This window comes from Novipirellula aureliae (genome assembly GCF_007860185.1).
In the GTDB taxonomy this organism is placed as follows: domain Bacteria; phylum Planctomycetota; class Planctomycetia; order Pirellulales; family Pirellulaceae; genus Novipirellula_A; species Novipirellula_A aureliae.
Map to the genome: position 1 here is coordinate 1,343,253 of NZ_SJPY01000001.1, position 57,671 is coordinate 1,400,923.

Annotated in this window: 48 protein-coding genes (1 of these 48 only partly in view); 15 read left to right on the plus strand and 33 right to left on the minus strand. The window is 53.1% G+C overall.

Annotated features, from left to right (window positions below):
• Positions 1-115: 115 nt before the first annotated feature.
• Positions 116-259: a hypothetical protein gene (locus Q31b_RS27920; RefSeq protein WP_197170945.1), complete on the minus strand. Its 144-nt coding sequence runs from the start codon at positions 257-259 to the stop codon at positions 116-118.
• A gap of 318 nt (positions 260-577) precedes the next feature.
• Between Q31b_RS27920 and Q31b_RS05120 the strand changes: the two genes are divergently transcribed.
• Positions 578-991, plus strand: coding sequence for a hypothetical protein (locus tag Q31b_RS05120; RefSeq protein WP_197170947.1), 414 nt, complete (start codon positions 578-580; stop codon positions 989-991).
• Here Q31b_RS05120 and Q31b_RS05125 read toward each other — a convergent pair.
• Positions 927-2,447, minus strand: a complete 1,521-nt coding sequence (locus Q31b_RS05125) for a lipopolysaccharide biosynthesis protein (RefSeq protein WP_146598512.1) — start codon at positions 2,445-2,447, stop codon at positions 927-929. The genes Q31b_RS05120 and Q31b_RS05125 overlap by 65 nt on opposite strands.
• A 215-nt stretch (positions 2,448-2,662) precedes the next feature.
• On the opposite strand from Q31b_RS05125, the gene Q31b_RS05130 reads away from it, so the two are divergent.
• Positions 2,663-3,184: a hypothetical protein gene (locus Q31b_RS05130; protein ID WP_146598513.1), complete on the plus strand. Its 522-nt coding sequence runs from the start codon at positions 2,663-2,665 to the stop codon at positions 3,182-3,184.
• Positions 3,185-3,358: 174 nt separating this feature from the next.
• Here the strand turns inward: Q31b_RS05130 and Q31b_RS05135 are convergent, their stop codons facing one another.
• From Q31b_RS05135 to Q31b_RS05155, 5 genes are all read right to left on the minus strand, one after another.
• Entirely contained in the window at positions 3,359-3,916 is a 558-nt protein-coding gene (locus Q31b_RS05135) for an NYN domain-containing protein (RefSeq protein WP_146598514.1), read from the minus strand.
• Between the two features lie 43 nt (positions 3,917-3,959).
• On the minus strand, positions 3,960-4,751 hold the full coding sequence (gene truA / locus Q31b_RS05140; protein WP_146598515.1) for a tRNA pseudouridine(38-40) synthase TruA: 792 nt from the start codon (positions 4,749-4,751) through the stop codon (positions 3,960-3,962).
• A gap of 3 nt (positions 4,752-4,754) precedes the next feature.
• Positions 4,755-5,765 (minus strand): aspartate-semialdehyde dehydrogenase, encoded by a 1,011-nt coding sequence (locus tag Q31b_RS05145; protein ID WP_146598516.1) that lies wholly within the window; start codon positions 5,763-5,765, stop codon positions 4,755-4,757.
• Between the two features lie 221 nt (positions 5,766-5,986).
• A complete protein-coding gene (locus Q31b_RS05150) occupies positions 5,987-7,219 on the minus strand; it encodes a formylglycine-generating enzyme family protein (RefSeq protein ID WP_390622301.1) in 1,233 nt (410 codons plus the stop codon).
• Positions 7,220-7,449: 230 nt separating this feature from the next.
• Entirely contained in the window at positions 7,450-8,931 is a 1,482-nt protein-coding gene (locus Q31b_RS05155) for a S1C family serine protease (RefSeq protein ID WP_231617311.1), read from the minus strand.
• 485 nt (positions 8,932-9,416) lie between these two features.
• Between Q31b_RS05155 and Q31b_RS05160 the strand changes: the two genes are divergently transcribed.
• Both Q31b_RS05160 and Q31b_RS05165 read left to right on the plus strand, forming a co-directional pair.
• Positions 9,417-11,186: a glucuronate isomerase gene (locus Q31b_RS05160; protein WP_146598518.1), complete on the plus strand. Its 1,770-nt coding sequence runs from the start codon at positions 9,417-9,419 to the stop codon at positions 11,184-11,186.
• Between the two features lie 279 nt (positions 11,187-11,465).
• On the plus strand, positions 11,466-13,085 hold the full coding sequence (locus Q31b_RS05165; protein WP_146598519.1) for a TrkH family potassium uptake protein: 1,620 nt from the start codon (positions 11,466-11,468) through the stop codon (positions 13,083-13,085).
• A 6-nt stretch (positions 13,086-13,091) separates the two neighbouring features.
• On the opposite strand, the gene Q31b_RS05170 is transcribed toward Q31b_RS05165, so the two are convergent.
• The gene (locus tag Q31b_RS05170; RefSeq protein ID WP_146598520.1) at positions 13,092-13,469 is read right to left on the minus strand and encodes a DUF3127 domain-containing protein; all 378 of its coding nucleotides are present in this window, start codon (positions 13,467-13,469) and stop codon (positions 13,092-13,094) included.
• A gap of 198 nt (positions 13,470-13,667) precedes the next feature.
• Between Q31b_RS05170 and Q31b_RS05175 the strand changes: the two genes are divergently transcribed.
• Positions 13,668-14,264 (plus strand): amino acid kinase family protein, encoded by a 597-nt coding sequence (locus Q31b_RS05175; protein ID WP_146598521.1) that lies wholly within the window; start codon positions 13,668-13,670, stop codon positions 14,262-14,264.
• 92 nt (positions 14,265-14,356) lie between these two features.
• On the opposite strand, the gene Q31b_RS05180 is transcribed toward Q31b_RS05175, so the two are convergent.
• The 9 genes from Q31b_RS05180 to Q31b_RS05215 all read right to left on the minus strand — a co-directional run bounded on the left by Q31b_RS05180 (position 14,357) and on the right by Q31b_RS05215 (position 22,227).
• A complete protein-coding gene (locus Q31b_RS05180; protein WP_146598522.1) occupies positions 14,357-14,824 on the minus strand; it encodes a DUF420 domain-containing protein in 468 nt (155 codons plus the stop codon).
• Positions 14,825-14,828: 4 nt separating this feature from the next.
• Positions 14,829-15,551 carry an SCO family protein gene (locus Q31b_RS05185; protein ID WP_146598523.1) on the minus strand — a complete coding sequence of 241 codons (723 nt, stop codon included), beginning with the start codon at positions 15,549-15,551 and terminating at the stop codon, positions 14,829-14,831.
• A gap of 204 nt (positions 15,552-15,755) precedes the next feature.
• Entirely contained in the window at positions 15,756-16,538 is a 783-nt protein-coding gene (locus Q31b_RS05190; RefSeq protein ID WP_390622308.1) for an ABC transporter permease, read from the minus strand.
• Between the two features lie 95 nt (positions 16,539-16,633).
• Positions 16,634-17,584 carry an ABC transporter ATP-binding protein gene (locus Q31b_RS05195; RefSeq protein WP_146598780.1) on the minus strand — a complete coding sequence of 317 codons (951 nt, stop codon included), beginning with the start codon at positions 17,582-17,584 and terminating at the stop codon, positions 16,634-16,636.
• Between the two features lie 23 nt (positions 17,585-17,607).
• The gene (gene cyoE / locus Q31b_RS05200) at positions 17,608-18,609 is read right to left on the minus strand and encodes a heme o synthase (protein ID WP_146598525.1); all 1,002 of its coding nucleotides are present in this window, start codon (positions 18,607-18,609) and stop codon (positions 17,608-17,610) included.
• A gap of 20 nt (positions 18,610-18,629) precedes the next feature.
• Positions 18,630-19,640: a COX15/CtaA family protein gene (locus Q31b_RS05205; protein ID WP_146598526.1), complete on the minus strand. Its 1,011-nt coding sequence runs from the start codon at positions 19,638-19,640 to the stop codon at positions 18,630-18,632.
• A 12-nt stretch (positions 19,641-19,652) separates the two neighbouring features.
• Positions 19,653-19,829 (minus strand): hypothetical protein, encoded by a 177-nt coding sequence (locus tag Q31b_RS27925; protein WP_197170952.1) that lies wholly within the window; start codon positions 19,827-19,829, stop codon positions 19,653-19,655.
• Positions 19,826-21,100: a c-type cytochrome gene (locus Q31b_RS05210; RefSeq protein ID WP_146598527.1), complete on the minus strand. Its 1,275-nt coding sequence runs from the start codon at positions 21,098-21,100 to the stop codon at positions 19,826-19,828. Before Q31b_RS05210 ends, Q31b_RS27925 begins: the two co-directional genes overlap by 4 nt.
• Positions 21,101-21,453: 353 nt before the next feature.
• Entirely contained in the window at positions 21,454-22,227 is a 774-nt protein-coding gene (locus tag Q31b_RS05215; RefSeq protein ID WP_231617313.1) for a methylamine utilization protein, read from the minus strand.
• A gap of 274 nt (positions 22,228-22,501) precedes the next feature.
• On the opposite strand from Q31b_RS05215, the gene purD reads away from it, so the two are divergent.
• Positions 22,502-23,794, plus strand: coding sequence for a phosphoribosylamine--glycine ligase (gene purD, locus Q31b_RS05220; RefSeq protein ID WP_146598528.1), 1,293 nt, complete (start codon positions 22,502-22,504; stop codon positions 23,792-23,794).
• Here purD and Q31b_RS05225 read toward each other — a convergent pair whose 3' ends face one another.
• Positions 23,795-24,406: an HAD family hydrolase gene (locus Q31b_RS05225; RefSeq protein WP_146598529.1), complete on the minus strand. Its 612-nt coding sequence runs from the start codon at positions 24,404-24,406 to the stop codon at positions 23,795-23,797.
• Positions 24,407-24,791: 385 nt separating this feature from the next.
• Here Q31b_RS05225 and Q31b_RS05230 point away from each other — a divergent pair, with 385 nt between their 5' ends.
• Positions 24,792-26,087 carry a citrate synthase gene (locus Q31b_RS05230; protein WP_197170954.1) on the plus strand — a complete coding sequence of 432 codons (1,296 nt, stop codon included), beginning with the start codon at positions 24,792-24,794 and terminating at the stop codon, positions 26,085-26,087.
• Positions 26,088-26,192: 105 nt separating this feature from the next.
• Here Q31b_RS05230 and prmC read toward each other — a convergent pair whose 3' ends face one another.
• The 5 genes from prmC to Q31b_RS05255 form a co-directional block, all read right to left on the minus strand.
• Positions 26,193-27,113, minus strand: a complete 921-nt coding sequence (gene prmC, locus Q31b_RS05235) for a peptide chain release factor N(5)-glutamine methyltransferase (protein WP_146598530.1) — start codon at positions 27,111-27,113, stop codon at positions 26,193-26,195.
• Positions 27,114-27,157: 44 nt separating this feature from the next.
• On the minus strand, positions 27,158-28,237 hold the full coding sequence (prfA, locus tag Q31b_RS05240; RefSeq protein WP_146598531.1) for a peptide chain release factor 1: 1,080 nt from the start codon (positions 28,235-28,237) through the stop codon (positions 27,158-27,160).
• Positions 28,238-28,329: 92 nt separating this feature from the next.
• Positions 28,330-28,578, minus strand: coding sequence for a 50S ribosomal protein L31 (gene rpmE / locus Q31b_RS05245; protein ID WP_146598532.1), 249 nt, complete (start codon positions 28,576-28,578; stop codon positions 28,330-28,332).
• Positions 28,579-29,361: 783 nt separating this feature from the next.
• Positions 29,362-29,739, minus strand: coding sequence for a GxxExxY protein (locus tag Q31b_RS05250; protein WP_146598533.1), 378 nt, complete (start codon positions 29,737-29,739; stop codon positions 29,362-29,364).
• A gap of 1,012 nt (positions 29,740-30,751) precedes the next feature.
• Positions 30,752-31,696 carry a bile acid:sodium symporter family protein gene (locus Q31b_RS05255; RefSeq protein ID WP_146598534.1) on the minus strand — a complete coding sequence of 315 codons (945 nt, stop codon included), beginning with the start codon at positions 31,694-31,696 and terminating at the stop codon, positions 30,752-30,754.
• A gap of 136 nt (positions 31,697-31,832) precedes the next feature.
• Here Q31b_RS05255 and Q31b_RS05260 point away from each other — a divergent pair, with 136 nt between their 5' ends.
• From Q31b_RS05260 to Q31b_RS05270, 3 genes are all read left to right on the plus strand, one after another.
• Positions 31,833-33,209 carry a hypothetical protein gene (locus tag Q31b_RS05260; protein ID WP_146598535.1) on the plus strand — a complete coding sequence of 459 codons (1,377 nt, stop codon included), beginning with the start codon at positions 31,833-31,835 and terminating at the stop codon, positions 33,207-33,209.
• A gap of 125 nt (positions 33,210-33,334) precedes the next feature.
• The gene (gene acnA, locus Q31b_RS05265) at positions 33,335-36,046 is read left to right on the plus strand and encodes an aconitate hydratase AcnA (protein ID WP_146598536.1); all 2,712 of its coding nucleotides are present in this window, start codon (positions 33,335-33,337) and stop codon (positions 36,044-36,046) included.
• Positions 36,047-36,052: 6 nt separating this feature from the next.
• The gene (locus tag Q31b_RS05270) at positions 36,053-36,298 is read left to right on the plus strand and encodes a hypothetical protein (RefSeq protein ID WP_197170956.1); all 246 of its coding nucleotides are present in this window, start codon (positions 36,053-36,055) and stop codon (positions 36,296-36,298) included.
• Between the two features lie 5 nt (positions 36,299-36,303).
• Here Q31b_RS05270 and Q31b_RS05275 read toward each other — a convergent pair whose 3' ends face one another.
• The gene (locus Q31b_RS05275) at positions 36,304-38,955 is read right to left on the minus strand and encodes a M16 family metallopeptidase (protein ID WP_231617314.1); all 2,652 of its coding nucleotides are present in this window, start codon (positions 38,953-38,955) and stop codon (positions 36,304-36,306) included.
• 365 nt (positions 38,956-39,320) lie between these two features.
• Here Q31b_RS05275 and Q31b_RS05280 point away from each other — a divergent pair, with 365 nt between their 5' ends.
• On the plus strand, positions 39,321-40,451 hold the full coding sequence (locus Q31b_RS05280) for an aldose epimerase family protein (protein ID WP_146598538.1): 1,131 nt from the start codon (positions 39,321-39,323) through the stop codon (positions 40,449-40,451).
• A gap of 1 nt (position 40,452) precedes the next feature.
• Here Q31b_RS05280 and Q31b_RS05285 read toward each other — a convergent pair whose 3' ends face one another.
• The 3 genes from Q31b_RS05285 to Q31b_RS05295 all read right to left on the minus strand — a co-directional run bounded on the left by Q31b_RS05285 (position 40,453) and on the right by Q31b_RS05295 (position 44,791).
• A complete protein-coding gene (locus tag Q31b_RS05285) occupies positions 40,453-41,304 on the minus strand; it encodes a hypothetical protein (RefSeq protein WP_231617345.1) in 852 nt (283 codons plus the stop codon).
• A gap of 91 nt (positions 41,305-41,395) precedes the next feature.
• A complete protein-coding gene (locus tag Q31b_RS05290; protein WP_146598540.1) occupies positions 41,396-42,274 on the minus strand; it encodes a UDP-N-acetylmuramate dehydrogenase in 879 nt (292 codons plus the stop codon).
• 426 nt (positions 42,275-42,700) lie between these two features.
• Positions 42,701-44,791: a sigma 54-interacting transcriptional regulator gene (locus Q31b_RS05295; RefSeq protein ID WP_146598541.1), complete on the minus strand. Its 2,091-nt coding sequence runs from the start codon at positions 44,789-44,791 to the stop codon at positions 42,701-42,703.
• Positions 44,792-44,983: 192 nt separating this feature from the next.
• On the opposite strand from Q31b_RS05295, the gene Q31b_RS05300 reads away from it, so the two are divergent.
• Entirely contained in the window at positions 44,984-46,348 is a 1,365-nt protein-coding gene (locus Q31b_RS05300) for a DUF1598 domain-containing protein (protein ID WP_146598542.1), read from the plus strand.
• A gap of 168 nt (positions 46,349-46,516) precedes the next feature.
• On the opposite strand, the gene Q31b_RS05305 is transcribed toward Q31b_RS05300, so the two are convergent.
• On the minus strand, positions 46,517-48,352 hold the full coding sequence (locus Q31b_RS05305; RefSeq protein WP_146598543.1) for a TIGR03960 family B12-binding radical SAM protein: 1,836 nt from the start codon (positions 48,350-48,352) through the stop codon (positions 46,517-46,519).
• A gap of 149 nt (positions 48,353-48,501) precedes the next feature.
• Here Q31b_RS05305 and Q31b_RS05310 point away from each other — a divergent pair, with 149 nt between their 5' ends.
• A complete protein-coding gene (locus Q31b_RS05310; RefSeq protein ID WP_146598544.1) occupies positions 48,502-48,819 on the plus strand; it encodes a Rieske (2Fe-2S) protein in 318 nt (105 codons plus the stop codon).
• Positions 48,820-48,864: 45 nt separating this feature from the next.
• Here the strand turns inward: Q31b_RS05310 and Q31b_RS05315 are convergent, their stop codons facing one another.
• Positions 48,865-49,548 carry a metal-dependent hydrolase gene (locus Q31b_RS05315; RefSeq protein WP_146598545.1) on the minus strand — a complete coding sequence of 228 codons (684 nt, stop codon included), beginning with the start codon at positions 49,546-49,548 and terminating at the stop codon, positions 48,865-48,867.
• 125 nt (positions 49,549-49,673) lie between these two features.
• A complete protein-coding gene (trpB, locus tag Q31b_RS05320) occupies positions 49,674-50,897 on the minus strand; it encodes a tryptophan synthase subunit beta (RefSeq protein ID WP_146598546.1) in 1,224 nt (407 codons plus the stop codon).
• A 290-nt stretch (positions 50,898-51,187) separates the two neighbouring features.
• Between trpB and mutM the strand changes: the two genes are divergently transcribed.
• Together mutM and Q31b_RS05330 are read left to right on the plus strand one after the other, a co-directional pair.
• Complete coding sequence (gene mutM / locus Q31b_RS05325) at positions 51,188-52,084, plus strand: bifunctional DNA-formamidopyrimidine glycosylase/DNA-(apurinic or apyrimidinic site) lyase (protein ID WP_146598547.1); 897 nt, start codon at positions 51,188-51,190, stop codon at positions 52,082-52,084.
• Positions 52,085-52,200: 116 nt separating this feature from the next.
• On the plus strand, positions 52,201-53,250 hold the full coding sequence (locus tag Q31b_RS05330) for a hypothetical protein (protein WP_146598548.1): 1,050 nt from the start codon (positions 52,201-52,203) through the stop codon (positions 53,248-53,250).
• 173 nt (positions 53,251-53,423) lie between these two features.
• Here the strand turns inward: Q31b_RS05330 and Q31b_RS05335 are convergent, their stop codons facing one another.
• The 3 genes from Q31b_RS05335 to Q31b_RS05345 all read right to left on the minus strand — a co-directional run.
• Positions 53,424-55,862, minus strand: coding sequence for a flagellar hook-basal body complex protein (locus Q31b_RS05335; protein WP_146598549.1), 2,439 nt, complete (start codon positions 55,860-55,862; stop codon positions 53,424-53,426).
• A gap of 47 nt (positions 55,863-55,909) precedes the next feature.
• Positions 55,910-56,353 carry a flagellar hook assembly protein FlgD gene (locus Q31b_RS05340; RefSeq protein WP_146598550.1) on the minus strand — a complete coding sequence of 148 codons (444 nt, stop codon included), beginning with the start codon at positions 56,351-56,353 and terminating at the stop codon, positions 55,910-55,912.
• A 208-nt stretch (positions 56,354-56,561) separates the two neighbouring features.
• Positions 56,562-57,671 carry the 3' portion of a flagellar hook-length control protein FliK gene (locus Q31b_RS05345; RefSeq protein WP_146598551.1) on the minus strand. The gene runs 504 nt beyond the window's last position, so 1,110 of the gene's 1,614 nt are visible here — the last part of the coding sequence; its start codon lies beyond the right edge, outside the window; it ends in the stop codon at positions 56,562-56,564.

A 57,671-nucleotide genomic window follows, 5' to 3' on the forward strand; every position in this document is an offset into this window, starting at 1 on the left:
GCGATCATGGCCACCGAGCAGAAAAAACATCAAACGCCCAGTCTCCACCTGGAACGCACGACACATTTTAGTTTACCAAAAGCCTCTATCTGGCTATACTGGAAATCGCTTACTTTCAACCATACAAGGCGGATTGGATACCCCCATCCGGATCGAGTATCATGTCTGGATCGCTGCAAATACTCTTCATCAAATCGTTTGCCCGTGCCAGCTTTTGAGCGTCCATGCTCTTCTCCATCTTCCAAAATGTGTTTTCCATCCTGAACTCGGGGATTTCTTAGGACACGTTCGAAAAATGTTGTGCCAATTGCGAACACCGATATGCACTTCGAAGGTCCGCAGATCAATGCTTTTTCCCTGGCATTGACATGCGGATTGTCTTTTTGCTATCGACGGAAGTTATCTTCAAGAAATCCTTACACCCCAAACACTGCATCCACAATTTACCTACAAAAGCTTCACGCTTGGTCCATTTTGATGGGGCTGCGTCGTATGTTATGAAAGCGACTTGAAGAGAGCCGACATTCTTACCTTGGCGAGCATACCAATTAATAATCGTGTTTCGAAGGAGGGACAAATGGCGTTCTGCACAAATTTGCTTTTCTTGCTGGTTGCTGGAATTGCACCTTCAGGATCGCTAGCGGATTCTCAACGGACTCGGAAAAAGGTTGATCTCATCGAGCATCATCATTTTGTCGACAAGAACGGCCGTGAGGTTTTTCAGCAGGTCATCTTCTACGATTGGTCAGCCGCGAACCGGCGATTCCATGTCCGCGCTTGGCGATTGATCAAATCGGATGACCAAATTCCGATTCGTCAATTCGACCCGCCCCGCTATGAATGCAGTTGGAACGATGAAGGCTGCCAACGTCTCGTGACGGCACCTCAAATGAAGGAGACATGGACCCAACAAGACCCCGAGCGACTCAATCGAGCATTCTGGCCGGAAGAACGGCGTGTGCCACTTTGGGAAGCCCCCACCTCGCCTTGACCTGCATCAGTCCATCGAGCATCCAATTTTGAACTTGCTGATTTGTCGCTGGGATGATGGCAACAAAGAACAATGCAGTGATCGGGCCCAGCAATAGCGTCGCAGGCAACAAACTGATCAGCAACATCACCGAGTCGAAACGGAAGTCGCAGCGAACCATTGCGATCCACACGCCACTAAGCACAATCGCGTGAGAACACAAGGTTGCAATGACCGCACCCTGTAGCCCCCAAATCGGCAACAAGTAGCCGTTCAATGCGATGTTGGCAATCAAACCCAATGTGATCGCGATGCCAACCCATTTGCCGCGTTCGGCAACCCACAAATAGTCTTGGCCGACGATTGCAATCGAAGCCCAAATGTAGAACACGAATGCCATTGGCATTAACGCCAACCCGTCGCTGTAGCGATTTTCGAGCAGCGTAGCGAACAACCACGGTGCGATCACCAGCACCGCGGCACTGCCAGCGGTAAAGAACAACGAGATTGCGGTCAAGAATTTTCGCATCTGTTCAACCACTTCACGCCGCCGCCCCGATTCCCAGTCCGCGGATAAGTATGGCATTAGGACACCACTAATCATCGTGGCGAGACTCAGTAGTAGAACGGGAAAAATGCGTCCGCTATGGTATTGCCCGACAGCAGATTGGCCCGCCACTTCGCTGCCAGTCGTAAAATGCAGAATCATGTAGCGGTCCGACATCTCGAACAAATTGCTCAATAAATTCATCGCCCAAAGTGCTGCAGCGTATGGCAATAGTCGCCGCCACATCGAAGGAGCGTCAAAGCGGGATTCACTCTGCGGTAACCCACTCCAACCTTTGGAAAGCGTCCACAATCCAGGCAGCATGGCGACCAGCGATGCGATCGCAAAACTGACAATCACCCCCACAATCCCGCCACCCGCAATCAACCAAGTCAATGCGAATAGAGTAAAAAAGACGCTTTGCAAAAACTGCATCACCGAACCGACACGAATTTGCCTTAGCGAGCTCACCAGCTGGTGTACGAAGTTGAAGGCAATCGTCGCCAACACCCCCATCGCGACACTATAGGTCAAGGCTTGGCTATTCGAATCCAAAAAGATTAACCATCCGAACCAATCGGGCGCCACCAACATGGCGACTAGAAAAACGCTGCCCAGAATGGCAGTGGAAATCAGAAGCCGTTTGACAAGCGATCTCAAGTGGCCCTGTTGCCGATAGGTTTCAACATAACGAGGCAACGAGCCCGGCATTCCAAACAACATCACTGGAGTGATCATGATGATAAAGTCAAACGCCATCGCCCATTGACCAACGACGCTGTCGTCCATCAACCGGCAAAATAGAATGCCTCGCAGAAACCCAAACGCTCGCTGGACAATCGTCATCGCCAAAACAACCATCATCCCAAGGGCTAACGAATCCGCAGCAAAGCTCGCAGGCGTTTTTGTGCGTTCTAATGATGCTGACACAGGAACCCGACAGATACAGAGGACTGATAAGTGCTTGATGTTTCGATGCAGAAACACTCCGCTGAAATGTTGGTTAAACTAAAGAACGACTCCGACAAATTCCGAGCAACTCCAAGACAATCCAATCGTTCCCAGCCCCAAGGTTCTTGTTGTAAGGGTTGTAGTGAGTTGGGTGTAGGCTGGGTCAACCAGATGGAGCCCCGGCATCAACTTCAATGACCAACCCCTATAAACCACCGACTACGATCGAAAGTATCCAGGAGGAAACTCCTGCGATCAATCGCCATCGTTTTGCGGGCATCTGGATAGCGGCAAACGGGATGTTCCATTTTCTTCTGGTCAACTACATGAATGACCGAAACTCAGGCGGCCTTGATGATGACTTCCTGTATCTGGTTGGACTCGGAGTTTTCGTAGCTTTTGGGTTTCGGTGGGCAATGGGACTGGCTCGTTTGTTTGGCTCTTTCGCAGTTTTTGGATTGTGTGTTTTTCTCGTCGTCTTCCTACTGAGTCCATGGATTGACTCGACGGCGGAAAGCGAATTGCATTACGGCTCGATCGTCATCAAGAATCCAACGAACTGGCACCTGGCGATTTCCTGGTTCGCGTTTGCCTTCGCGGTCCTGCCTCCTTGGTGGCACTTGCAAATCGAGCGTGGTGAATGGGTGACGAAACGACGAGAGATCGACTTAAAGAAACTTGCTGATAAGTTGGATACGGGTAGTGGACCTTGTTAAAGATCCGTGCCGAGTGGGATCTTTAACAAGATCCACTACGAAAGTAGCGACATTATCCAGCTAGAGCATTTTGATTTTTGACGTGGCTGGGGCTTCCAGCCCCAGTTGAGAAGAACGCTGCGGCTGGAAGCCACAGCCACTAAATAAGCAGCCTACGGCTTTTTGCAAAATGCTCTAGTCATCGAATCCGAATTCTCGGAGCCATTGCTCGATTTCCTTTTCCGACATATTGCCTTTTGGCTTGCCAGAACTTGGCGAATCGCCCTGCCCTCCCCTGCCCTGCCCTGCCCTTTCGCTTTTCAATTTTGCGGAAATCGCTAATGGAGCATGTCCATCGAGTAGATCATCGAGCCAAGCCTCTGCATCGAATGCTGTTGCGCCTCGCCTCCGAGCGGCATCTTGCAATCGATGATCGGAGGAAACGACTGCCAATTGCTTCGGTGCACTATGCGCACGAATGAGTTCTTCGATCAAATCGTCTGCTTCGTCATGGTCGACTGCGAAGCGAACATCAAGACCTCTAACCGTATACTCGCTGTCCCGGTTTGAAGGTGATGAGTTCGCGTCGAAGACCACACAGGTGCGACTGCGAACGGGCTCAGGAAGATGATCGCACAAACGACGTAGCAATCGCTGTCGCTCGTGGTGAAGCCAATTTGGATCGGGGCTTCGCCCTGGCCCCGCCACGGGTGCGATCACGTTGTAGCCGTCGATGAGTAAACGAAGAGACATGCGAAATGGATTGAGTGTGGAAGCTTATTTAATGGTACGCAAGCTAGAAGCTTACGCCACACGAATCTGGATAATCCACTCGCTTTAGGAATAATCCTTGCGGTGGCGCGGTGGGACCGGCGGCATCACGATCTTTCGCTACGAAAACCTCGTCGACCCAAGTGGGCGATTGCTTGCCTTTGCCTATCTCGACCAATGTCCCAACGATGTTGCGAACCATGTTATAGAGAAAACCATCCGATTCGATCTCGATGGAGATCCGCTCGCCGTGCAGACCAAGAGGCATATCGGAGGGGAGTTCGCGGATAAATTCACATGCCTTGATCGTGCGAATGGTTGTCCTTCTGGGGCTGCCGGCCCCTTGGAAACTGGCAAAGTCCTTCGTGCCAACGAACCGGCCGCAAGCCTCTTCGATCGCTTCGAGATGCGTGACCCCTTTTACTCGCCAACGGTAGCGAAAATCAAAAACGCTTCGAATCCCGCCAAGTTGCAATTGGTACCGGTAACGTTTACCGATCGCATCGCGAATCGCATGAAAGTTGTCGGGGGCGTCGGCGCAGTGGAGCACGACGATGGTTGCGGGCAAATGGACGTTCATCGCTCTTCCTAACTCCGCCGCGCTGGCCCGCCAATTCGGTGTTTGGAAACTGGCGACTTGCGCCAACGCGTGGACACCCGAGTCCGTGCGTCCACTGCCAGTCACCGGCACGCGTTCGCCCGTCAGTTTGACGAGAGCGCGTTCGAGCATTCCTTGAATTGTCGTTTGGCGTGGCTGGATTTGCCAACCCGCGAAGTCGGTTCCGTCATAACCGACCGTAATTTTGAACGTACGCACGACCTATTTTGACGATTGCTTCATCATCAGTTCGGCAATTTGGACGGCGTTGGTCGCAGCCCCTTTGCGAAGATTATCGCTAACGCACCAAAATGCAATCCCGTTAGGGCTACTGATGTCTTTACGAATTCGCCCGACAAACACATCGTCTTTGCCATCGCAATCGCGAGGCATCGGGTATTGCATATTCGCCAAATCATCAACGACGGTGATACCGTCAAAGCCATTGAATAATTCGATCGCTTCTTCGACTGATAATGGTTTCTCGGTTTCCACCAAAATCGACTCACTGTGTCCCGTCGCGACGGGAACACGAACACAAGTCGGACAAACTTGGATCTCGTCGTCCCCAAAGATTTTTCGAGTCTCATACACCATCTTCATCTCTTCGCTGGTGTAGCCTTCATATTTATGGGATCCGATCTGCGGAATGAGATTGAAGCCGATTGGATGCTGAAACGTTTTCGGTGGATGCGTTTTTCCGACCAAGGCACTTCGGACACTATCGTTAAGCTCCACATTGCCCGACAGTCCCGCACCGCTGGTCGCTTGGTAGGTGCTAACGACCACTCGGCGGATGCGAGCGGCGCGGTGCAGCGGAGCAAGGGCGACGACCATTTGCGTGGTGCTGCAATTAGGACTGGCCAGGATCCCGTCGTGCTTATCGACCGCTTCAGGATTGACCTCTGGAATGATGAGCGGGACCTTGGGATCCATCCGCCAATAGCCGCTTTCGTCAACCACGACTGCCCCCTCTTTCACCGCATAGGGGGCAAAATCGGCCGACACTTCATCGGGGGTACTGGCGATAACGAGATCAACGTTATTGAACGCTCCTGGTTCCAGGAGTCCGACTTTGATTGTTTCGCCCGCATAACGAACCTCGCTGCCAGCAGACCGTTGCGAAGCAAGCAATTTCAGCTTTCGGAACGGTAAATCCCGCTTTTGCAATTGTTCTAAAACGATTCGGCCAACAGCGCCCGTAGCACCAACGACGGCAAGGGTTTCGTACACTTTCTGGGTCTCAAAATAGATGGTAAAAGTATGTCAACTCGGTAAGTTTACTTTTCCTGACGCTACTTTGGGTAGCGGGTATCCATCGGCATCCCAAAATGGGCGTCGATATGGGGCCAGCGATGACACGGGGCCAGCGATGACACGGGGCCAGCGATGACACGGCCCCAGCGATGATACGGGGCCGGCACAAAATTGGGGCCAGCGATCACTGGCGACGATCACTCTTTCTGCAATGCTTTGATCGCAGCCGGCAAAGTTGGATCGATGATCCCCCAACCACCACGTCCACCGAGCATTCTTGATTCGACGTCGCCCTTGACGTCCTCGGCGTTGGCTTCCCAGAACTTACCTATCAATTCATTGTCGAGCGGTTTGTAGGATCGGATGAGGCGGAATCCGACACCACGAGCCAAGTCGCTGGTAAACCACCAGGGGCTGCGTGGAAAATTGGGGTCGTCCACCTTCCAAGGCTCATCATCGGACGCCAAACGAGCTGCACTGCGAAGAGCCTCGGGATCCATTTCAAAACTGCCACCTCGAACCACACATGGGCTCGACGTCTCGGGCCAAACAACGACTTCGGTTGCGTGAAGAGGCGTCTTCGTCGCTGATGCCTTTTCGGCAAAAACCTTGTAGCCATCCTCGGTATACTGATTCATCGTCCATTCGGCTGCGTTCCCATGCATATCGTACAGCCCAAACGGATTCGGTTTTTTGGTCCCAACCTCACCTAAACCGTCGGTGGCGTTATTGAAACTCCAAGCGTAATCGTCAATCTCGTCGGCGGAATCGCCAAAGCTATAGGCCGTCTTCGTGCCTCCGCGAGCGGCGTATTCCCACTCGGCTTCGGTAGGAAGTCGAAATTGCTGGCCTGTCAGTCGGCTAAGCCATTTCGAGTACTGCTGGGCAGAGTACTGAGTAATCGTGACCGCAGGCTGATCGTCTTGCTCTCCGAATTCGTAAGTGAAACTAGGATCATACAACTCCGTTGGCGCGGTCACGGCGTCGATCTTGTTTGAATCGTCCACCGGACGAATACCATTGGCTTCGAATTCTTTGAAGATCGCGTATAACTTCATGTACTCGCGATATTGCCCCCATGTCGTTTCCGTCTTCGCTACCCACATCGGATCGACGATCACTTCGACTTGAGGCCCTTCGTCATCGTTGCGGTCGGCTTCGTCTTCGGGGCTTCCGAGCAAAAACGTCCCCCCTGGAATCGGAACCATTTCGATTTCGACATCCGTCCCGGGAATTCGCAAGGAATAGGGAACCATGAAGCCCTCGTCGACTTTGACCGACGGCCCTGACGATGGCTGCTGTGCGGCAATGCCAAGTTTTGTCGCAGCGTCAGGTGAATCCGCAACCGCGCCCACCGACATTGCCATAGCTGACAACACAGCGAAAGACGCGATGGACTTCGGAAACCGACAACAAACAAATCTCTTCATATTACTTTGTCTAGTCATTTGGAGGTTCGGAAAGCATCAAAAGACAGATTGGCATTTTTAGGCTAGCCATCATCGGATGCGAAGGTGGGACGAACGAGCGGACTGCATTCTAATCGAATGGGGCATCTTTGCAATTGCAAGAGGAGATGGGATGCCCCTTCAGGCGTCCGCGTCGCAATGTCGCTCAGCTCTCCGAGCCGATGGACAATGGCGGATAGGTGGGCCCCGTTCTAAAACTCAGGCCGACTTCCCAGTTGAACAGCCAGCACCATTTTTTCGCCATCGCGATAAAGTTCGATGTCGACGATGGTGTCCGCAACGCACCCGCCGATCAGTCGCATCAGATGCCCGACGTCGCTGATCGGTTGCTGGTCGACGGAAACGATCAGATCACCGACTCTCAATCCCGCCACAGCAGCCGGCGATGTGAGATCGGTCATTGCATTGACGATCGCCCCGCGAACGCGAGCGTTATCGCCGATCAGATCGCTGTCGGCCACCTCACCAAGCCCCACTCCCAACCATCCACGCTCGACACGCCCGGTTTCAATAATTCGCTCGTAAACTTGTCGAACGACGTTACTAGGAATGGAAAAGCTAACGCCTTGATAGGTATCCCCGACAATCGCCGTGTTGATTCCGACCAACTTGCCTCGCACGTCAACAAGCGGCCCGCCGCTGTTGCCTGGGTTGACCGCGACATCGCTTTGCATGAAATCTTGATACTGAGTACTGGCCCGGACCATGCGATGCTTTCCGCTCAAAATCCCGAACGTCACCGTTCGATCTAAGCCAAAGGGACTGCCGACAGCCCAGACAGGTGAACCGACTCGGCAACGGTCGCTATCGCCCCACGTGATCGGCAGTAAATTACCAATGTTGACTTTCAAGACAGCCAAGTCGGTCAGCGGGTCGGTTCCAACCACGGTGGCGGTCGTTCGCCGACCGTCGCCTAACGTTACGTTGATCCTCTCGCCGCCTGCGATAACGTGGCGGTTGGTCACCAAATAGCCCGCTTCGTCAATCACCACTCCACTACCTTGATCAGCAACCATATAGGCGTCAGAACGGATCAAATTAGCAAGCGGTGTTTGATTTGCGCTGGCATGTCGCGAGACTTCGATATGCACGACGCTTGGACCGACGGCGGCGGTGACCATTTGATAAGCTTCACTCAAACTATCGAGCGAAACATTCTTCAGCCCCTCATTGCCGGTGTCGTATTCCGCCCGCAGTTCACCGCGATGCCAGGCGTAGCGAATCTCTTCAACCACTTGAGGAACCGCATAGCGAGCGGCAGCCAACATCACCGCCATCGTTGCCAACAACACCAAGCTTTGCAAAGCAGGATCAGGGTGATGCGATCGGCGAGCAGTCCCTTTTTCCGTCGGCTCGGCGTTACCATCCACTTTCTCTGACTCGCCAACGGTCGGCAGCTCGGACGGCTCGGAGGGCTCCGATTTCGCGACGACATCGGCCGTGACGATGGACGTTTCTGCAACGGCAGACTCAGGGACTCGATGAACCGGTGGAGGCACGATCCTTGATGGATTGGCTTGCTCGGGAAAAGATTCACCTAAAGCAGCACCATCGATACGATATTCACGAAACTCATTTACATAATCGGAATGATCGAAATCGATGTCGTCGCCGTGATCGGGCTCGCCGCCAACATCGAGGACGTCACGCGCATTGTCGTTTGAGGTGGGCAAGTCAAGAACTCCGACGAATGATGAAAAGCGATCCTATCGGACGCTCTATTGATAGTAGGCAGAATCACCCACTAAGCAAGCCCGAACGCTACAGAAAGAAACGTTATTGAAGCACTTCCCCCTCTAAGAAGTGGTGATTGTCTGCATACTTCCCCCAAATTTCACCGTTCGAAGCTACGGAACCACGACAATCGTTACATCCCAAACCGCCGCCCTTCAAGAGCCACTTTATGGCTTGAAAGACGGTTTTGCCTCCATGTCGCACGGCTCTCCGAGTTGACAGTACCACCGGATTCGCCCTGGCCTACATGGGCTCCCCTGATGGACGGCGTTTTCCGCTCGGAAAGGGTGCGACCATCGAAACGATCACCGACCCAGGACAGGTTTTCAGGCCTGCACATAGCGCACCGGTGGTGATTTGCCGTTAAGATAGGATGCTCAATTCGGAGACGTTGCTTCCTCCTACCCATTTGACCGTCATTGTCATGCCACATTCTGCCGCCGAAACGATTTATCAAGCCATTGAGTCGATCGAGTTAATTGATCCGCATACGCACATCAATCCCCACGCGCCCGCATCACGGACATTGGCGGACATCCTCGGCTATCACTATTATACGGAATTAGCCCACTCGGCAGGCATGCCGAAAGAGCCGATCGAAGAACCAGACCTCGCTCCTCGTGAACTCGTCCGACGTTTGGTCGAAAATTTGCAACCTCTCGAGAACACGTCCCAGTACCACTGGTTGGTCGCAATTTGTCAAAAATTTTTCAGTTTCCAATCCGACCGACTCGACAGTTCCAACTGGGAAGCCCTCTACGACACGGCCGAGAAGACCATGTCTGCTGCCGACTGGTCCCAAACAGTGCTCCAAGAGAGCAAGGTCCGCGCGGTCTTTTTAACCAATGACTTTGACGATTCTCTCGAAGGTTTTGATACCGAAACCTACATTCCCTGCTTGCGGACGGATGACTTGGTGTTCAAATTCCACCAGCGTGAAACGCAGGAACGACTCGAGCGGTCGAGCGGAGTTTCGCTAAACGGTTCGCTCAGCAGTCTTCGAGACGCACTCAGGCAGCGATTCGAACACTTTTCGGCAAAGGGTGGACGAGCTTGTGCAATCTCATTGCCACCCAACTTCGAGCCGACCCTGGTCAACGAGGGTCGTGGGACCAACGCATTCGACGCAATGCTGCATCAAAGCGAGTCGGCAGCACCCGCTCAAAAACAGGCCTTCTCTCGGACGTTGTTTTGGATGCTAGCGGAATTATGCGACGAGTTCGGTCTTCCCTTCGACCTGATGATCGGAGTCAACCGCGGTGTCTATGCAAGCGGCGTCTATCAGGGACAAGATTTATACGATAGCCGTGTCTCACTCATCCAATACCGTGAACTGTTTAATGCCTTTGCAGACGTAAAATTTCCAGTTTCCGTACTGGCGAGTGTCACCAATCAAGAATTGGTCAGCTATGCATGGATTTTTCCCAACGTCCTAACCAACGGACATTGGTGGTACAGCAACACACCATCGTTCATCCATCGCGACGCTCAAGCGCGTTTGGAAGCCGTCCCTGCGAACAAACAGATTGGGTATTACAGCGATGCTTATAAACTCGAATTCGTCTGGCCCAAATTTGATATGTATCGGCGCGTGCTGTCCAACGTTCTAGCGGATCATTTCGTGGGCATGAATGGCTGGAGCGAAGAGCGAGCGATTGAACTTGGACACCGAGTCCTACGCGGTAACGTCGAAGAGATTTTTCTAAAACAATCCGCTTCGAAAATGACATTCGATTCGGCGTCTTCTAAACCGGCGTCTTCTAAACCAGCGTCAACCTCCGACTTAGGAAGCATTGCCTTGGCCGCCGAGGCAATCGGTACGGTTGCGGTGGAACCGATCGACCAACTACCTAGCGAAGACGAGATTCAGATGCTTGAGGTCCCAGATGTCGAACTTGACAGAGGGTCAGACCAAGAGTCTCACCCCGATGCGGATGCGATTGATGCTCAAGCTGAACCCGACCCGTTGCCGCTCGAGTCCTTGTCGTTCGACAATCCATCGGATGAGTCTGCCGCTAGCTTGCATCATGAAATCCAACCGTTACGAAATGAAAAATCGTTTGAACTCGATGAGGACAGTTTGCAGCTGAAACCGGATCCCATGACGGGTGAGCTACGGTTACCAAATCCAGCCGAATCGAACGACGAGGGCGAAAATTCCGAGGACGATGATTTCGAGCTACGTGACGAGTAGCCGGTAGACTGGGGCAAGTCGGTGGTAGCGATGCCTGAGCCAGCACGTTAGCACGATCATGTTTGCAATGTGCTAAACGCCCGATGCCGGGTCTCCGGCTGGCCACCCCAGCCTCCGAGTCGACCCTGGCTACGAGTCGACCCTGGCTACGAGTCGACCCTGGCTACGAAGGGAGTACCTTTGGCGTTAGAATGCTAGCCACCAACTTTTCCGATTCCCCGTTTTGACGGCAACAAATTGAATTACCCGCTGCTTTTTCGGGTGCTTGGCACCATCTGCATGCTGATTGGCGCTTCGATGGGTTTCTGCTTGCCGTTTGCATTCCCTGCCCTTGCCAACCGAACTTACCTACCAGCCGCATCGGCGTTCGAGTCACAAGCCGCCTATGGGTTGTTACTGAGCATGACGATTAGCATTGTCAGTGGCGCGATATTGTGGTTGAGCGGCCGTCGGCATCGTGGCGGACCGCTCTATCAAAAAGAAGCGATGGCGATCGTTGGACTTTCCTGGGTCATGGCGACCATCCTCGGCGCCCTACCCTACTACCTCAGCGGTACCCAAATCGCAGCCAATGAGCCAATCACGTTCATCGAAGCGATGTTTGAGTCCCAGTCTGGTTTTAGCACTACCGGTGCAACGGTACTGACCGATCTGGAAACCCCCGGGTTGGTTCCTCACTGTATCTTGTTTTGGCGATCTTGGACCCACTTTCTTGGCGGCTTGGGAATCGTCGTCTTGTTCGTTGCCATCTTGGGTCAAGGTTCGGCAGGCAAAGCGATGATGCGAGCCGAGATGCCAGGACCCACGAAAGAGGGCAGCATGGCACGAATGCAACACACTGCACTGGTATTCGCTGCGATCTACATTGGGCTCAATCTAATCCTAACGGTTATCTATGCTCTCGAGGGTATGTCTCTATTCGATTCGATGTGCCATGCGTTTGGGACGATGGCAACAGGCGGTTTCAGTACCTACAACCGAAGTCTGGGACGTTTCGAGAGTGTCACGATCGAATACACAACCGTACTATTTATGATCTTGGCTGGCACCAATTTCACGATTCTCTATCTGACGCTGCTGCGCGGGCCTCAAGCATTGTTTCGGGATATCGAGTTCCGAACCTACATCGGATTCATTGCGGTCGCTTCGGTTGGCATCGTCTTTTTTGGGATGCGAGCCGGAGACGTCGGATTCGGCAACATCTTTGATTCCTCTCGCAACGCCCTGTTCCAAGTCGTCTCGATCATGACCACAACAGGCTACGGGACGGCAGACTTTGACAAATGGAATAACTTTGGACGCGGAGCTTTACTTCTACTGATGTTTGTTGGCGGTTGCGCGGGCAGCACGGGGGGTGGATTAAAGGTAATCCGACACGTTCTATTTTACAAAATCCTACGTCACGAAATCGAAAAAGCACATCGCCCACGAGTCGTTCGTTTGCTACGAGTTGGCGGATCCACTGTCGACGATCCAAACATTGCTCATGGCATCGTGGTTTACTTTTCAATCATCCTAGCAATCTTTGTCTTTTCTTGGCTCACGCTGATCACGTTCGAGCCAAGCAGCACGTGGGGTGTGGTAACCGAACAAACCATCGCCCAGTATGAAGAAAAACAGCCCGAGGAGGCGGTCGAGCGCATCGAGAAATCGAAACAAGAAATTTCTGAACTGATGAACGAGGGTACGATCGACGAGAAATTGCTCGATTGTGCCAGCGCCGTCGCAGCAACGCTAAACAACATCGGACCAGGTCTCGGTGTGGTCGGCGCGACGCAGAACTACGCTCGCTTTAGTCAAGGAGCCAAACTGCTATTCGTTTGGCTGATGATGCTTGGCCGTGTGGAGGTTTTTAGCGTTCTGGTACTGGTTTTCCCCAGCTTCTGGCGGCGGATTTGATTCACGCTAAAACGGAGCGTCTTCTTCACTCGCTTGGTCGAAAGCGTCATTCGGCGACTCCGAAACCCGCTCGGTCATCGTTCCGCCGCCGCTATTGACGACTCGAAATGAAAGCGCCTCGGCATTCAAAAAGAATTTCACTTCGCTCTGGTCGTCTTTCTGCCAACGACGACCATTGAGCCGATACACGACCTCAATCTCATCACCCACGTTCAAATCGTCCGCCAGCTCACAACCATCCTTCAAGAATTCGACGGGCACGTAGTTGGTAAAACTACCCTTTTCCTGCTCGAGCACAACCAAACGCTTGCGAAACCCATTATTCCCGTACTCTTTCGTCTCTTCGACCAAATGGACAACGCCACTGACTTTTGCATCACTCATCTTAAAAACCACCTTGAAAACAAAATGCTAAACCGATCACGCCATTATGGGATCGTAACCATTGGTTTGGCAACCGCTAGAGCCAAGAAAGCTCGAATCACGAACACGAACCATCGCTAGAACCGGCTATGATTTGCGACAATCCTCGTTACGCCGATACATTCACCCATCCAGAACAACGGGTTTTTCTAACAACCAATGCCAAACATCCAACGTGTACGCGTGATAAAGCTTGGTGGTAGCTTGCTATCGCTAAAGAACCTCCAGGAAACATTTCATCGTTGGTGCCGTGAGAATCCGCACCCACTCACTTTCGTCATCGTGGGCGGAGGAGGTATCGTCGACGCGGTCCGTGAGATCAACGCCGCGAATCCAATCCCCGATAAATTTTCTCATTGGCTTTGCATTGATTTGATGCGGCACACCGCTCGGTTGGCACATCAAATTCTTGGCAACGTCGATCTCTATGAAACAATGCACGACCTACAACAAACGTTCTCATCATCGACGAAAGATCAGACCACGCCCATCATTGCGGTCGTACAGATTGGGATCTGCTTTAAGCCCGAATTCCCCAACATGGGCTTGCCAGCCAATTGGGACGTGACCTCCGACACCTTGGCCGCAGCGTTCTCCCAAATGTTTGCCGCAGAGGAACTGATTGTGATGAAATCGGCCGACGTGCCGATCGGATTCGAACTCAATGACCTAGCCGAGATCGGTTTGGTCGACCCCCATTTCGCTGACCTAGCAAAGGAGACGAAAATCCGATTTGTCAATTTGAGAACCTTCTAGCTTTCCAACAGAGAATGATTGGAGATGGCAAATTGAGGGTCGAGGATTTTGCGAAGGATCCCGCGGCACTGGATTTTGCTTTAGCCCGCCAACTACACCGCATAAATCTGGTAAAGCATCAGATAAACAAGGACGCCCGTCACAGAGACATACATCCAAATCGGGTAAGCATAGCGAACCAATTTTTTATGAGCCACGATCCGTCCTCTCATTGCCAAATAGACCGCTCTGAGCGCCAAGAACGGAACCAACATCGCCAGGACCAAATGGGTACCAAGGATCGAAAAGTAGGTATAGCGCGCCGTGTCCGACGCGATCGCGGGATCGGTTGGAAACCGTTTGTTCGGCTCACCCGTCACTTGATACAGCGCTACCTTGTGGAGCAAATACAGAATCAAAAAAAGAGCACTGACACCCAAAGCCGATAACATCAACTTTTTGTGGACGCGTGCTTTGCCTTGACGGATTTTGATGAGTCCAAATGCCAACAGCACCGTCGCGATTGCATTGAGCGTTGCGGTAGCGTGAGGCAGATTATCGGAGAGAAATTGCCAATTCACCGGTTCAGGATTCCTTTTTGGCAGTGGTCTCAGGCTTCGCGGTGGTCTCAGGCTTCGCGGTTGACTCGAGCATCTCGTGAATCGTTTTTTTCAATCGGTCGAATTGTTTTTCTTCCGGCCATGAGTAAAAACCTTCGATTTGACCTTTCCGATCGACGAGCACAAACCGTTCAGAATGAAACTGCTTGTCCACGGGCAAGCGGAAAACTTCCGCACCCACTCGGCTAATGTACGCCATCTCACCGGTCATAAACAGCCATTGTTCGGGGTCGGCACCAAACCGAGCGGCATATTCGCGGAGTTGCTCCGGCGTATCGGTTTCAGGATCAACCGAGATGGCAACAAAACGAACATCTTGGCCTTCAAATTCGTCTTGCAGCTCTTTGACCTTTTGATTTTGGCGAACACAAATGCTGGGACAAGTACTGTAGAAAAAGCTAACAACGTAAGGTGTCCCGAGCAACGCTTCGCTACTCACTTCTTTGCCACTGCGTTCGGTCAAAGTGAACCGACTAAGCCATGCTTCATCTTCAGGCGGACGACTTGGCATGGTGTTTTCAGCCAAGGAGTCTTCTTCGACAAACTCGTCTGGCGATAGCGAGTTAGAAAACACCTCGATCCTCTCCCCCGACTCGGATCGAGCGGCGTCGCCACGAAAACTGCGAATGCCGAGACCGATTAGAACGGCGGCCATTAAGATGAGCGTGATATTAAGGGTCGTTCGCATCGGTGTCTCTCCAATCGTGCACGGACATTGGGATGGTTCCTAAAACAGTGAAGGAATCTTCAGGCGGGTATTTTTTCGGGGGGGTCTAGTCCTTAGCCGATTCACGCATCTCACTGGATCGCCAAAAGGCCACACTCCAGCGAGTCATTCTAACGAAAGGACGGTCGTCCTGCGAGGACAACAACGAGCCACTTTGGCACACGCCTATACAACCACATCGACTTTGCGACTGCCCCGGACAAAGTACCACGCCAACAGGCTAACGATAACGACGGAGATCACCGTAACGCTCCAACACGTTGCACTCGAGGGCGAGAAACCAGCGGCCGCGAAATCGACATTCGGGTAAATCAACCGCCGCATTTCGGTCATCGCATAGCTCAGTGGATTCGCCCGCATCACCCCACCCAAAATCATCTGGCCGACGCTAGCGTCATTCCACGGCGGAATCGGAAAAAAAGATCCACTCAACAACCACATCGGCATCAAGCCGAGCATCATGATCGCATGAAACCCTTGGGTGGAATCCATCGGCCATGCGACGATCATACCGAGCGAGCAAAGTCCCATCGCGACGATTGCAAGCAAGAGCATCAGAGGAATCACCGACCATGTGATCGTCGCCGCACCGAACAGATAGACCAGCAGTAAAAAGAACAAGGCTTGAACCCACGCGATCGCGGCACCGCCGAGGACCTTACCGGCCAAAACGGGCCAGCGTCCGACGGGGGCGACCAAGACGGATTGCATGAACCCTTCCCGACGATCCTCGATCACGGAGATGGTGGCAAAAATGGCTGTGAACAAGACGATCAACCCAATCGTGCCGGGCAAAAAGAACTCGATAAAACTCTGGTCCCCCGCTCCAGTGAACGAACCGCGAAGCCCTGTCCCAAACAGTAGCCAAAACAACAGAGGTTGCAGAATCGCAGCGGTCACCCGGTTTCGTTGACGAAAAAAACGGGTCCATTCGCGGCGGGCCAGCATCCATGCGGCTGCGAAACCAGCCGATGCTCGTGTTGGTTGCGGGTCAACCGCAGAACGACCATTGGATAAAACCGCTTCGTTCGAGCCTAAAACGCTCATCGAAATTTGTGTCCTGTCTTTACAATAAATACGTCTTCTAAGCTCGGACGCCCGATCGTGATCGATTGCAATTGGCCACCGAGATGTTCCGAGATCTGCGGAACAAGACTTGACGGCTCATCACTTTGCAAACGAAGTTGATGAGAAAACCGCTGTGGATCAAGGCCGAGTTTCTGTCTCAAAATTTGCTCGGCTTCATCGACCGAGTCAGCCTCGATTGTAATCACGCCATCCCCAAGCTCTGCTCTCAACTCCGCTGGCGTCCCTTCGACAATTTTTTCGCCCTGGTGCATGATCGCAACCCGATCGGCCTTGTCGGCTTCTTCGAGCAAATGCGTCGTCAACAATACCGAAGTGCCCTGATCACACATTTGACGAATCGAGGCCCAAAGGTCGAGCCGTGCAGCAGGGTCCAAGCCCGTGCTCGGCTCATCAAGCAACAACAATCGCGGACGATGCAGCATCCCTTTGACAAGTTCAACCCGTCGCTTGAGCCCCCCCGACAAACTTTCGCAGTAATCTCGCCTGCGACTCGTTAGATTCAATTGTTCAAGTAACTCATCACGTCGCTCGTTGAGCTGCTTGCCGGTAATCCCGTAAAGCGCACCCTGGCAAGCGATGTTCTCATCAACCGTTAACTTGTTGTCCAATGAAGGCGATTGAAACACGATGCCAATTTGTCGTCGGACGGCCAATGGATTGGTGTGGCTGTCGTAACCGCCGACACGGATCGAGCCGTGTTGAATTGGCATGAGCGTTGAGAGCAAGCGAAACAAAGTCGTTTTGCCACTTCCATTCGGCCCGAGCAGCGCAAAGACTTGACCGGATCGTGTGCAAAGACTGACTCCCCGCAGCGCTGCATGAGTGCCATAAGAGTGACTGATCTCCTTTGCGACACATACCGGCCCTGTATCGGCCGCCGAGTCGTTGCCAGCGCTCGTTGACAAAGGCTTTTGCGTTAGGTTCGTACTCAAACTAGACACCGTATCGTGACGATGAGCAGAACGGCTGGCAAAACCAACAACGAACTGCGGAGAAGTTTACGTGCCAATGCATCCTCCGGCATTTTGGCGAAACGGATCGACGCTTTGAGCATCGGATAACTGGCCAGAACCGTGGCCGCTGAGGCAATGATCCCAGCTGTCAAACCGAGCGGCATTGCACAAAGGACGATAGAGCAAGCGATGATCACAATCGAACCGGCGATGCTTTGCAGCCCCGCTGACTTTCCCGTCGGCTCGACGGTCGTCGACATGCAGAACCCCGCCTCTGCATATTGGCGCCGGTACAGCCATGCAATCGCCATGAAATGTGGGTACTGCCAAGCGGCCAAAATACCGAACAGAAGCCAACCGGTCCATTCGGTCAAACTGCCACCCGCTGCGGTGTAACCCATCATGACCGGAAGTGCGCCAGCGACGGCGCCGACGGTCGTATTGAACGAGGTTCGCGTTTTCATCGGTGTGTAAACAACGACATACAATAACCAAGTCGCCAAACCTGTCGCTGCAGGGACAATCCCAAACTTCCACTGCAAGATCGCTGTGCCTGCGATACCGAGCATGGCGGTGTAGAGTATTGCATTTGCCACATGCATTCGTTGGTCCGGAAGCGGGCGGACGGCGGTGCGAGCCATCCCACAATCGATCTCTCGCTCCCAAACCTGGTTCGCGGCCCCTGCACTGGCGGCGACCATTCCCGTTCCAAGTAGCAGCCAAGCCAGTTCGATGGACGGGATCATGCCGCCCGCAGCGATCGACGCGGATGCCACCGTGGTGACCAAAATCATTGTCACAATCCGCGGTTTGGTGAGCTGGACGTAATCCGCCAACCTCCTCTTGAGCGAGACCGTTTTGCGAGTCGATGCAATCGGTGCGGTGGAAATCGCTTCGGCTGCGGCGAAGCTGCTTGCCCCCGCCCTGTGCCTTGCTTTCTGATGTAGCGGATCAGCAATCAATGTATCAGTCGACATATGATAAGTTGGATAGTGTTTTATGAAACCGAATGTCGGCTAAGGAATTGAAGGCGAAGCAAACGCAAACCGACGACCACCGCCGCTGCCAAAATCAATGGCCCCGTCGCGACGTGACCGGTAACGAGCATCGCATCGACAAAGTCTTTCGAGACGATTAGATGCCCGTTCGTCCCCGGCAACCACTGCAGGAAGCTTGGCCACCCATAATTGACGACCCAAGTCACCACGCCAAGTGTAATCTGAATCGCCGTTAATCCTACCAAGATCACGCCGGGACGTCTAAGTGCTAAATCGCTGATTTTTCGTAATCGATACCACGCGACAAACGCTAAAATCCAAATCATCAAGGCGACGACCACATGAGCCCAAACGGTGTAGAGGAACCACACCGGTGAGTCGTTGGGCTGCAAATGGCGGATTTTTGCCCCCAGAACCAGTTGCGCGTAGCAGATCAGGGTCAAGAAAAAGACCAGAAAAAGGGTCCCTTTCGGCATCAACGAGCCCCCTTCGGACACTGCCGGATCCGCCGATCCCGTCTCGTCCGCCCCCTGGTTTCGCTGCCACCACCGGCCGGTCACGACGGCGGCACCCACGGCCGTCGCAAAGACGACCGGCGCAGTGCTGCCGTGAATCATCGCAAAAACGCGATCGCTAAGCAGGACGCGAACGCCGCCCAATCCACCTTGCACGATTACCAGCAGCAACGTGACGATGGACAATCCTTTGACCCAACGCCGCTGCTCGGACCAAAACGAGGCGACCACAAATCCGATCGCTGCAAGGCCAACTAAAATCCCCAACAAGCGGTGCCCGTGTTCGATGAACAAATCAAATGGTCCAAGCAACCAGGTCTTATAGGGATACAGCAACAAATTGTAGCCATACGTATTTGGCCAATCGGGTACCGACATCCCAGCATCGTAGGTCGTCACCAATCCACCAACCCAAATCAATGGCCAAATCAACAGGACCACTAACAGGGCCGTGCGATGTACCATCGGTTTGTATTTTTGTTCTCGATCAGTCATATCAATTGAAGTCTAAGGTCGATTCATTCGTGCAAAAATCCGCTCTCCCGATATTCCGCCAACCACGGCACCGCCAGCACCGAAAAAAAAGCCAGGCACGAGCCCTCCAAAGTTGAGCAGCCACATCGCGAACACGCCGATCGTGATGCCCACAATCGCTCCGATCGATCGGTAGGTTTCCTTCGTCATTGGGCCACACCGGGTAAAGGAGACTCACCGCGACTGGCGTCAAAGGACTGGACATAGCGGACCAAATCCCAAATCTGCTCGGCCGTTAAACCTTGGTGGCTGGGTGTGGGAACGACTTCGACGCCCGGCATCGGCGTGCCCGCAATCCCCTCTTTGATTCGCCGATACAACGTCTCCCCATCACTGCCACCGTGAAAAACACCGTCCGTCAAAGCACGTGGTTGAATGATTCTCGGCATCATCGCTCCTGCGTCGACAAACGGCTGCATTGCTTCTTTGTCAGTCGGCGTGACACCAATCCGCGACGAATACTCTTTGGACCAATCGTCGTAGTCAAGTGTGATCGTTTGCCCCAATCCATCCTGATCATGACAACCAACACAATTGGCGATCTGGCCATGAAACAGTTCCCGACCCCGCTCGACCGCTGCAGCCAATTCGACGGCGTTATCGAACACCGGCGAGGGCGGAACATCGACAACACGACTCGATGCCTCGGCCCACTTTTCCACGACGCTATTGAGAATCTCCAGCGTTACCGCCTCCCCCTCGCTAAGGCTCTCTTCATCAAGCAGCGACTTGCCCTCGGATAAATCGAGCTTCGGAACACGCAAGCGAAGCTCCTCTTGCGGAGCCGCTTCTTCGTAACCCATCTCATCCACCGCCGCAGCCAACAACTCTCGCTCTACCTCGCCCCGAATCGACAAATAGATCACGTAATCGACAAGCGATTCGACTTCGTCGTTTACCATCAGCGGGAAAGCTGGCATCGCTGTACCCGCGATGCCGCTACGAATCGTACGCTCTAAATCACCGCGTATTGGCCGGGCGGTTCGTTCGGTCGATTTCCACTTGTAAAGCCCATGACGAAAATCACGCGGGTACGGATCTTGGACCAGAGATGCAGGACCTTTGCCGCTGCCCGAAAGCCCATGGCACAACACACAATGCTCGCGGTACAAACCGAAATGGGTGTCATCTTTAAGACTCAGCACGGGGCCAGCAGACTGGATGAGTCGCTCGGGATCGACTAACTCGGCCAAGGAGGGATCGAGAAATGCGATCGGCCAACGAGGCTCGTTTGGAGTACCAAAAAGATCGTCAATCACCTTTGCGGAATCTTCCAATGCAGCGTCCATCGGCATCGCTCGACTGCGAGCGAGTGTCATCGAGTAGACGCGGTTCGCATCAAACTTCTCGATTTTCGAGTCACAACCCAAAAAGGAAGCAACCGTAAACAACAAAGGGATTAAAAACAGAGAGCGGAACATGGCACAATGGAAGATGGCACAATGGAAGCGGAGGGCGGCGAAGGGTGTTCCCATTAGACCGCAAAAACGGTGATGCCGTAAACGATGACAAATTGTCGCACCAAGTCGCATAGGCTTCTAGCCTGTGCTGAGGGCGTTTCAAAACTTCACCCTCCCAAAACCTGGAGGCAGTGCGGCGTTTCAGTTATTTCGCAGCAACTCGTTACAAGGCTCCAGCCTTGCAACGGAATGCTTGGAGGCTCCCGCCTCCTCATACAGTGCTCGGGAGGTGGGAGGCTCTCACCATCGTGTCCCCAGGCGGGAGCCTGGGGACGAGTGTGTCGAACGCCCAGCGACGAGCATCCATTCAGCATCTATTCATAGGTCAACGCATCGGCGGGAATCACAACGGTGCCCAAATCCTTGACGCCTGCTCCAATCTCGACATCGAACCGACTTCGAGTCCATTTCTCGACCTTGCCGTTGATTTTGACTTCATCGATGCGCCCCGCTTCGTGATAAACGCGGAACGTCAATGCACTGCCCTCAGGCAAATTCTTGATGATGAGGTCACCATTTTCGTCGCTTTTGGCTGCGTAGGGATGGTCGAGGACCACGACATAAGCCCGCATCCAGGGGTGAATGTTGCAGTCGACCGGGATCGGGGCCGGTTCCGCCTCTTCCAACGCGACCGTCTTCGACCCCCCCGACGGAATCAAGAAGTTCTGGGCGGGATTTTTGAAAAAATTGAGGTTGGCGTTATGGCCGATTGGATCAGGATTGGTAATTTCCAGTTTATCGCCAGCTTGCGCGATGACGATGTGAGGATCAAAACGACATTCGCTGTTGGCCAACACGTGTTTTTTGTCCGATGCAGGCACATCGGTTAGTTGCGAACCGCCGCGACCAGTATAGACATAAACGACAACATCTTTGACGCCTTTGTTCGAGGGATTGACCAGCAACCGCTCGTTTTTGACATCGTGTTTTCCGCAAAATTCGACGTCTTTATTGACTTCGACCATGGCAGGTTCCTTTGATTCGCCGCCATATTCAAACCGAATCTTCAAATCACCTGCATGAGCATCTGATGGACAAACGGCTAGCAGCAAGGGTGCCGCGAGACAAGTAAGCAATCGAATCTTCAAAGCAACTCTCCTGTTGGACGTAAACAAAGTTGGCGACTCGAGCCAACCAGCGAATGGACTTAGCATTCTAACCAACTTTGCCCCACAGACCACTGTTGAACAGACTCGAAACGACGCAAAACAAGATTCTTTCCAAATTCATTGTCGCAGCGGCGAAAAACGCGGACTCAAGGCACTACGGCTAGATAGGAACCGCCATCGAACCTAAAGTATCCGCTGGCACCAACTTTTATCTGTCTTCCTCCTTGATACAAACGTAATTTCAGGTCCTTTGATGAAAATCCTTGTCGTCGGCAGTGGTGGGCGTGAACACGCACTCGCTTGGAAAATCGCCCAGAGTCCGCGGGTTCAAAAAGTCTATGTCGCTCCCGGTAACGCTGGCACCGCCCTCGACGCAACCAATGTGCCGATCGAAGTCACCGACACGGAGGGTCTCATTGCGTTCGTCAAAGAGAACGAGATCGACATTACCGTCGTCGGCCCTGAAGTGCCCCTCGTCCTCGGTTTGGTCGACGCGATGCAAGACGAAGGCCTGAAAGTGTTTGGGCCAACCAAGGCGGCCGCCGAACTGGAAGGCAGCAAAGTCTTCTGCAAAAACCTGCTGCGCACTGCCGATATCCCCACCGCCGACTACCACACGTTTCGCAGTGCCGATGATGCAAGTCGCTACATCAAGGACCGCTACAACGAACCGACGGACACCGTCAATGTCGTGATCAAGGCAGACGGTTTGGCCGCTGGGAAAGGCGTCATCGTTTGCGACACCCGTAGCGAGGCACTCGAAGCGATTGACCGCATCGCTCACCAGAAAGAATTTGGCGAAGCGGGCAAGGAACTGATTATCGAAGAGCGTTTGTTTGGCCAAGAGGCAAGTGTCTTGGCGATTACCGATGGCGAAACCATCGTGACCCTGCCTGCCGCACAAGATCACAAACCCGCTCACGACGGGGATACGGGCCCTAACACCGGCGGCATGGGCGCCTATTGCCCTACGCCAATTATCGATGAAGGGATGATGGAACGGGTCGAATCGGATGTTTTGGTGCCGATCGTTCATGCCATGAAACGTGCGAGGCGACCGTTCAAAGGAGTCCTGTATGCAGGCATGATGCTGACGTCGGCTGGCCCCAAAGTTCTGGAGTTCAACGTTCGCTTTGGCGACCCTGAATGCCAACCACTCTTGATGCGGCTAAAAACCGACTTGGTTGATGTGATCGAAGCGACAATCGATGGAAAGCTGAACGAACTTGAACCACTCCAGTGGGATGATCGACCAAGTATTTGCGTGGTCATGGCCAGTGAAGGGTACCCCGGAGACTATCAAAAAGGACGCTTAATTACCGGGCTGGATCGAGCATCGCAGCTACCCGATGTCAAAGTCTTTCATGCGGGAACCAAACTCGATGACGGGGCGGTCGTGACCGCCGGCGGACGCGTGCTCGGCGTTACGGCAATCGGCGATTCAATCAGCAAAGCGAAGCTCCAAGCCTACACGGCAGTAAAAGAAATCCGCTGGGAAGGCGCTTGGTGCCGAAAAGATATTAGCGACAAGGCTCTTGGTTATTAGTCATGGGTTAGTGGTCAATGACTTGGTCGCTTGGTGCAACGAGTTGTCGCGAACGTCGAAGCAGTCCATTGACGCTCGCGCAGCTGCTTCAAGACCAAGCGGCGAATCTTCGAAAACGATACAATTCTTTGGCTCCACGCCGAGCCGCCGAGCCGTTTCTAAAAAGACATCGGGATGCGGCTTGTGCAATTCGGTGTCTTCCGCCGTCACGATCACTTCAAAGTACTTTCGCATCCCGATCTGTTCGAGCTGTGCGGACACGCCTTGCTGATCACCGCCACTGGCAACCGCGACCGGAATCCTGCCACAGTAGTATCGAGCGATCCCACAAATGTCCTCACGCGCTTCAATGTACTTGATCCGCTCGGCAAAGAACGCTTCCTTGCTTGCCGAAACGGCTTCGCAGTCAACGCTGACCGACTGCTCCTCGGCCAACACTCGCACGATTTCTTCGCTGCGCATCCCCCCCATCGAGTAAAACCTGTCTCTGGAATAAGAAATGCCAAAGGGAGAAAGTGCGTCGATCCACGATTCGTAATGCAGCGGCATCGAATCCGTCAACGTCCCGTCGCAATCAAAGATTAAGCCTGCATATTTTTTATATTCATTCACATTATCACCTTCCAAATCGGCCTGCTGAACGTCTAGCCACAGAGCCTAAAAGGACTGAGCTAACAGGACAGAGCCTAAATAGCGAGACCTCCATTGCATAGCCTCACCGATGAGCAATCGAGTTGCGTGTCGATACCTGCGAACGCGACACCGAAGCACCCTCCCAGCAACGGCGAACCAACCCAACCTTATGGGCAAACGTTGTCAATTCTGAGGACATTGATCCTCTCTATCCACCCAATGCGATAGAAAACGAAAAAGCGAAAATTGTGTCAAGCCTCGCGATGGTGTACGATCGATGGTGTAAGATTCATAATGGCTGTTTCGGCCAAGGGTCTGCCAAGGGTCTGTAGTGTGCGCATCGAAGACAAGGAATCAAAAGAGCATGAGTAGTCAAATCCACACGGGAAAATCTTACACCCTCGATATGGGAGATCGTAAAATTTCTCTGCCGGAGGTTATCGGTAGCGAAAACGAACGAGGCTTCGACATCACGAATTTGCGTGATGAGACCGGTGTCATTACCTACGATGAGGGCTACCGCAATACCGGCAGTGTCAATTCGGCGATAACTTATATTGATGGTGAAAACGGAATCCTACGCTACCGGGGAATCCCGATCGAACAACTTGCCGAAAAATCGACTTTCATCGAAACCGCATTGCTGCTGATTTACGGCGAACTGCCAACCCAGGAACATCTCGCCAGGTTTCGCCATGAATTGACCGAGCATCAAATGATCCACGAAGGGATGCGAAACTCGTTCCTCGGATACCCACCAAGCGGACATCCAATGGCGATCTTATCGTCAATGATCAACACGTTGTCATGCTACAGTAGCAGCGTGATGGAGATGGAAGATGAAAGCGGCTTCGAAAACGCTGCCGCACGACTGCTGTCAAAAATCCGGACGGTCGCGGCTTATGCTTACAAGACGTCGAGGGGGCAACCGCTAATGTACCCTGATCCAAAGCTGAGCTACTGCCGCAACTTCTTGCACCTGATGTTCTCGCTACCATCGAATTGGCATCATCCGTCCGACGAAGTCGTTCGCGCACTCTCTCTGTTTCTAATCCTGCACGCCGACCACGAACAAAATTGCTCGACCGCAACGGTTCGCATGGTCGGCTCGTCGGGAGCAAACCTATTCGCATCATGCGCTGCTGGCGTTTGTGCATTATGGGGACCGCTGCACGGCGGAGCCAACGTTGCCGTGATGGAACAACTACAGCGAATCCATGAATCGGACGAGCGAATCGAAGATTTGATCGATCGAGTAAAACAGAAAAAAGAAAAGCTTTTTGGCTTTGGGCACGGCGTTTACAGAAGCTATGACCCCCGTGCAAATATCCTTCGCGATCAAGTCACAAAGATCATGGATAAGCATGGCATCAATGATCCGCTACTCGACATTGCCAAACGACTCGAAGAGATTGCGCTTAGTGATGATTACTTCGTGAGCCGAAAACTTTACCCGAATGTTGACTTTTATTCCGGTATCCTGCTGCGAGCAATCGGTATTCCGCTAAACATGTACACGGTCATGTTTGCGATCGGCCGGATGCCTGGTTGGATTGCCCAGTGGAAAGAAGTTCGCGATTCGGATAGCCGCATCTATCGACCACGGCAAATCTACACCGGCCCAGGCTGTCGTGATTATGTCGGCGTGAACCAACGATAAGAGCGAGGGATCAAGAGAGAGAGGGGGGGGCGGCACTGATTCGCCGCCAAAGTTGGAACGGTCGCCTTCAGGCGATTTCCGAAACCCGTGTGAATCGACGAAAGCCTAGACGCCAACATTTTTCGCCACCGAAACAATCCTTCGGTGGCCAGCGAAATCCTTGAGGAAACGAAGGTCACACAGCCCCTCCGTTGCGTCGACAAGCTCCTCGCATAAATCGGCAATCATCGGACTGATTTCGATAATCAGCCGCCCACCTGCTTCAAGACGTTTTGGAGCGGTTTCCAATAGTCGTTTGATGATATCGAGTCCGTCAATGCCGGCGACTAAAGCTTCACGGGGCTCGTAATCGCGTACCGTGGCCGGCAGCTCGTCATATTCTGATTCGCTGACATAGGGTGGGTTACTGCAAATAATATCGAACGTCGGCGGGTCAACCAGCGATTCGAACAAATCGCTATGCACAAACGAAATCGAATCGGCAACCTTTAAGTGCTCTGCATTCCACGCTGCGATTTTCAGTGCCGCTTCGCTTAAATCGATCGCCGTAATCTGTGCATCCGGTATATGCTTAGCCAAGGTAATGGCAATTGCACCACTGCCGGTACCAACGTCGGCAATTCGCAGAGGGCTCCCCTCCCCTTTCATTTCGCCAAGCGGTTTCGCTCGGTCAATCGCTTCAACGACAAGATGCTCGGTTTCGGGGCGTGGGATGAGAACGTTCTCGTCGACACGAAATCGAAGCGAATAGAATTCGCGAAAACCAACCAATTGAGCAACCGGTGCTCCCTCGCCTCGGCGACGCACCATCTCTCGAAACGCGACACGCTGCTCTTCTGCAGGCACCTCCGCAAATGCGGTATAGAGTTCGATGCGAGCACAATCGCGAGCATGAGCGAGCAGGATCTCGGCATCCAAACGAGGCGAATCGCTACCACGTCGCTTAAAAAAGTCGGTCGTCCATTCAAGCAATCGTAATACCGTCCAAGGAGCATCCTTGGCATCGGCTTGGCTGCTGTCAGTCATGGCATGTCTCTTCGTAAGATAGTGGACGATAAAGAAGCAATGGCTTAATCAATCATGTCGCCGCGAAGTTGGTCGCGATCATATTCGATCATCGCATCGGTGACGGCCGTTAAATCGCCCGCAATAATCTGATCCAATTTATAGAGCGACAAATTGATGCGATGATCCGTCAGCCGGTTTTGAGGGAAGTTATAAGTGCGTATCCGCTGACTGCGGTCGCCCGAGCCGATCAAACCCTTCCGAGTTTGAGACAACTTAGCCTCCTCTTCCTCTCGCTTTTTCTCATACACACGCGCCTTCAAAACTCGCAACGCCTTCGCCAAGTTCTTGTGCTGGCTCTTTTCATCCTGGCACTGAACGACGATTCCAGTTTCATGATGAGTCAAACGGATCGCCGACTCGGTCTTGTTGACATGCTGTCCACCTGGACCCGAGGCGCAAAATTTATCGACCCGATAATCTTCCGGGCTGATAACAATCTCGATATCCTCTGGTTCGGGCATTACCGCAACGGTCGCAGCCGACGTATGCACGCGGCCTTGCGTCTCCGTCTCTGGAACCCGCTGGACTCGATGCCCGCCCGATTCGTAAGCCAGATCACGGTAGACGTTCTCGCCCTCCAAGGTCAGCGTGATGTCTTTGAAACCACCCATTTCGGTCGCACTGTGGTCCATGATTTCAAGTTTCCACTTTTTCAGCTCGCAGTAGTGCTTGTACATTTCGAACAAGTCGCGAGCAAACAAGGCGGCTTCATCGCCACCGGTGCCCGCCCGGATTTCCATCACACAGCGGGTGCGGTGCGAATCTTCGCCACCCACGGTGAGCGAAAGCAGCTCCTCCCAGAGCGTCTCGCGTTTTTTTCGCAACTCTGCCATCTCGGCTTCGGCCATATCCCGCTCGTCAGGATCATCCGCCGCTTCGGCCATCTCTTCACAACCACGAATTTCATCGGTTAAACGCTTGAATTCACGATACTTGTTGGCCACCTTGGCCAACCCGCCATGTTCGCGCGCAGCGGCACTCATCCGAGCTCCATCCGCCAACACCTCGGGGTCAGCCATATCAAGCTCAAGCTTTTTGAAGCGTGCCAGTTTTTCTTCGAGCGTATCGCGAATCGTACTCATAAGATGTCATCAAGAGATTGGGTTACAAAAACAGCCACACGCGTTCCAGGAAGAAACGATGTGGCTGAGTCGAATTTTCGGTCGTAGCGAAGCTATTTTTTGGTCTTCTTCTTGCCCTTAGCAGGTTGCAAACTGCCGTAAGTTCCCGCTGCAAACTTCTTCTGGAACTTGTCAATCCGGCCAGCCGTATCAACATACTTCAATTTACCGGTGTAGAACGGATGACACTCATTACAAATGTCAAGCTTCAGCTCGGTCCGGACACTGCGAGTTGTGAAGGTGTTTCCACAGCCACAGGTGACCGTAGTCTCCTGGTATTTTGGGTGAATGCCGTCTTTCATGGCAGTAACGTCTCATCGTTGTAAGAGGAAGGCTCGCTGGCGTTGGTACAGCGACGCCGAATTACCATATTACGCTATCGACCCTAAAATGTTCAAGGGCAGCAAAATACTGTCAGGTGGTGGTTCATTGTGCAATATTATCGCCACGAATCTCACCAATCGACACGAATAGGAAAATCAAATTTGAATTCGTGAAAATCCGTGCGATTCGTGGCTAAAAAACTCGCCCGAATTCTGGCCATGGAGAAGCGAGGCCACGAATCTCACCAATCGACACGAATTAAAAAACCAAAGTTCAATTCGTGAAAATTCGTGCGATTCGTGGCCAAAAAACCACCCTAATTCTGGCCAATGGAGAAGCGAGGCCACGAATCTCACCAATCGACACGAATTAAAAAAACAAAGTTCAATTCGTGAAAATTCGTGCGATTCGTGGCCAAAAAACTCGCCCTAATTCTGGCCAATGGAGAAGCGAGGCCACGAATCTCACCAATCGACACGAATAGAAAAATCAAATTTGAATTCTTGGAAATTCGTGCGATTCGTGGCCAAAAAAATCACCCGAATTCTGGCCAATGGAGATGCGAGGCCACGAATCTCACCAATCGACACGAATAGAAAAATCAAAGTTCAATTCGTGAAAATTCGTGCGATTCGTGGCTAAAAAACTCGCCCTAATTCTGGCCAATGGAGAAGCGAGGCCACGAATCTCACCAATCGACACGAATAGGAAAAACAGAACTTGAATTCGTGGAAATTCGTGGCGGTGCAGATTGCCATCGCTCAATACACAATCCGTTCGTACTGGATGGCGCCGTGTTTGCCGAAGTTGACCAGCAATCCCAACTTCAACCCAGTGGCTTTTAGGTAATTAATCATCTGAGCACGGAACTTATCCGCTAGGTCCGATGTGCCTTTAATCTCGACGATGATCTGGTCGTAGCAAATGAAGTCGGGAATATAGACTGCCTTCAAAATCCTTTTTTTAAACTGCAATTGAAGCTGCTGCTGGCAAACAAAGGGGATCTTTCGATCGCCGAATTCGTACTCCAAGCACTCTTGATAGACCGCCTCCAAAAAGCCGCATCCCATTTCGTTGTAAACCTCCATGGAGGCACCAACAATCTTATAGCATTCGTCTTTAAAAATAAGCTCGGTCATAGTGCTTGCCTTTTGGAAAAAGTGGCCACCAATCCCACCAATCGACACGAAAAACAGGATTGGATTCGTGGAAATTCGTGCGATTCGTGGCTAAGAATACTGGTACCAATCCTATTCTAGAAAAAGTGGCCACGAATCTCACCAATCAACACGAATAGGAAAAATCAAAGTTGGATTCGTGGAAATTCGTGTGATTCGTGGCCAAAAAAATCGCCATGATCTTGGCGGATGGAGAAGCGGGCCACGAATCTCACCAATCAACACGAATAAAAAATCAATGTTGGATTCGTGGAAATTCGTGTGATTCGTGGCCAAAAAAAATCGCCATGATCTTGGCGGATGGAGAAGTGGGGCCACGAATCTCACCAATCGACACGAATAAAAATTCAAAGTTGAATTCGTGGAAATTCGTGTGATTCGTGGCCAAAAAAATCGCCATGATCTTGGCGGATGGAGAAGTGGGGCCACGAATCTCACCAATCGACACGAATAAAAAATCAAAGTTGAATTCGTGGAAATTCGTGTCATTCGTGGCCAAAAAAAATCGTCATGATCTTGGCGGATGGAGAAGCGGGGCCACGAATCTCACCAATCAACACGAATAAAAAATCAATGTTGAATTCGTGGAAATTCGTGTCATTCGTGGCCCCAAAAAAAATCGTCATGATCTTGGCGGATGGAGAAGCGGGCCACGAATCTCACCAATCAACACGAATAAAAAATCAAAGTTGGATTCGTGGAAATTCGTGTCATTCGTGGCCAAAAAAATCGTCATGATCTTGGCGGATGGAGAAGTGGGGCACGAATCTCACCAATCAACACGAATAAAAAATCAATGTTGGATTCGTGGAAATTCGTGTGATTCGTGGCCAAGAAAACTCACCACCATCTTGGCGGATGGAGAAGCGGGGCCACGAATCTCACCAATCGACACGAATAAAAATTCAATGTTGGATTCGTGGAAATTCGTGTGATTCGTGGCTCAGATCGACTGCCGGCTTATTCACGCTAATCAACTCCGGTTTTTCCAGCGATGTGCGATGACGGTGTCAAGCACTAACTGCATCAAGTGATACATCAGCATCGGTATCACACTGACCCCCATATCAATTGCAATCTGCAGCCCAACCATCAGCGTCTTTTGGCTCCCAGCGATGCCGACCGCAATCTGACTCTCTCGGTCCGCGCCGATTGCTCGAGCCGAAAGGATGCCGATTCCCATCGCTGACAAGTGAATGGAAAGCACGAGAAAAAGCAACAAACCAGCAGTCATCCCCAACGAAGCGTTTTCCACCGAGGAGATCGAGGCAACCATCTCCGCACTGGCAATCGATCCAAACACAACCATCGATAACACGCCGAACTGGGCAAACATCGATAACGTTACCTTGTGCTGGTCCGCCCACCCTGCCAACCCAGCCGACCGCATGGCTTGAGCCAACACAAGTGGTATCACCACAATGGTGGCTAATTTCTGCATTTGATCGGCTGCTGACCAATCAGACTGCTGAGACAAAACCAGGGCAACGCCAATCGGAACGACGAACACACAAGCTAAATTGGTCACGACGGTCGTCAATAGCGCGATCGAATCGTTGCCTCCCGCTTTTCGCGTCCAGACCGCTGCTGACGCCAAAGTACATGGAACGAGCGAAACGACGAAAAGACCTCCAAATACCGATTCAGGTAAAATGGCTCGCGTAGGCAAACACAACAACGGCACCACCAACCCATTTGTCCCAATCGCCAACAGCGTCGGAAGCGGTCTCCCGACACTCTGGCGGATCGCGTCCGCCTTCAATGTCACCCCCATCATCCACATAACCAAAAACACGATTCCGCTACGCAGCGATGTCATTTCCAATAAAGGATGCAGAGTTTTGCTAGCGAAAAAGCCTGTGCAGAAGCAAATTCCCAGAGCAATGAGAAACCAATGTCGTTTTAGTCTTCCCCACATGTTGTAATTTTCCCAAACGACCTATCGGCCAAGCGGCTTGTGAAACTAAGATCCGCTAATCTACCAGGAATCGGAATCAACCTGCATTGGCTTGGCCCGTTTCCGACGAAGCACCTTTCTCAAAGGAAGACCTGCAATGCATGAACGGACGCAACGAGCGATGGCTCGATTGATGTTCGTTCTCTGCTGCGCGGTTCCAACCTTTTTGACGATTTGCGTTCTGTTGGTGACTTGGACACCGTGGTACGACCATGCGGTACTCCGCAAGATCACCGAATCGATTGCCAAAGACACTGGATTTCTGATTGAGATTGACGATTACGATCGCCCCGATCCCCAGCGGTTAGAACTTCAAAATTTGCGAGTCATCGACCCCGAAACGCATCGCGAAGTCGCTCGCGTCGAGCACTTGACGTGGACAGAGGTGAACGACGGCGTCTCCATCGTTCTCTCCAATCCGCAGTTGCAGTCATCCGAACTCCGTGGTGCTTGGCGACTAATTCACGACCGATTTTTGTGCAGTTCGATCTGTTTGTCTAGCAAAGTCCGATTTGCAGCCAGCGACCTGACGATCCAAAACGAGAGCGGTTCGACGATTTTACAAGACGTCGACGCCTGGATTGAGCCGTCGGCTGAGTCGACTCGGGCCAATATCGAATGCGTGCGATCGGGGCCACGTCGATCGGGCCAGCGTGACGGCAGCGGGTTTCGCATCGAGGTGGTTCGTGACCGTACCGGTGCCATGCCCGTAACGACTTGGACGATGGAAACCAGTGACACACCGCTCCCCTGCTCCGCCTTATCGGGATATAGCGACCTGCTTGGCGCGCTCGGTACGGACGCAGCGTTCTCCGGCATCGTCCGTTGGAGTCGTGACACCAACGGATGGTGGATCGATCTGCGAGGTTCACGATTCCACGACGTTGATTTGGCGTCGCTTACCAACACCCTACCACATTCCCTATCGGGCAAAGCTTCGATCGCATTTTCGCGAGGCATGATTCGCCCTGGAAAAACAATTGACATCGTCGGAGACCTGCGAGCCGAAAGGGGTTTCGTCAGCCCTTCGCTACTGAGAGCGTTTGAGCAAGACTTAGGAATGACGGTCAACGCAACTTTAAACCTAAACTCGAACTTAAACCTAAACTCGAACTTAAACCTAAACTCTGCTTCAAGCTTAAACTCTGCTTCAAGCTTAAACTCCACATTAACCCCAAACCCGATCGCCCCACACCCGATCGCCCCACACCCGATCGCCTATGAGCATTTGGCGCTCCATTTTGGGCTACAAGGGGCGGAGATGACACTTTCAGGAAAATGCCGAGAAGCGGAGGGACTCGAGGGCCTCGCCGCTGGGGTGGTGTTCTACGGCAACGGGCAACCGATGGTCATGTCCACTGGCGTCCCGATGCCAGCGGTCGAGTTGACCAAGCTCGTCGCCCCCTTTGGCAGTGAGCTGATCCCAGTCTCCGACAAGACCTCCGCGATGTTGCAGCTCCTATTGGCCCCCTAGCGAAAGGCGACGCTCCGTTTCGGAGCGAACTCCTAGCAGACAAGTTGCCGCCGAGCGGTTAGAATGCGATCCAATCGGCGGAATTTTGAAACGTTTCCAAACCTTCTTATGATAGAGACCCTGCTGTGAGCTTCGATCCCTTCGGCACCCGCGACCAATTTGACACCGGCCATGGCATGGCCACCCTTTACCGGCTCAGCAAACTCGAGGACGCAGGGCTTGGCCAAGTCAGCCGCCTACCGTTTTCGATACGCGTGCTGCTCGAAGCGGTACTTCGAAACTGCGACGGCTTTTCGGTAACCGAACAAGATGTCAAGAATTTGGCGGCCTGGAACGCAGCAGCTCCCGAGAAACAGGAGGTCCCGTTCAAACCCTACCGTGTGGTGTTGCAGGATTTCACGGGAGTGCCCGCGATCGTCGATCTGGCAGCAATGCGGTCGGCGATGGAGCGGATTGGTGGCGACCCGAAGAAGATCAATCCGCTAATCCCCGTCGATTTGGTCATCGATCACTCGGTCCAAGTCGATTTCTTCGGTACCGACACCTCGCTGCCGCAAAATGTTGCCATCGAATTCGAACGCAATCGCGAACGCTATGAGTTTTTACGGTGGGGACAAAAAGCATTTGACAATTTCCGAGTGGTCCCGCCCAATGTCGGAATCGTCCATCAAGTCAACCTCGAATACCTCGCTAAGGTCGTGGCCATTGTCGAAACCGAGGACGGCCCTGTCGCACTTCCCGATACACTCGTCGGCACCGACTCGCACACCACCATGATCAACGGCCTCGGCGTCTTGGGGTGGGGGGTTGGCGGAATCGAAGCGGAAGCCAACATGCTCGGCCAACCACTCTACATGCTGATGCCTGAAGTCGTTGGGTTTGAGTTGACTGGTGCGTTGCCACAAGGCGCCACCGCAACCGACATGGTTCTTCGTGTCGTCGAAATTTTACGACAAGAGGGCGTTGTTGGTAAATTTGTCGAGTTCTTTGGCAAAGGGATGAACAAAATGAGCGTCGCCGACCGAGCGACGATCGCCAACATGGCTCCCGAATATGGCGCAACGATGGGCTTCTTCCCCGTTGACGACATCACGCTCGAGTATATGCGGCAAACCGGACGAACCGAACAACAAGTCGACTTGGTCGAAAGGTACTGCAAAGAGCAAGGATTGTTCCGACTCGACGATGGTCCCGAACTCAACTACACCAAGCAGTTGTCTCTCGACTTGAGTACCGTCCAACCAAGTTTGGCTGGTCCGAAGCGTCCCCAAGACCGCATCGAACTGAAAGACATGAAAAAAGCGTTCGAGCATTCGCTCACCGCTCCGGTCGGCAAGACAGGATTCGGACTTAAAAATGACGATCTCGCTCGCACCGCAACGGTCCAAAACGATGGCAACTCGAGTGAAATCACCCACGGTGCCGTTGTCATCGCAGCAATCACCTCCTGTACCAATACCAGTAACCCGTCCGTCATGATTGGTGCCGGGTTGTTGGCCAAGAAAGCGGCCGAACGTGGCTTGAAAGTCGCTTCGCATGTCAAGACGAGCCTCGCTCCAGGGTCACGCGTTGTCACCGAGTACTTGGACAAGGCGGGTTTGACCGAAAGTCTCAACAAACTTGGTTTCAACACGGTGGGCTATGGATGCACGACTTGTATCGGTAACAGTGGCCCGCTTCCGGAGCCCGTTGCCAAAGCGATCAAAGCAGGCGATCTAGTCGCTTCAGCGGTACTGAGCGGCAACCGCAACTTTGAAGGGCGCGTCAATCCGTTGACCAAGGCGAACTATTTGGCTAGCCCTCCATTGGTCGTCGCCTATGCTCTTGCCGGAACGACGGATATCGACATGATCAACGAACCGCTTGGCCAAGATGACTCCGGCAACGACGTCTTCTTGAAAGATTTATGGCCAACCAACGAAGAGATTCGTGAAACGATGCTGCGTTCGATCGATCCGGAAATGTTCACTCGTCAATACGAAACATCCGTTTCCGGCAACGAACGTTGGAACGCGATTGACGTTGCCGATAGTGCGATTTATCCCTGGGACGACGACAGCACCTACATCCATCACCCACCGTTCCTCGACTCGGTCACTGGCGAAAAAGTGCCTTCGATCGGGCCGATCAAAGGAGCACGCGTGATGGCGTTACTTGGCGATTCGGTAACGACCGACCATATCTCACCCGCCGGAGCCATTGCCTCCGACGGACCCGCTGGCCAATTCTTGCAGAAATCAGGGGTCCCGATTCGCGAGTTCAACAGCTTCGGGTCGCGACGGGGTAACGACCGCGTCATGGTGCGAGGAACATTTGCCAACATTCGCATTCGCAACCAAATGGCACCGGGAACCGAAGGAGGCGTAACACGGCACCTACCCGACGGCGACGTGACGAGCATCTACGAAGCGTCGATGAAGTACCAGTCCGAAGGTGTCCCTCTTGTCGTCTTAGCAGGCACGGAATACGGAACCGGCAGCAGCCGTGACTGGGCCGCGAAGGGAACGATGCTGTTGGGCGTCAAGGCGGTGATCGCGGCTAGCTACGAGCGAATTCACCGCAGCAACCTGGTTGGCATGGGCGTTTTGCCACTTGAGTTCGCTGATGGTGCAACATGGCAATCACTCGGGCTGACAGGCGAAGAGATTATCGATATTCCGGATTTATCCGATTCCATGGAGCCTCGCTCGACGATCGTGGTTCACGCGACCGATGTGAACAACAACACCAAGACGTTCCCTTGCATCGTGCGAATTGACACGCCCGTTGAATTGAGCTACTTCCGTAACGGCGGCATCTTGCCGACGGTGCTAAGGAATTTGTCAGAGTCTAAATAGGAACCGATGACAGCCTCACAATTTGACGCTTTTAGCGACCCCGACGTGCCGAAGCGGAAATCGAGCGATTCGGCACGTTACCGGAGTCGTCCTTTTTTGGGCGTCGAGTTTGTCTGCTGTTCGTTCTACGGACGGATCTATCAAAATGCCGCTGGCACCGCCTACGTGGGCAATTGCCCACGTTGTGCCCGGCCGATCACCGTCAAGATCGGCCCTGGCGGCAGCAGCACAAGGTTCTTCCGGGCGTCGTGAGGTCGCTACTCCTTCACGCCAGCGAAGTCTCCGGCGATTGCTTCGACCAATTTGTCCGGATCGATGTACTTGCGAAGAGCCTCGTTGACCGATTCGACGGTGGCGTTACGGATTTGGTCCTCATGCTCCGCGTAGTACGCCATCGTTCGCTCGTTGAAAATGGTCGATAGCAGCTCACTTGCAAGCGACGCATCATCGGATCGGCTGACCCGATTCCGCTGCAGATACGCCTCCTTCGCCTTCGCCAACTCTTCTTTGCTAACGCCTTCGCGGAGCAGTCGATCGAGTTCTTCACGAATCACACGAAGGAGCTTTTCTCGGTTTTCAGGGTTGGTAATCGCGTAGATTATAAAATCGACGCGGTTGTCTCTCGCTCGAGCCGACAAACTGCTGCGGACTCCGTACGACAACCCTTCTTGTTGTCGCACACGGTCAGCCAAACGACTGCTGAGCCCTCCGCCACCGAGAATAAAATTACCCAACACCAACGCCGAATACTCGGGGCTCTCGTCACTCAATTCGAATTGCTCGCTGGCAAAGTAGAAAGCGTTCGCTTTATCAGGCGTCTCGATCACTTCCATGGACCCATCGATTCCGGGGTGCGGGTCGCGACCGACTCGCACATACGGTTCTTTAACGGTCCAATCTTCAAGTTGTTCTCTGCCAAGACTTTCCACTTGAGCAGGTTCAAAATCGCCGACGATCGCAATTTCGCCAGCCTGGTTTCCTAAGAAACGATTGTGCAAGTCACGGATTTCGTCGATCGAGACGTTGCGATACATGTCAATCTGTTCGTCGATCGATTGAACATAAAGCACGTGATCGGGACCGTAGGGGGCCAACCGTTTGCGAACGGAATTCGGAGCCAAGGCTTGTGGTTCGTTCGTACTTTGCTGTAATCCCGTAACCACCTGCCGCCGAATGACTTCAAGTTCCGATGCTTCGAGTCGAGGGTGTCGCAGCACTTGGCCGACCAAGGCGATCACTTCCGGCAAGAACTCTTTCTTCGTCTTGACCTTCAATTGCAGCAATCCAATCGTGCTGTTTATTGAGAATTCGGCGCGCAAGCGAGTGAGCTCGTCTCTGAATTCTTGGTAGTCCAAACGGGTGGTTCCACGTGCCATGAGCATACCCAACAACTCGACGGCACCAACTTTTCCTTTCAGCGAATCCTCGGTTCCAAAACGAAGGGTTACCAGCAGCGTCACGCTTTCACCTCGCGTTTTCTTCGGCAGGGCTGCGTACTTCATTCCACCCACAAAGTCACCTCGCAGTGTGCGTTGTTCGATCGCTACGGGTGAGGGATCAAATTGCTCACCTTCGGCAATCGCTTCACGTCCTTTGTAATCACTAAACAGCGCAACCAAGTCGGGTGATTCAGGGATATCGACTCGCTGCGCTTCATCGGACGGGATGAACAGACCTACGGTACGATTATTTGAAACAAAATATCGATTGGCTGCCGATTGAACGTCCTCCACCGTCAACGACTCGACGCGATCCCGGTAGAGCAAATACAAACGCCAATCCCCTTGTGCAGCCCAATCACTGAGCGCGACAGCGATCTGGTCGCTATCGGATGCCTGGAGCTCGCGTTCTTTAAGAATTTTCTGCTTTGCACGCTCGAGTTCCTGCTCGGTGATCGGATTTTCCCTGATCGAGGTTTCGATGACGTCGATCAACTTTTGCCTTGCTTGCTCGATCGAATGATCTTTAGACACCTCTGCAAACGCCATAAACAACCCCGGTTCTGCCAAACCGTATGCCAGCGCAAAGACATTACTAGCCAATTCCTCTTCGACCAACTCTTTGTAGAGCCGTCCGCTCGGTTCACTGCCCAAAATATGAACAAGTGCTTTCATCGCGACATAGTCGGCGTGGCTTCCCGATGGAATGTGGTAGGCTGCCCCCGCGTACTGGACATCGCCAACTCGCCGCAGCACGACCGTTCGTTCACCATCTTGGGCTGGTTCGACCGTATAGGTATCGTCGAGTGGCGTATCGGGATTTTTCAAATTCCCGAAGGTATCCGCAATTTGGCGAAGTGCATTTTCGGGTTTGAACTTGCCAGCGACAATGACCATTACATTATCGGGCCGGTAGTATTTGCGGTAGAATTTTCGCAGTTTGACGACAGGCACCCGTTCGATATCGCTGCGGTTGCCGATCGTCGATTGGCCATAATTGTGCCAATCGTAGGCAGCGGATTGCATTCGCTGCATCAAAACTCGAATGGGGGAATTCTCCCCCCGCTCAAACTCGTTTCGAACGACTGTCATTTCACTGGCCAAGTCCTCGCCACGAATGAAGCTGTTTTGCAAACGGTCGGACTCCAATTCCAGTGCAAACCGCAGATTTTCGTCGCTGGCGGGCAGCGTTTCGTAGTAATTGGTTCGGTCGAGCCAGGTCGTGCCGTTGAAGCGCGCACCACGATCTTGCAAAACCTTGGGGACTTCTGGAAAGGTTGGCGTCCCCTTGAAAAGCATGTGTTCAAGTAAATGAGCCATCCCCGCTTCGCCATAGCCTTCATGCCTTGAACCGACAAACACAGTCATGTTGACGGTAACCACCTCTTTGCTGGCGTCTGGAAACAACAGGACTCGGACGCCATTGTCCAAGAGGTATTCGGAAATGCCTTCGATTTCGGTAACTTTCATTGGGGGCTTGGCGTCGGAGGATGCGGAGGATTTCGGAGTTGAGAATTGCGTTGGAGAAGGAACCGAGGCATCGTCCGAATAACCAACGGTAAACAGACTACACGAGAACAGGATAGCGGAAAGCCAACCTGACGAACGTCGAAGATCCATGGCAATTTAACTCCTTGCTGGTAGTAATTGGAAACCATTCCCCAAGGCGACCGGTCTTGTTGAACGCAAAGCATTGTAACGTGGTCGGCGACCGTCTGATAATGGGCCGCCAGAGATTGCAGTTAAAAATCAACGCGAAATACAGACATGAAAGCCTCCCTAAGCTAAAATGCAGCGTGAAGCCCCTGCCTGTGTCCCTATCCTTGGGTAAACCAATGAGAATACGAACTGCCCTACCGTTCCTTTTATTGTCGACGTTGGTGTCACTGTCCTCATCGGAACTCTCTCATGCTGAAGTGGCTGTAGAGGATTTCGACAGCATCAAACTCTACACTCTTAAGAACCAATCGGGCATGACCGTCAAACTGACCAATTACGGTGCCACGATTACGTCGATCATCGTCCCCGATCGTGAAGGCAACATGGTGGATGTTGCGCTCGGTTACAACCGAGTGGAAGGCTATCTCAATGCGGTCGACAAACCCTATTTCGGTGCAATCGTGGGTCGCTACGCAAACCGCATCGCAGGCGGTCAATTTACACTTGACGGAAAAACCTACACGTTGGCAACCAACAATGGCGAAAACCATTTGCACGGCGGGATCACCGGATTCGACAAAGTGGTTTGGAACGCGAAGCCGATGGAAGGCGATGGATGGTCAGGGATCGAACTAAATTACAAAGCGAAAGACATGGAAGAAGGCTATCCCGGAAACTTGGACGTCAAAGTAACCTACCGTTTGACCAATGCGAACGAATTGGTGATCGACTACTTCGCGACCACCGATAAAAAAACACCTGTCAATTTGACCCAGCACACTTACTTCAACCTAAAAGGAGAGGGCGAAGACACGATTTTGGATCATGAGTTGATGATCAATGCAACGAAGTACACGCCTGTTGATCAAGGGCTAATCCCAACGGGTGAACTTCACGCTGTCGCTGGCACACCTTTTGATTTCACCTCGCCCAAACCAATTGGCAAAGAAATTGACCAAGAGAATCAACAGCTGCAATTTGGGTTAGGCTATGACCACAATTTCGTGCTTGACCGTAGCGAACAACAAGAAGGTGAGATTGCTTTGGCCGCGAAGGTGGTCGAACCGCAAAGCGGGCGTGTGCTCGAAGTTCGCACGACCGAACCGGGCGTTCAATTCTATAGCGGCAATTTCTTAAATGGCCGACTGAAAGGCAAATCGGGCAAAACGTACCAACACCGAGGTGGGTTTTGCTTAGAGACACAGCATTACCCCGATAGCCCGAACCAGCCGAGTTTCCCATCGACAATCTTGAATCCTGGTGAAGAATACCGATCGACGACGACGTTCAAGTTCACGACGCAGTAGCCTACGGTCCGCCGCTCGGCTTACGAGCGATTCTCAAATCCGAATTACGGATCTCGTCACCTTGTAACAGGGCCTGCAATTTCATCTCCGCAGGCTGCTCCTCGAGGCGTTCCATTCCTGGCGGGCTGCCCCAAGTGAAGCAGCGGTTACTGGTCATCGTCAATTCCAGTTGTGGAACTTCATCCGTCCGCGAATCGCCTCGCACACCAATGCTGCGAATCTGCAGCTGCTCTCGGTGCGTGGCCAACAGATCCGCCAGCTTTGCAGCCGCTTCGACTCGATAATCGCCGAACGGGCTTCCCAGCACACCCGTTGGATAGACACCTGGCACTTCGATGTGAATGTAATCGAGCGTTTCGGCTTCAGCAAAGTCCGTCGTCGTCGGCAAGAGGATTCCTGCCCCATCGATCGGAAAAAAGCCAACCTCCTGGTCGGGCTTGATCACAGGCACCATCGCAACCGGACGCCGATACTCCAAATGCACGTCGATGGCGCCGCCAGGCAATTTGCGGACGCTTATGACGCGGCTTATCCATGGATGCGTGGCAAATGCCGAGGCAATCTTTGCAGAAGCCTGTGAATCAAGGAGCGACAATTGGTCGAGAGCAAAGTCGCGAAACACGGTCGCAGCAATGTCCGTGCGAACGTGCTCGGGGGGTGGACTGATACGGATCTGCTCCAGCTCGACACCGTAATACTTCTTTCCAACATGCTCGGCACCCCAGCGATCCCAAGCCGCATAGCCGCCAATGATCAATAACACAGGCCAAATAAACGACAATGACGCCGGAGCAGTAATTAAACGCTTAAGCAAATCCCGGATGGGACGAGGCCGATCACGATCCGATACCATCGCCACGTTGGCTTTCCCTTCTGAATAGTAGCGGCGTCTCTCCGAGACGCCGAGTTCGGTTCGCGTCTCGGAGAGACGCGGCTACTGAAACCTACCAAATTTGCAGGTTCAATTGCAAGTCGACCCCAGTTTGAAGTAGCACTTGTTCACGCACTCGCTCGATTAAACGCAAACATTGGTCACTGGTCGCTTCATTATGGGCGATCAAGTAGTGCGGGTGTGCAGAATCGAGCGAGACATCCCCTTCACGAACACCTGCCAAACCACAACTTTGCAACAAATCTTTTGCTGGCATTCCATCGGGATCCACAAACGGCATAGCAATTCGGCGTTGCTCACTCGGACGCGACGAATTGCGTCCAATCCAAAGTTTTTGCATTCGTTTGGTCAATGCCGAAACATCCCGCGGCTCGAGCAAGAAGGTTGTTTTCAGGATACCCATGCCGACAAGCGTTGTCTTGCGATGAGAGAATCCGGCGTCTTCTTGGCTGATGACTCGAGTCGATCCGTCACTCTCGATAATCGTAATGCTTTCGACGACCGATCCGATATCCCGTCCGCCGTTAGAGGCATTACCGATTACGGCTCCGCCGACGGTGCCTGGAATTCCAACCAAATGCTCGAGTCCCCCCAGTCCCGCGCCCACCGATTTGATGACGGCGTGCGATAGCTTGGCACCGGCACCGGCGGTTAGCCGATTTCCATCAATAACCAGTTCGCTGGTCGCTGCGGCAGCCAGCGAGATGACCAGCCCATCAAAGCCTGCCTCTCGGACCAAAACGTTACTGCCGCCTCCGAGAATCCGTATCGCCATTCCCGCCTCATCGGCAGCTTTATAGACTTTCGACAATTCCTGTTCGTCCACCGGCTCAGCGAAATAGCGTGCAGGGCCGCCGATACCTAGCCAAACCAATGGCGCGAGCGGTTCGTCTGTGCGCACAAGATGATCCAATTCTTCGGGGAAACTCATGCTGTCGATACCTTTCTTTCGTAGCGGATCGTATCAAAGATCCTATTCTTTCGTAGTGGACCCTGTTAAAGATCCTATCTTTCGTAGTGGATCTTGTTAAAGATCCTTCCATTCGTAGTGGACCCTGTTAAAGATCCTATCTTTCGTAGTGGATCTTGTTAAAGATCCTTCCTTTCGTAATGGACCCTGTTAAAGATCCTTCCTTTCGTAGTGGATCTTGTTAAAGATCCTTCCTTTCGTAGTGGACCCTGTTAAAGATCCTATCTTTCGTAGTGGATCTTGTTAAAGATCCTTCCATTCGTAGTGGATCTTGTTAAAGATCCTTCCATTCGTAGTGGATCTTCAACAAGATCCAATACGGAACACGATATCATTCTCCCATAGAGTAACGAATCTTAGATAAAAGAGTAGCGAAGCATAAGCGATTTAGTCATTCGCTTCGGCAGCGTACTTTTTCCTTTTCCGGTCGAGCGTGCTTCGTTCGATGCCCAAGATCGCGGAGGCCCGGCTCTTATTCCCATCGGTGTACCGCAAAACTCGCTCAATATGCTGTTGTTCAAGCTTTGCGAGCGAGATTTCCAGGTCTAGTGGGTCGCCTTGGTTCGGTTTGCCTTTCGTGTCTGGCCGCCCCAATTCGGCGGGTGAAAGCACCAAGTCGTTTTCGTCGATTACCGTTTTCTGGTTCAGCACGACGGCTCGCTCGACCACGTTGCGGAGTTCGCGGATGTTGCCAGGCCAATGATATCCCAGCAATTTTTGCTGGGCTGATCGAGTGAACCCTTCGACGCGACGCCCCATTTGTCGGTTGAATTGATCGAGAAAAAACGTTGCCAGCAGCAGACAATCGTGCTGCCGAGCCCTCAGCGGCGGTACAAAAATCTCGACGACATGCAACCGATAATAAAGATCTTGGCGAAAGGTTCCCTCGCCAACCATCGCCTGCAGATCGCGATTCGTCGCAGCCACCACGCGGACATCAACCCGAATCGGCTCGTGCCCCCCCACCCGTTCGAACGGGTGCCCCTCCAGAACGCGAAGCAGTTTGGCTTGCAATTCTGAATTCATTTCACCGATCTCATCGAGCATCAATGTCCCACCGTCCGCCATTTCAAACTTGCCCCGTTTACGCTCTGTCGCTCCGGTAAACGCCCCTTTTTCATGGCCAAACAACTCACTTTCCAAGAGTGAATCACTCAGTGCGGCACAGTTCAGACAGACGAGCGGACCTTCGCTACGGTCGCTGGTGTGGTGCAGCGCAGCGGCGACCAACTCCTTGCCAACGCCTGATTCGCCACGAATGAGCACCGTTGCCCCCGTGGGTGCAGCCAGGGCGATTTTGCGGGTTACCTCTGCGATGGCGTCGCTTTTCCCAACAATCCGAACCTTATCGCTAAGCTGACGCTGCAACACATCCGCACGGTGACGGTTTCGCCGTAATGATTTAGCGAGCCGGTCATGATCGGCGAGCCGCGACAACGACTCCGCAAGAATTTCCGCAGCCGCCACGACCCATTGCAAATCCTCACTATCAAATGGGCGAATCCCGCCAGCAGTCGTCAAGTGGATCATTCCCAAAACACGATCTTGATGATCGCAAATCGGCGCCAAAATAATGCTCTCGACTTCAATTTCGCCTCGACTATTCTCAGCTGCCAATTGCTTGTCGCCAAGCACATTCCGGGCTAACAATGCCTTTCCACGTTCGTTTGCCACATTTTGGATCAACGTTTCGGGTGGACGACGATAACTTCGGACGCCACTCTGCCGCGTTCCCACCAATGGAATTTCGCCCATGCTCGCAATCGGTGCCGCATCCTCCAGCAAAGAAACGCTTTCCCCCAAATAGACGCCTGCGGTGTCGAGTTGCAATTGAGATTCCAAGGCATCCAGGACGGTCGCAACCGCATCCTCGAGGCGATTCAATTGAGCCAGAGCGAAAGCGAGTTTTAGCAGGCTACCGGTGACCGCTCGCTGCTGAGAACATCCTCGCAAGTAATCGCTGTAGCGACGCCGGTCGGTGATCGAATCGGCATCGATTTCCATCGTGATTTGGTCGGTCGCCTGATCTTGCCCGCGGTGGCTGCCCAGGTCGCTACCGGTGCTGCTGCCCAAGCCGCCACCGAGCCGATCGGTAAAGAATATCGCAAACCCAGCAATTTGGATTTTATCGCCGCTACGCAACCGTCGAGGATCTCGGACCACGCTGCCAGCAACGAAGGTTCCGTTTCGGCTCCCCAAATCCTCGATCATCCAACCGCTATTCGCCCAGAAGATGCGAGCATGTCGGCGGCTCGCTTGCTCGCTGCGAACGACGATTTGGTTCGATGAAGCCCGGCCAATGACGGCTTCACAGGGAGGCGAAAGGCGAAAGACGTCGCTCCAACGGCCTGCGGATTGAAGCACCAAATAGGCACCCTGCTGGTTTGCCGACGCGTGATTTTGCTGCTCGTTAGATACAGAATCGCTGGACACAGAATCAGTCAATTTGGGCGAATACGGGATGTGGGGCAGGATCATCGAACCATCCTATTATCTTACACACTCTTCCAGATCATGTTTGGCTGCGTTGCGAGAAGCCTGCCCGGCAGTTATTGTATGAAGTTGGTTCAAAAGCCAAAATAACACCAACACACAAAAACAACCAACCCAAGTCGGGTCGGATGAAATATTTCGCCTCACCGCTTCGCTCATACTTCGGAGACTACTTTGATGACATCGAGTCAATTTCACAGCTTACCCTTCGTGACATCAGTGGCCGCTGTGGTCTGTATCACAACGTCGCTACACGCCGGGATCGGCACCACAACGGGCCGGGCAGTTGGAGGTGTACTGATCAGCCCCGAGGGAATTGTTCGCAACGCAACAATCGAAGAGCAACGCGAATTGGCTAACGTTGCCCGTGCTGCCCATCAAGACCCCCAAGGCGATCTTACCAAGCCGACCGACATGCGAATGATCTCGCTGGCCGGAATTCAAGCCGAACTCAAAAAGAGTCACGACGCCGGCAAGCCCGTCCCAAGCGATGTTATCTACATGGCGGGGCTAACGCGGATTGAATACGTATTCGTCGACGCCGACAACAACGATATCATTTTGGCTGGGCCAGCCGAGCCGTGGCAGTTTCGCGAAGACGGCAGCGTCGTGGGAGCCGTTAGCGGCAAATCGACCATGCGGCTCGCCGACTTGATCGTCGCACTGCGCAGCGTCGAAACAGCACGCAAAGAAGCGATCAGTTGTTCCATCGAGCCGACCGCCGAAGGCCGACAAAATCTACGAAAAATGCTCAGCCGACTACGGCTTCAGCCCGGCCAGAATCCGGCTATCTTTGAAGCACAACTCAAGGAGGCGTTTGGCCCTCAAATGATCTTGCTCAGTGGCGTGCCGCAAGACAGCCGCTTTGCTCGCATCCTAGTCGCTTCCGATTATGACATGAAACGTGTTGCATTGGCGTTGACACCATCCAATGTACAAGGCCTGCCGAGCTACTTGGAAATGGCACAAAACAATCGGCAAAGCGCTACCCAGAACCCTCGCTGGTGGATGGCTTGCAATTACGAAGCACTCGTCAAAAGCAACGACGAATTGGCTTGGAAATTGTCAGGGCAAGGCGTCAAGACACTTACCGAGCAAGACATTGTTACCGAAGACGGACAAGTCGTAAGTGCGGGCAAGTCGGACCAAGTCGCACAAAAATGGGCCGATGCGATGACCGAAAATTATGCCGAACTCGCCAAGCAAATCCCTGTCTTTGGGGACCTGCAAAGCATCATGGATGTGACGGTCGTCGCAACGCTGATCACGCAAGAACGTCTCGACCAGAAAGCAGGCATCGACATGGCCGGACTGAAAGGACAAACCGATATCGTCGAATTGACGAGTTATGCGGTCCCCAAAGCGATTGCACCAGAGTGCAGCTTCGTTCGCGGACGCAGCGGATGGGTCGTGACAGCCTCCGGTGGCGTCGAAGTCAACGCCTTTGAAGTGGTCGAAAACCAAGAAGTCGACGAGCAAGTCAAAGAAACTCGCGGAGTCGCTCTTGCTGTTACCGACCGTGGTTGGTGGTGGAACAAATAGGCCTGCGATCCTTCCAGACGACGCAGTGACCCCTCCAGACGTACCTCAGCCTCCCCAAACCTGTATTGGGGAGGCCTCGCTTTGCGCCGCTCCCCGGCTTCACCGGATGGGTCAAGAAACGCCATCACGAAGCCTGACGTTGGTAAACCTTTCCTACGTTCGCGACCGTTACACCGCATCGGCCATAGCGGCCAATTGGACCGTCGATCGCCCTTTTTCCTTGACCAAATAGTCACGGCCAAACTTGACGTTGACATGGTCCCAAGGCAACTTGGACATCACTTCATAATCGTCATGCACCTGGCGTTCAACATCGATCCCAGCGTCTTCGAGCGCCTGCCACCAACGGCTCGGGTCAAGGTACTCGGTCCAACCATCCATTCGCGCTCCTCGCTCCCACGCCAAACGGATCGCTTGGCCGGTTCGACGATCACCACGGCTCAAAACGCCCTCGAGTAAACTGGTTTCGATATCATGGCACTTGACGGTGACGCTGCGGATTCGACAGCGACTCCGTAGGTACTTGTGCGCCCAACGAAAATACTCGCGGCGCTGCATCCCGTTCCATTGATACGGGGTGTGCGCCTTGGGTACGAAATTCGAGACACTGGCAGTCACGCGTGGGTAACGCCCCTTGACCTCTTTGCCAACCCGAGCAATGTCTTCCGCCAGATCGACAATACCGTCCAAATCGACGGGTCGCTCGCCCGGCAATCCACACATAAAGTAGAGCTTCACCGAATCAAAGTTGTTTTCAAAGGCAGCACGGCAACCTTCAATCAAATCGCTGTTCTTGATCTTTTTGCGAATCTGCGCCCGCATATCATCACGCGCGACCTCCGGTGCAAGCGTCAGCGAACTGCGGCGGTCGGTGCCAATCAATTGAGGCAGTGTTCGAAGTTGGTCGTTCACGCGCAGACTCGGCACACTGATGTTGACGTTTAGCGGCTTGAAGACTTCGTGCAACCGAATGACCAAGGGCTCGAAGTGCGGGTAATCGCTACTCGAGAGCGAAAGAATACTAATCTCGTTAAACCCTGTGTTTCGATAGCTTTCCATGGCTCCTTGAACGATCGTTTCGACTTCGCGAATTCGTAACGGGCGCTTAATCACAGTGCTTTGGCAGAACCGACAAAGGTGAGGACAACCACGCATAATTTCGACCGCGATTCGGTCGTGAACACATTCGATGTAGGGAACGATCGGCGATGTTGGAATCGGAATGCCGTCAAGGTCATTGATAACGCTCGGGGCGATCGTTTCAGGAACATCGTCGCGAGTGCGGACGAGAGCGGTAACGCGGTTGTCAGCGTATTGCGGCTCATAGAATCGGGGGACGTAGGCATAGGGCAGCTCCTTGGCAATTTCGGCCAATGCCTCGCTACGCTGCGATTTCCCTTCGTCACCGTCTGCGAAAGTACCGTCATCGCGGCGGTAGCGATCACGCTGCTGAAGCCAGAGATCACAAACGATCGGCAAGGACGGCTCGCCATCGCCCGTGATCATCACATCAAAATAGTCTGCCATGGGTTCCGGATTTTGGCAGCATGGACCTCCTGCCAACACGAGCGGGTCGGCCATCGTACGCTCCGTTGCAACGAGCGGGATCCCCCCCAGATCGATCATCGTCAAAACGTTGGGGGAACTGATCTCGTATTGCAGGCTTAGACCGACAACATCGAAATCAGAGAGCGCAGTAAACGTTTCCAAAGAGTAGAGCGGGATTTCGTGTTCGCGAAGCAGAGCTTCCATGTCCGGCCAAGGCATAAAAACTCGCTCGGCACACATATCATCGCGGCGATTGATTAGTGAGTACAATACCTGCAAACCATGATGGCTCATCCCGATGGTGTAAGCATCGGGAAAGCCCAAACAAATTTTGCCTCGAACCGATCGATGGTCTTTGACAACGATATTCCGTTCACCGCCCACATATTGGGCTGGTGTTTGCACGTGGGGCCAAACGCGAGATTCGAGTAGACGCCGGCGTGTTTGGTGGATCATCGTTTCGTAGACTTCCGAAGAGTAGAAAAACAGCGAAGAGTAGAAAACGGCGAAGAATCGCCAAGCCTTTCGCTTTGTGCTAAGCTCTTTCGTTTTAACGCCCACGGAGTGAGCGTCAACAAGAAGCGTCAAGAATTAAAGGAAAAAGAGTGAGTGAATTTGAATCGGTCGGGAATGTCAGCGATTTTGAGGATGGCCAAGGCTTGGCGGTTCCCTACGACGGACGTATGGTCGCTGTCTTCCGACAAGGCGATACATGGTATGCGATCGATGATCTCTGCCCTCACATGGGAGCATCCTTAGCCGAAGGCCATCTTGACCCTGAAAACCAACAGGTCACCTGCCCCTGGCACGCTTGGCGATTCTGTGTCCGAGACGGCACTTGGGAAGACAATCCGCGAATCAAAGTCGATTGCTTCGAAGTCAAAGTCGAAGGCGACGAAGTCTTCGTCCGCGAAAAGGATTAGCCCCCCGCGGGGTGGGCTCCCAGCCTGTGAGCGTTCCTAAGGGCGTCAAAACTCAAATGTCCCATTCACATCCAACACGACGGGCGTGGCTGACGTCTCACCCGTGACACGTTGAGCCCACTCCTCGGCATCCTGTTCAATTGGCGGCCACGTATTGTAGTGAGTCGGAAGTACGGTGACGGGCTCAATTAGCTTGATTGCACGCAAACTGTCATCGATTCCCATCGTAAAAACATCACCGATCGGAACGATGGCGACATCGACGGCGTGAGCATACAAACGCATATCCTTGAACAACGCGGTATCACAAGCAAAATAGATTCGCTTGTTGTCAATCGTCAGCAAGAAACCTGCGGGGTTGCCACCGTAAGCCCCATCTGGCATCTGGCTGCTGTGCAATGCCGGAATCATTTTGACGCTACCAAACGGAAAATCATAGCTGCCGCCAAGGTTCATTCCGAAAGTCGATTTAACATGCTGTGTTTCCGTAAACCAATTGGCAATTTCAAAATTCGTGATCACCGTCGCACCACTATGCTTGGCAATCGATGCAGCGTCAGCGACATGGTCCAAGTGTCCATGCGAAATCAAGATGAATTGAACATCTTTAAAATCTTTGGACGCCACCGTCGCAGTCGGGTTGTCTTTGAAAAAGGGGTCGAGCAGGATGCGGTGCGTTTCGGTTTCGATCAACCAACTGCTGTGGGATAGCCAAGTGATTTTCGTCATGATTGTCCTCGCCAAAAAGGTAGGCTTTGGGGGAAAGGAATGTCCATCACTTTCATTTTAGCGTGTTTGACGGTTGCGTGTTAGATCCGACAACGCACTCTCAACACGAATTGACCTACCGCTGACTACCAACTTTCGCCACGCAGGCGGGCGATCTCCATCGCGTCCTTGTCGCCACGCCCTGATAAACAAACCACGAGATGTTGATTGGCGGGCATGTCGGCGGCTAATGTGATTGCCCTGGCTACCGCATGGCTGGATTCCAATGCGGCGATGATTCCTTCGGTACGTGCCAAACGATCAAACGCTTGCATCGCAGCATCGTCGCCACATTCCAAGTAAGCGACTCGCCCCGTTGCCTTCCAATAACTGTGCTCGGGGCCGACCCCAGGATAGTCGAGTCCGGCGCTCATCGAATGGACGTCGCATGTTTGCCCATCCTCGTCTTGCATCACGTAGCTATAACTGCCGTGAAGTACGCCTGGGCTCCCGAAGGAGAGGGGGGATGCATGATCGCCAGGCTGGTTGCCTCGCCCCCCCGCTTCCACACCGACGAGTCGAACGCCGTCGTCTTCGACAAACGGATAAAACATCCCAGCGGCGTTGCTGCCACCGCCGACGCAGGCGACCACGCAATCGGGCAATCGCTCGAACGAATCACGACATTGTTCGCGAGTTTCGCGGCCGATAATTGCTTGAAAATCTCGCACCATCATCGGGAACGGATGCGGACCGATCACACTTCCGATAATGTAGTGCGTGTCCGCGACCGAAGACATCCAATCTCGCATCGCTTCATTCACCGCATCACGAAGCGTTTTTGAGCCTGATTCAACAGGACAAATCTCCGCCCCTAAAAGCTTCATGCTGAACACGTTTGGTTTTTGTCGGCGAATATCCTCGCTGCCCATGTAGACCGTACAAGGCAATCCGAAATGAGCACATGCCGTCGCGGTCGCCACCCCGTGTTGACCCGCCCCGGTTTCCGCAATCACACGGCCTTTGCCCATCCGTAGCGTTAAGAGCGCTTGCCCGACCGTGTTGTTGATTTTGTGAGCACCGGTATGGTTGAGGTCTTCACGTTTGAGCCAAATCTGGGCACCGCCGACCGAGTCCGACAAGCGTTTGGCATGATACAGCGGGCTGGGACGACCCACAAACGTTTTCAAGAGCCCCTCGAGCTCCCGCTGAAATTCAGGGTCTTTCTTGGCTCGTTCATACTCGTCAGACAATTCTTCGAGAGCACGCGTCAAGGTTTCAGGAACAAAACGGCCACCAAAATCACCGAAACGACCCTGCTGGTTCGGTACGTTCGCGAGTTGCTTCAAGTTCGTCTCAATCGTGCTCATCGGTTTCTCAAGTCAGATAGTGGTAGAACAGCAGCCAAAAGCGTGGCAATCGGTTTGGGACAAGTCTCTCTAAAGTAGTCGATCTGGTGAAAGATCCGTGCCCATCGTGGATCTTGTGAAAGATCTTTGCAGAATAAGGATCTTTCACAAGATCCACTACGGAAATCCTACACCCTCGTCGTCCCAAACCGGAACGCCTCAACGGGTAGCCGTTCCATTATAGTAAAGCCAACACCCTGTTCGTCAAACCACCTTCCATCGCCCAAGAAATTCTAAATAACTCAAACTTCATGCCTGAACTCCCTGAAGTCGAAACGATGCGGCGTGGCATTTTGCCAATCATCGGTTGCAAAATTGAATCGGTGGTTTGCCCCCGCTGTGAGCGAAAACCGATCCTGCTCTCCCCAGCTATCGAAGAGTTTGACAGGCGGCTTCGAGGAAAACAGGTCGTTGGGATCGGTCGCCGCGGAAAACGGGTACTCGTTGAAGTCGAAGAGGAGCAAGCAATCGTCATCGAGCCGAGAATGACAGGTTTGGTACTGCTAGCCGACCCGCCCACTCGGGAACATTTGCGGCTTCAAATCAACCTTAACAGCGGGCCCAACCAAAGCGTCTCCCACCCCAAACGACAGGGTGGACAACTATTGTTCTGGGACCGCCGTGGCTTGGGCACGGTTCGCCTGTTGACCCATAAAGAGATTCGCGAACAAATTGATATCAAACTGGGGACCGATGCACTCGAAATCACGGCTGACGGTTTGCGAGATCGGCTGAGAAAAAGTCAGCGGGCGATCAAAGTCGCGTTGCTCGACCAATCCGCCGTCGCTGGCGTTGGAAATTTATACGCTGCCGAGCTTCTATTTCGTGCAGGAATTGATCCCCGAACTCGCTGCGACCGGCTGAGTGGCCCTCAATGGAAACGGATCGTTTGCGCAATGCAACACGTACTCAACGAAGCGATCCTTTATGAAGGCAGCACGCTGAGCGATGGCACCTATCGGAATGCCATCAATGGCGAGGGCAGCTACCAAGCCCATCATTTGGTCTACGACCGAGCCCAAACACCTTGTCCTCGGTGTGAAGAGGGCACGATCCAACGAATCGTTCAAGCCCAGCGGAGCACGTTTTTCTGTCCCATTTGCCAGCGGAAGCGAGGATTGCACCCAACGCTGGCGTCCAGGCGTTAGCCGGCTTACTCGCCTTACCGAGTCCCCCAAGGACGGGACGCCAACGTTCTTTGCCAAACTCTCATTCGATCGCTAGAATAAACGCGTCGCAGTCCCCCCCCTCGAAAGAATCCACAATGAACCATTCTCTTTCTCGCCGTGATTGGCTTCGTCGTGCCGCTGTCTTATCGGTCGCAGGCGCGACTTGCGCATCCGCTCGAACGAGCGAGGCGGCGACTCGCAAAGCGAGCTGGAACGAATCGATCGAGAAAGGACTGCGCTGGCTAAGTCGCACACAATCGTCGCGAGGTCAATGGAACACACAAGCTTACCCCACCGCATTGGCCGCTCTTGCCGGGACCGCTCTGATCGCTAGCGGCAGCACCACCACGCAAGGTCCCTACGCGAAAGAGATTGGGCGGGCAACCGATTACTTAATTAGCAAGAGCCGAGACAACGGCTTGATCGGCGATCCTCAATCCGACCCCCGCTACACCTACGGACACGGTTTTTCCATGCTAATGCTTTCGCAAGTCCTCGGTGAAGAAGGGCTACTCGATCGCCGAGAAGAGTTGGTCGAGGTGCTGAGCAAAGCGGTCAAGTTTAGCGGCAGTGCCCAAACCGCAGCCGGCGGGTGGGGCTACGTCTCAGCTCGCGAAGGCAATGATTTTGATGAAGGATCAACCACCATCACTCAAGTCCAGGGCCTGCGTGGATGTCGCAACGCTGGGATAGCCGTCAGTGCAGAGGTGATCGAGAAAGCAAAAGAGTATATCTACGAGTGTAAAAATGCCGACGGTGGGATCAGCTATAGCAGTCGGCAACGCGGCAGCAGCCGTCCGGCGATCACCGCCGCTGCATTGGCCGCACTCTACAACGCGGGCGATTACGATAGCACGCACGTGCCGGAGATGTGGGCTTACGCCAAAGAGGCTCTACACGACATCAGCGATTCCGCTCGCGCGTTCGGCCATTGGCATTACACCTATCTCTACTACAGCCAAGTGGTGTATCGGCAAGGTGATGAAGTGTGGGCTAACTTCCGCAACCGCTTGTACGATCGGATCGCCAGCGAGCAGCGTCCCGACGGGTACTGGGAAGGCCAAATCCACCCCGTCTATATCACTGCTTGTAACCTTATCATGATGCAACTCGACAACGGCTACTTGCCGATTTATCAAAGGTGATCGTTGGAGTCGAGGCTTTAAGCCGAGCATCTCCATCGTCCGCTGCTGCACCAGCGGTTCGCGGAATCGAGAATGCCATCGAAGGGGGCTGACGCAGATCACCGACGCCGGGGAAACGCTTCCATCAGCCTCGTTTCGCGGCGTTTCCCGCTCGAACAGCAGAGCCAAATCCGCTATCGTTTCAGGTTAAGCAATTCGTCAATCAATTGTTGGCTCGTCGTGATCACGCGACTGTTTCCACGATACTGGGTACTGGCGAGTACCAAGGAGATCAAATCTTTGCCGATGTCGGTATTGCTGAGTTCTCGGGCTCCGCCAGCGACACTGCCGATACCATTTTCACCCGGGCCACCAATGACGGGCAACCCCGTGTTGACGCCTTGAGCATACAGGTTCAATCCGCGGGCCTCGAGTCCGACCGGGTTGGCAAAACGGGCCAATTGAACTTGACCGAGTGACCGCGAAACGCCGTTGCTGAACACTCCTCGTATTAGACCATCTTCACCGACAACATAACTATTCAAGACCCCCGGTTCACTACCGTCTTGTTGAGTCGCTGCCAACGAAGCACTCTCCGTTGCTAAACCTGATACACGATTGAAGTCGACCGTAAATTGCAGCGGCGAGACGCTCGGGACCCCGGTTCGATTGATGGCAATTTGGTCGTTGGTCGCAGCGATAAAATTTCCGTTACCGTCGAATTGAATCAATCCTGTGCCGACCGAGATATTGGTACCACTTGTTGTTTGGTTCTCGGGACTATCGGCATACCACCGATATACCGTTTGTTCATCCGTGCGACTCTCCAACGTGGCGGTCATCCGAACGTTGATGGGAACACCGAGTGAATCGTAGACGATAAAGTCGCTGACCGCGCTTTCCCCTACACCTTCTTGCAAGGTCCCGAAGCCGAGGTTGGGCGTCGTCACGTTGCCATCAAGCCCCTTGATTCGGAAAGCGGCAAGATCAATCTCCAAACCATTTGCTTCACCCGTATTACTGACAAAACGAATCGTTCCGTCCTGAATGTAGCCGCCTGGATAAATCGTTCCTGTTTGACCAGGGATGTTGTTTTCGGATGCTGGGATCGGATTAACCGCGTCGACTTGAACCGTTTGAATTCCAGACGAGTCTTCAACAAAATCAATGAAATCCTGCATCGTTGTCGTTTCAGTGATCTCAAAGTCTTTTGAGCCTAACGCACGATCGCCCTTACGCCCACTGTAGCTTAGCGTACCGAGTTGGAACGCTTTCTGGTAAGTCAAGCCGTCGCGTTTTAGCACGTCCGTCAGCAATGTGCTGGCATGAATCTGAGGACCATCCAAATCCAAGACTTGGTTGCCACTTATCGACAAATCAGCAATTTCGGCATCCGATCGCGAGTCGGTAAACGTACCACCGGGCGGGACCGTATCGACCAAGTAGAAATTGTTCTGGTCATTGGACAGGTTGCGATAAATGCGAATCTCGTCATACGCAGGAAACCCATCACCCGCCTCAGGGACCGGTGGTATAGGCAATCCGCTAAGCGATGTTCGTCCATTGACGACATTTTGCGGACCGATCAATACACTCGGACGCGATTCGACCTCGCCGTTGCGATAGTAGGTCACCATGTAAGTGTAGTTTCCTGTTAACAGGTCGGTATCAAGCGCATTGCCTGTTAACGCCGTTGAGCCATCGTCAACAAAATCACCTCCTGCCGCGACCGAACCGATCTGAAAAAAATCGTTCCCATTTGGTCCGGTTCGATAGATATTGACATTGGGGTAGTCACCACCGTTGGGGTCCACTGGTAGACTGCCGAGTTCCACACGACCGTTTGCACCGACGGTCGTGGTTATCGTGGCACTTGGTGCTGCTTCATTTCCATTGGAATCAACCAGGGCGACTCGATACTGGTAGTCGCCAGCCGCCAATGTGCCAACCCCGCTGTTGTTGACCGTAATGCCGACGTGGTCAGAGAGCGGAGCCGACGATAGACTGACGCCCGTTGCATCCGGTCTTGGTACCTCTGCCGTACCAAATTGCAAGCTCTGGATGATTTTGGCTTGCGTTGCTATTTCACCTTCCGGAGTCAGCGTCCCTTCAAACGTGACGTTCTCGGTCGCTTTGGCAACACTCTCGGTCCCCAGCGGAATCTCGATCGGTACCATACTCGATTCTTGCAATCGAAACTGTTCGTCCACACCATAGCCGAGGAGACGATGGCCGGTCGAGTTGACGAGTTCGGCATCGCTGTTGAGTTTAAAGATACCGTTGCGAGTATAGAGACGCTCCCCCTCGGCCCCCTCGACGATAAAGAACCCGTCTCCCTGAATGGCCAAGTCCGAAGCACTGCTACTGATTTCAATCGTGCCCTGTTCGTGATTCGCAGCGATCTCAGTGACCTGTACCCCCAAACCTACCTGCCGTGGATTCGTACCACCGCTATATTCGGTTGGAGCCCCCCCCAGTGAAAGTGTTTGCAAAAACTGCGATGCAAACACAGCCTCGGAAGACTTAAAGCCGACGGTTTGCGAATTGGCAAGGTTGTTACCAATCACGTCGATTTGAGTTTCGGCAGCCGAAAGGCCAGTAAGTGCAGTGTTCAGTGCGGAGGTCAAACCCATCGACTTGTTTCCTATCAGCGGGAACGCGGATAAGCAATCGTTAAAGCTTACCCATTCAGAATTTCACGAATGTTATTTAACTCCATCGTCTGATTACCCACGTGAACTTTGACAGAACGTGAATTTGTCTCACTGTTTGTTTCAACGGTTATGCGATCGACGACCCCGTCGACTTGGCTAGCATCATCGGCGAGCCCTGTCACACTACGGCCAATCAGTGAACTGGCCGTCACCAATTCTTGGCTCGAAGACAGATTCGAGAGGGTCGATGTCAACTTGTCGGTCGCGCCAATCTCACGAATCTGCCCAATCTGTTGGATCATCTCTGAGTTTTCGGTCGGATCGAGCGGGTCTTGGTTTTGCAGCTCGGTAAGCAATAACTTCATAAAGCTATCAATATCAACCCCTGCAAAGCCGTCGCTGGCAGTCGATGTCCCGGTCGTGTCCTGGGCCGTGTATTGAGTGGATCCAGTTTGTCCGATTTGTGACATCGTCGTCGACCTATCTCTAAAATGGGAAATGCGGTGGTAAGCGGTTCGATTGAGTCATACCGTTTTGCCGGCCGCGGTGGCGAGATCAATCTGACGTAGTCCAACAGGCGTGCACCCCAACAGGAGGTGGTTGGGTCAAGTCGTGTTCTCTCTACACGACGCTGTTCCGGCCTGCGTCCTACAACTGCACGTTCTACAACTGCACGTTCTACAACTGCACGTCGACTCCGCTCGTGACCAACGGGCGAGTGACCGGCAGGGATTTTGGTGCGTAGGTTGAGGTGGTCGCCTTGGAGGCGGAACGATGGTCGGCTTTCCTTGGATCTCGCGATCGGTTGGAGTTGCGTGGATCGTCTTGGGCGAACGATTCTCCGCCCGATTGGTCGTTGGAATGCGTTTCTGACTCAACTTCAACGCTCATCTTTTCCATTTGAATCCCTTGCGATTCGAGCCGCATCCGTAGCTCCGGCAGGTGCTCACGAAGAGCCGCAGCAGCAGCTTCCGTTTCCGCGATCACTCGCGTTTGCATCTTTCGATCTGACACCTGCATTTCCAACCGTACGGTGCCAAGCTCCGCCGGCGCGAGTCGAATTCGAATCTGCCCACCGTTGCTGCCCAAATGCTGGAACGCCTTTGAAACTCGCTGAATCAACTTGGCTCGTGAAATCAAATCGGTCGTCGATGGCTGGTCCCCCGAGTTTGTCGTTTTGCCCGCAGTGTCACTACCCAGGTTGGTGGCATTGGTTGGTATCGGCGTCGGTGATGCAGGGCTCGTTGCGCGAGTGATTCCGGCACGACGGACGGTGTTGGTCGAACTTGCCGTAGCCGCCGTTGCGGCGGTTCTGGTCGCAGCCGCCGCCGCGTCCACGGTGGCAGGATGGCCAATCGTCGGTTTCGTCGCACTCATGGTTTGAGAGGACGATTCCACCGACGCCGAAGCATCCGCCGACGCAGCCGACTGAGCAACTTTCATTGCTTTTTGCTCCGCCGAACGCTCTTGACCGACCGTGTTCTTTTCAGCCAACGATTGTTTCGCCCCTGCCGAATTCTCTCTTGAATCGCGCCGTTCACGCCGAGATTCACGATGATTTTGATCTCCTTCATCCGAATGAAACGACTCTTCTTCGACCTTAGGAACCGTGGCGTCTTCCATTTCGCTGGGCTGCGTTTTTGGATCACGAAGTGCCGGTTTGGTGTCCAACTTTTCCGCCACCGTTGATTTTTGCTGAGTCGCTTCCTCGCCGCTCGGATCGTTCGGTTGCGGAGCATTCGCTGGCAAATGCGTCACTGACGGTGTCGCTGATCCATTGGCCGCTGT

Excerpts from the sequence above, each read along its gene's own strand:
- Q31b_RS27920 (WP_197170945.1), bottom strand. The coding sequence starts at position 259 with ATGGAAAACACATTTTGGAAGATGGAGAAGAGCATGGACGCTCAAAAG.
- Q31b_RS05120 (WP_197170947.1), top strand. The coding sequence starts at position 578 with ATGGCGTTCTGCACAAATTTGCTTTTCTTGCTGGTTGCTGGAATTGCA.
- Q31b_RS05130 (WP_146598513.1), top strand. The coding sequence starts at position 2,663 with ATGACCAACCCCTATAAACCACCGACTACGATCGAAAGTATCCAGGAG.
- Q31b_RS05135 (WP_146598514.1), bottom strand. The coding sequence starts at position 3,916 with ATGTCTCTTCGTTTACTCATCGACGGCTACAACGTGATCGCACCCGTG.
- Q31b_RS05150 (WP_390622301.1), bottom strand. The coding sequence starts at position 7,219 with ATGAAGAGATTTGTTTGTTGTCGGTTTCCGAAGTCCATCGCGTCTTTC.
- Q31b_RS05160 (WP_146598518.1), top strand. The coding sequence starts at position 9,417 with ATGCCACATTCTGCCGCCGAAACGATTTATCAAGCCATTGAGTCGATC.
- Q31b_RS05165 (WP_146598519.1), top strand. The coding sequence starts at position 11,466 with ATGCTGATTGGCGCTTCGATGGGTTTCTGCTTGCCGTTTGCATTCCCT.
- Q31b_RS05170 (WP_146598520.1), bottom strand. The coding sequence starts at position 13,469 with ATGAGTGATGCAAAAGTCAGTGGCGTTGTCCATTTGGTCGAAGAGACG.
- Q31b_RS05175 (WP_146598521.1), top strand. The coding sequence starts at position 13,668 with ATGCCAAACATCCAACGTGTACGCGTGATAAAGCTTGGTGGTAGCTTG.
- Q31b_RS05185 (WP_146598523.1), bottom strand. The coding sequence starts at position 15,551 with ATGCGAACGACCCTTAATATCACGCTCATCTTAATGGCCGCCGTTCTA.
- Q31b_RS05190 (WP_390622308.1), bottom strand. The coding sequence starts at position 16,538 with ATGCTGGCCCGCCGCGAATGGACCCGTTTTTTTCGTCAACGAAACCGG.
- cyoE (WP_146598525.1), bottom strand. The coding sequence starts at position 18,609 with ATGTCGACTGATACATTGATTGCTGATCCGCTACATCAGAAAGCAAGG.
- Q31b_RS05205 (WP_146598526.1), bottom strand. The coding sequence starts at position 19,640 with ATGACTGATCGAGAACAAAAATACAAACCGATGGTACATCGCACGGCC.
- Q31b_RS27925 (WP_197170952.1), bottom strand. The coding sequence starts at position 19,829 with ATGACGAAGGAAACCTACCGATCGATCGGAGCGATTGTGGGCATCACG.
- Q31b_RS05210 (WP_146598527.1), bottom strand. The coding sequence starts at position 21,100 with ATGTTCCGCTCTCTGTTTTTAATCCCTTTGTTGTTTACGGTTGCTTCC.
- purD (WP_146598528.1), top strand. The coding sequence starts at position 22,502 with ATGAAAATCCTTGTCGTCGGCAGTGGTGGGCGTGAACACGCACTCGCT.
- Q31b_RS05230 (WP_197170954.1), top strand. The coding sequence starts at position 24,792 with ATGAGTAGTCAAATCCACACGGGAAAATCTTACACCCTCGATATGGGA.
- prmC (WP_146598530.1), bottom strand. The coding sequence starts at position 27,113 with ATGACTGACAGCAGCCAAGCCGATGCCAAGGATGCTCCTTGGACGGTA.
- prfA (WP_146598531.1), bottom strand. The coding sequence starts at position 28,237 with ATGAGTACGATTCGCGATACGCTCGAAGAAAAACTGGCACGCTTCAAA.
- rpmE (WP_146598532.1), bottom strand. The coding sequence starts at position 28,578 with ATGAAAGACGGCATTCACCCAAAATACCAGGAGACTACGGTCACCTGT.
- Q31b_RS05250 (WP_146598533.1), bottom strand. The coding sequence starts at position 29,739 with ATGACCGAGCTTATTTTTAAAGACGAATGCTATAAGATTGTTGGTGCC.
- Q31b_RS05255 (WP_146598534.1), bottom strand. The coding sequence starts at position 31,696 with ATGTGGGGAAGACTAAAACGACATTGGTTTCTCATTGCTCTGGGAATT.
- Q31b_RS05260 (WP_146598535.1), top strand. The coding sequence starts at position 31,833 with ATGCATGAACGGACGCAACGAGCGATGGCTCGATTGATGTTCGTTCTC.
- Q31b_RS05270 (WP_197170956.1), top strand. The coding sequence starts at position 36,053 with ATGACAGCCTCACAATTTGACGCTTTTAGCGACCCCGACGTGCCGAAG.
- Q31b_RS05275 (WP_231617314.1), bottom strand. The coding sequence starts at position 38,955 with ATGAAAGTTACCGAAATCGAAGGCATTTCCGAATACCTCTTGGACAAT.
- Q31b_RS05280 (WP_146598538.1), top strand. The coding sequence starts at position 39,321 with ATGAGAATACGAACTGCCCTACCGTTCCTTTTATTGTCGACGTTGGTG.
- Q31b_RS05285 (WP_231617345.1), bottom strand. The coding sequence starts at position 41,304 with ATGGTATCGGATCGTGATCGGCCTCGTCCCATCCGGGATTTGCTTAAG.
- Q31b_RS05290 (WP_146598540.1), bottom strand. The coding sequence starts at position 42,274 with ATGAGTTTCCCCGAAGAATTGGATCATCTTGTGCGCACAGACGAACCG.
- Q31b_RS05295 (WP_146598541.1), bottom strand. The coding sequence starts at position 44,791 with ATGATCCTGCCCCACATCCCGTATTCGCCCAAATTGACTGATTCTGTG.
- Q31b_RS05300 (WP_146598542.1), top strand. The coding sequence starts at position 44,984 with ATGACATCGAGTCAATTTCACAGCTTACCCTTCGTGACATCAGTGGCC.
- Q31b_RS05305 (WP_146598543.1), bottom strand. The coding sequence starts at position 48,352 with ATGATCCACCAAACACGCCGGCGTCTACTCGAATCTCGCGTTTGGCCC.
- Q31b_RS05315 (WP_146598545.1), bottom strand. The coding sequence starts at position 49,548 with ATGACGAAAATCACTTGGCTATCCCACAGCAGTTGGTTGATCGAAACC.
- trpB (WP_146598546.1), bottom strand. The coding sequence starts at position 50,897 with ATGAGCACGATTGAGACGAACTTGAAGCAACTCGCGAACGTACCGAAC.
- mutM (WP_146598547.1), top strand. The coding sequence starts at position 51,188 with ATGCCTGAACTCCCTGAAGTCGAAACGATGCGGCGTGGCATTTTGCCA.
- Q31b_RS05330 (WP_146598548.1), top strand. The coding sequence starts at position 52,201 with ATGAACCATTCTCTTTCTCGCCGTGATTGGCTTCGTCGTGCCGCTGTC.
- Q31b_RS05335 (WP_146598549.1), bottom strand. The coding sequence starts at position 55,862 with ATGGGTTTGACCTCCGCACTGAACACTGCACTTACTGGCCTTTCGGCT.
- Q31b_RS05340 (WP_146598550.1), bottom strand. The coding sequence starts at position 56,353 with ATGTCACAAATCGGACAAACTGGATCCACTCAATACACGGCCCAGGAC.